A 42,934-nucleotide genomic window follows, 5' to 3' on the forward strand; every position below is an offset into this window, starting at 1 on the left:
CTCAAGCTCATCGTCGACCTCATGATCGAGGGCGGCATCGCCAAGCAGCGCTGGTCGGTGTCCGACACGGCCGAGTACGGCGACTACGTCTCCGGGCCGCGCGTCATCGACCCGCACGTCAAGGAGAACATGAAGGGCGTGCTGGCCGATATCCAGAACGGCGCGTTCGCCAAGCGCTTCATCGACGACCAGGACGTCGGGGCACCGGAGTTCAAGTCCCTGCGCGAGAAGGGCGCCCAGCACCCCATCGAGGCGACCGGCAAGGACCTGCGCAAGCTGATGGCGTGGGTGCAGGACCAGGACTCGGACTACGTCGAGGGGAGTGCCGCCCGCTGACAGCCCCGTGAGGACACGAGGGAGCGCCGGCGACTGAGGCCCGGAGCGGGGCGTGGAAGCGGGCCAGTAGGTGCGCCCGCTGACAGCCCCGTGAGGACACGAGGGAGCGCCGGCGACTGAGGCCCGGAGCGGGGCGTGGAAGCGGGCCAGTAGGTGCGCCCGCTGACAGCCCCGCTGAGGACGCGAGCTCCGAAGGAGCGTGCGCGGTTGGTGTCGTCCTGATGACACCAACCGCGCACAGCCCTCACAGGGAGTCCGGAGGGGGCCAGGCCAGCCGGTGCACCGCGTACCGCGACTTCATCCGTGGTATGCCGCCCAGCTCGTTCGCGCCGACCGCATCCAGGGCGACCGTCGGGTCGGCGAGCCGGTCGAGGTCGACGGGCCCCTTGGACCGCACGAGCGCCTGGACGGTGTCGATCTCGTCCCAGATGTGGACCTGCATCCCGGCGAGCACCCGTGCGTCGTCGCCGTGCCGCCCGACCCAGAACGCGAGGAACTCGTTGCTGGCCGGGTCTCCACGAAGGACGAGCTCGGTGTCGGTCCCCGGTGGGACGTACCCGGCGTACTCGAGGCCGAGGTCGTACTGGTCCGAGTAGAAGAACGGCATCGGGCCGTAGTGCACCGGCAGACCGACCATCGACCGGCCGGCGGCGTACCCGCCGTCGTAGGCGTTGGCCCAGTGTTCGACGCGCACCCGTGTCCTCAGGGTCGGGTGGTACCAGCGGGCGACGTCTCCTGCCGCGTAGACCCCGTCGGCGGACGCCCGGAGCGACTCGTCCACGAGGATGCCGTCCTCGACGTCGAGGCCCGCCCCCTCGGCGAGACGGGTGTTGGGGAACGCGCCGATCCCGATGACGACCGTGTCGGCCGGGAGCCGATCACCACCGGTCGTGACCACTGTGGTCACGACGTCGCCCTCTCCCTCGAGGCTCTCGACACCGTCGGCGAACCGGAAGGTGACCTCATGCGAGCGGTGCACGTCGGCGAACCAGGCCCCGATCCGCTCCCCGAGGGTGCCGAGCAGCGGCGCATCGTGCGGCTCGATGACGGTCACCTCGGCGCCACGCCTACGTGCGGCGGCGCTGACCTCGAGGCCGATCCAGCCGGCACCGACGACGACGACCCTGCTGCCGTGGACGAGCCGCTCACGCAGCGCGGCGGCATCCGTCATCGTGCGCAGGTAGAAGACGCCGCCGAGCCGCGTGCCGGGTACCTCGAGCTTGCGCGCGCCGGACCCGGTCGCGAGCAGCACCGCGCCCCACGTGAGCTCCTGACCGTCGGACAGGACCAGGCTCCGGCTGGCCGGGTCGAGCTTGTCGGCAGCCACACCGAGCCGCAGGTCGACGCCGCGTTCGTCGTACCACCGGACGGGCCGCACGAAGGCGGCCTCGGGGGACTCGACCCCGAGGAGGACCTCCTTGGACAGCGGCGGGCGCTCGTACGGGAGCCGCTTCTCGCGTGCCACGAGGATGACCGGGGTTTCGGTGTCGTTCTCGCGGATCGCCTCGATGGCTCGGGCGCCTGCGACGCCGCCCCCGATGATGACGAACGGCTCACCACTCATGCGTTCATCCTCCCTCCGGCGCGATGAACCCGCCAACCTCGTCCTCGCCGGCTCGTCCTTTTCCTGGTCGTCCTCGCCGTTGTCGCGGCAGCACTGCACGACCTTGTCGTGGTAGTCGGGCGAGACCTCCCGGGGCAGCCGGACCCAGGCAGGTCCGCGGTACTGGCCAGGTCCATCGGCGCCTCGCCGAGCCGCCACGAGCTCGGGGCTGCGACCACGAACTCCTCGTCCACCAGGATGCGTCGCTGCCGTCCCGGCGGCCCGGCGAGCAGTCGGACCAGCGCCAGGTCGATCGCACGCTCGGTCAACGCCCCGCAACGCATCGTGTGTCCAGCTCCTGGAGCACCAGCTCGACCCGGGGATGCGTGGACCGGAAAGCGGTGAGCATTCCCGGCAACCGGCATCGCCGAGCGCATCGAACTGGTCGAGGACGCCATCGTCGGGGCCGTCCTCGCCGGGGCCGTCCTCGCCGGTTCCACCCTCGCCGAGGCGCGTGCCCAGCAGGGCCACCACCGGCTCCAGACACCCGAGAGCGCAACCGCAGGAAGGACGTCATGAGCACGTCCACCACCCTCGCCCTCCCTACCGTCGACACCCGGGGCCATGCCGCAGCCATCCTCTACGAGGCCGCAGTCGCGACGCTCGCCGCACTGCCGGCCGACCACCCGCTGCGCGGTCGCCACACCGGGCTCTTCCGACTCGACCCCCAGATCCGCGCCGCCTGACCGGGTGCCGCCTGGCCGGCACCGCCTACACCGTCCAGGGTGCGGGCGGCGACAACCTCGCCCTGCACCGCGGCGTCTACGCCGCTCCCGAGGGCTCGATCCTGGTCGTCGACGTGAACGCCGCAGAGTTCGGCCATTGGGGCGAGGTGCTGGCTGTCGCAGCCGAGGCGCGCGGCATCACCGGACTGCTCATCGACGGTGGCGTGCGCGACAGCGTCGAGCAGTCCCGGCTCGAGTTCCCGGTGTTCTCCCGCAACAACTCGGTCCGCGGCACCCGCAAGCTCTTCCGGGGCGGCCTCGGCACCGAGGTCGAGATCGGCGGGGTCCCGGTCCGCACCGGAGACACCATCGTCGCCGACGGCGTCGTCGTGCTGCCCGCCCAGATCGCCGAGAGCGTCATCGAGCAGGCCGACCTGCGCGTCGCGAGGGAGCAGGAGATCATGGCTCGGCTCCGCGAGGGCGAGACCACCCTCGAGGTCTACGGACTCGACGGAGACCGCGATGTCTGAGCACGCCCTCGGTAGCGGACAACCCGGCCCTCACGATCACTGCGCGCAGGACATCGGGCCGCTTTCCGGCGGCACGATGATGAAGGTACGGCGCGCAGAACGCCGCCCTGTCCTACCTGCCGGCTCTCGCCGAGGCGGGAGTGGAGCCGGCCGAGATCCCGCTCGGCGGGCACTGGCCCATGTAACTCCAACCCGGTCGAGATGTGGCGCCGGATCGCGGCCCTCGTCAACCGAACCGGGCGTGGCTGCTGAGGTCGTGCCTGGGGAGGCAGCCGATCCGCACGGCCACATCCTGACCAGGCATACCCCGACCGGGTCCTCTCGGCCCTAGACTGGCGCCCGGCACATCGCGGTGCCAGTTGTTGGGCCGCGCCCGGCGGGCCCGTACATCGTCCGAAGGAAGCCCCCTGTGTCCAAACCCGTAGTCCTCATCGCCGAAGCGCTCTCGCCCGCGACGCTCGACGCCCTCGGCCCCGACTTCGAGGTCCGACGCTGCGACGGAGCGAACCGCGACGAGCTCATCCCGGCTCTTGCGGACGTCGACGCCATCCTGATCCGGTCGGCCACCAAGATGGATGCCGAGGCGCTGTCGGCCGGCAAGCGGCTCAAGGTCGTCGCCCGCGCCGGCGTCGGTCTCGACAACGTCGACGTCGCGGCCGCCACGCAAGCGGGCATCATGGTCGTCAACGCACCGACGTCGAACATCACGTCGGCCGCCGAGCTCGCGATCGGCCTGCTCCTCGCGACGGCCCGCAACATCGCCCCGGCCAGCCAGTCGCTCAAGGGCGGCGCCTGGAAGCGGAGCACGTACTCCGGTGTCGAGCTGCTGGACAAGACCGTCGGCGTCGTCGGGCTCGGCCGGATCGGAGCCCTGGTCGCCGAGCGGCTCAAGGGCTTCGGCATGCGGATCCTCGCCCACGACCCCTACGCCTCGGCCGCCAAGGCTGGCCAGATCGGCGCCCAGCTCGTCACGCTCGACGAGCTGCTCGCCGAGTCCGACTTCATCACCATCCACCTGCCGAAGACGCCCGAGACGCTCGGCCTCATCGGCGAGGACGCCTTGTCGAAGGTCAAGCCGAGCGTTCGCATCGTCAACGCGGCTCGCGGGGGCATCGTCGACGAGGCGGCCCTCGCCCGTGCCCTGGACGAGGGACGGGTCGCCGGCGCCGGTCTCGATGTCTTCGCGACGGAGCCGTGCACGGAGTCGCCGTTGTTCGGCCACGAGTCCGTCGTCGTCACGCCGCACCTTGGCGCCTCGACCGAGGAGGCCCAGGAGAAGGCCGGCGTCGCCGTGGCCAGGTCGGTGCGCCTGGCCCTCAGCGGCGAGCTCGTCCCCGATGCCGTCAACGTCAGCAGCGGCTTCATCGCCGAGGAGGTCCGGCCCGGCATCTCGCTTGTCGAGAAGCTCGGACGCATCTTCACGGCCGTCGCCGGTGCCGTGCCCGCCCAGCTCGACATCGACGTGCGAGGCGAGATCACCGAGTATGACGTCAGCGTGTGGAAGCTCGTCGCCCTGAAGGGCCTGTTCACCGATGTCGTCGAGGACCCCGTGACCTACGTCAACGCCCCGATCCTCGCCGAGCAGCGCGACTGTCAGGTGCGCCTGGTCACCTCGCCCGACGGCGGCGACTTCCGCAACATCACGACCCTGCGTGGCACGCTCGGCGACGGCACGACCGTGTCGGTAGCCGGCACCCTGACCGGGCCGAAGATGGTCGAGAAGCTCGTCGGGGTCGGCGACTACGACCTCGAGGTGCCGCTCTCGGACCACATGCTCGTCTTCGAGTACACCGACCGTCCGGGCATCGTCGGCAAGGTCGGCAAGCTCCTCGGCGATGCGGGCGTCAACATCGGTGGCATGCAGGTCTCCCGCCACGGCGAGAGCGCCATCGGGGTCATCAATGTCGACAACATCGTCTCGCAACAGCTCGCCGGCGAGGTCGCTGCCACGATCGCGGCGACGACGTTCGCGGTCGTCGACCTCGAGGACTGAGCGGCCCTTCTTCTTCGGTATGCCGCTGCGCTGGGTCCGCGTGTCACGCGAGTCCCCCAGCTCAGCGGCATACGTGCCGCTTTGACCTGTTCGTCCCGTCGCACCGGTGAACGGGTGGCTCGAATTCTCGAAACCACCAGCCCGCCGGTCCGGGGCACGCGAGAATGGACCGTTACCCTTCGGCGGGCGTGCCCCAACCGGTCCGGGCGTCGGCGACGTCCGCCACGTCGCGTGCAGTGGAGGTGGACCATGTCACAGGGAGCGCATGGCGTCATGGCCTTGGCGGGCCGGTTGAAGGCCTGGATCGTGGGATTCGTCCTGTGGGCGGTGGTCCTGCGGATCTTCGGGATCGGCGATGACGACGTGGGGCCGACCGCAGCGCTCGTCGGCTGCGGCATGCTCTTCCTCTACCTGCTCATCGTCTCGATGGTGCGCATCTCCTGGCCGGTTCGGGTCCGGGGTCGAGACGCGAACCGGCTCGTCGGCGGGAGCAAGACCCATGCCCTGTACTGGTTCCGCGGGGTCACCCACTCGGTCGGCCGGAACGTCGACAGCCAGACCGCTGTCAGCGGAACCGTCTCCACCGATGGGCTCGGCAACGTGCATGGCCAGATCGGGTCCCACACCACGACGAAGGTGCACGACCGCTTCTCACTCACCGACCGTGAAGGTCGCCAACACACTGTCGAGGTGGAGGGAGCCTACGTGCCGCTGGGCGAAGGACAACTCGTGACGGCTGTGTGGGCTGTCTCTCCGGGGCGCAAGCGCGGCCCCTACATCTGCGTCGTCAACCACAGCACCGGCACCCCGACGTGGGTCTCCAAGGCGGTCTATCCGATCATCTTCGGCGGCGGCGTGGGGTTGGCCGTCCTGTGGGCGACCCTCGCTGCCGTCCTACTCAGCCTGGGGGGTCGGCCCGGCGTGGGTGGCCTGGTGTTCGTCGTCGGGATGTTCTGGTTCGTCGTCGTGATCCGGCTGCAGGCCGCATTCCTCCGCAACGTCGGCTCGAAGCCGCTCATCAGGATCGTGACCGAGCAGGCGGCAGAAGAGCTCGCTCTGACGCGCAGCGGCGCGTCTGCTCCCCCGGCGTATGGCCCGCAGCCCGCACACCCACCAGTGCACACTCAGCCGCTGGGCGCACCCGCCTCGGGGGTCGGCGCACACTCGGCCCCGGTGTCCCCTCCGCCACCGGCCAGGTGGGAGACGCCGACCTGGGTGGCCGACCCCACCGGCCGGCACGAGTTCCGCTACTGGAACGGTCTGCAGTGGACTGCGGACGTCAGTGACGCCGGGGTGGTGGGGCAGGACACGGTCTAGTCCTCCGCGTGGTGGGTGGTCCGCTCGACGGCGACGATGCCGTCCACCTCGCTGAGCGCGGCGTTGAGCGAAGGCAGCCGACCGCGCCCCGACAGGATCAGGACGACCGTGACGAGCCGGCCCCCCTGGCGTGGTGCCTCGGACTCGTCACGCCCGCGTCCGGACCCGATCTGGACCGTGGCGGTCTGCGAGGTCGTGAGGTCCTCGATCGCGAAACCGCGCGAGGTGACGAGGTCGATGATCTGGCGGAGCAGGCCCCGACCGTCCACGTACGTGACGCGCAGTGCGTGCACGTCCGGGTAGCGACCGTGCACGAACGACTGGAGCGGTCGCAGGGCGTACATGATGACGAAGTAGAGCGCCGTGGTGAGGGTGGCCAGCACCGGCAGGCCGGCACCCGCTGCGGCACCCACGGCCGCAACCAGCCAGACGCTGGCAGCCGTCGTCAGGCCGCGGACGGCATCCTGACGTACGAAGATGAGCCCGCCGCCGATGAAGCCGAGGCCGGTGACGATCCCGGCGGCCACCCGGGAGGGGTCGAGGCGGACCTGGTCGCCGAGGACATCGGTGAAACCGTACTTGCTGACCAGGACGAAAAGGGCGGAGCCGAGACCGACGAGGGTGTACGTGCGGATGCCGGCCGACTTCTGCCGGGACTCGCGCTCGATGCCGATGAGCAGGGCCAGGACGAAGGCGACACCGAGCTCGAGGACCTGGGCCCAGCCCTCTCCAGTGGGCTCTCCGAAGCCACTCACCATGCCCCGACCCTAGTGCCGCGCGTCTCGGGTTGTGGGAAACCCCTTGCGCTCGCACCGAGTCCGCGTAACGTGAAAGGCATGACGCGGCGTCAGGTACTCATCCTTATCAGCCGCGGCGAGTCCAGGTAGTCAGCGACCTCGCCGCGGAGAACCCGCGCACCCCTCGACGCTGACTGGCTCGCCCACCCGGGCTCGAGCCCCTGAGACCGAACGATCCACTTTCTCGAGAAGGACAGATTTCATCATGAGCGAAGAAGCCGAGGCCGCCCGCCGCGCACTGCAGGAGTCGATGGACCTGCGCGACCAGGGCCACACTGACGACGACGACTGAGCCTGGCAAGGGCTCGTCGCAGACCGTACGAGAGGCTCGGCCGAGTTGGCCGAGCCCTTCGTCGTTCGCCGACTGAGATAGCAGTTCCACATCACAAGACGAGCCCTAGGCTGTGCGCATGGCAGCCACAGACCGCACCGACTCGTTGTCCATCGCCGTCATCGGAGGTGACGGGATCGGGCCCGAGGTCGTCGCCGAGGGCCTGAAGGTCCTTGACGCGGTAACCGGGTCGGGTGGTCCCAAGGTCACCACGACCGAGTACGACCTCGGAGCCCAGCGGTGGCACCGGACCGGCGAGACGCTGCCCGACGGCATCGTCGACGAGCTGCGCCGGCACGACGCGATCCTGCTCGGTGCCATCGGTGACCCGAGCGTGCCTTCCGGTGTCCTCGAGCGGGGCATCCTCCTGCCGCTGCGCTTCACCCTCGACCACTACGTCAACCTCCGCCCCGCCCGGCTCTACCCCGGCGTGGGGAGCCCCCTCGACGTCGAGCGCGTGGCGCCGGACGGGATCGACTTCGTCGTCGTGCGAGAGGGTACCGAGGGCCCGTACGTCGGCAACGGTGGTGCCCTACGAGCCGGCACACCTGCCGAGGTCGCGACCGAAGTCAGCGTCAACACGCGGTATGGCGTCGAGCGGGTCGTGCGGGACGCGTTCGCCCGCGCCCAGGCTCGTCCCCGCAAGCACCTGACCCTCGTGCACAAGCACAACGTCCTGACGTACGCGGGTCACCTCTGGCGACGCACGGTCGAGCAGGTCGGCACGGAGTTCACCGACGTGCAGACCGCCTACCTGCATGTCGACGCGGCGACGATCTTCCTCGCGACCGACCCGGGTCGCTTCGACGTCATCGTGACCGACAACCTGTTCGGCGACATCATCACCGACCTCGCAGCGGCCATCACGGGTGGCATCGGCCTGGCCGCCTCGGGCAACATCAACCCACTCCGGACGAGCCCGAGCATGTTCGAACCGGTCCACGGCTCGGCTCCCGACATCGCGGGCCAGGGCAAGGCCGACCCCACTGCCGCGATCCTGTCGGCAGGTATGCTGCTCGCCCACCTCGGGCACGACGCGCACGCTGCGCGGATCGAGGCGGCCGTCACAGCCGATCTCGCCGGGCGCGGCGACGCCGCTCGCACGACGAGCCAGATCGGCGACGCCATCGCGTCGCGACTCTGACCGACGGCCCCGGCGGGCGCCGGTCCCAACCTGAACTGGAGCGGGACGAGCGCCCGTCCGAGCCTGCCTGAGCCGAAGCCCGGACCTTTCAGTCCTCGAGCGCCTCGACCTCGCCGCGCACCTCGGCAATCTCCTCCTCGTCCATCGTGATGGTGAGCGGACGACGCAGGAACCGAGTGATCACCAGCAAGGTGGCGAACCCGATGCCGAACCAGACCAGGCCGTAGTGCAGCGAGTCCGGCGACAGGTTGACCCACAGCACGACGGTGGCCGCGACGCCGAGCATCGGCAGCACGATGTTCGTGAAGACCTGTCCCATCGAGCTGACCAGCCGCTTCCGGTACGCGAAGTACACGACGACGGTGAGGTTGACGAAGGTGAACGCGACCAACGCCCCGAAGTTGATCATCGCGGCGATGAAGTCGAGGTTGAACGGGATGGCCAGCAAGGAGACCGCCCCCACGAAGACGACCGACTTGGCGGGCGTGCGCCAGGTCGGGTGAATGAAGGCGAACTGGCGTGAGAGCGGTCCCTTCCCGTTGCGGCCCATGACGAAGAGCAGGCGCGAGACCGAGGCGTGTGAGGCGAGACTCGAGGCCACGGTCGCCGCGAAGGCGGCGGAGGTCAGCAGGATCTTGAACAGGTCCCCGCCCACCTTGAAGGCGATCTCCGGCAGGGCGCTGTTCTGCAGGGCATCCTCGCTGAAGCCACTCATCGTGGGGAACAGCGACTGGGTGAACCACGCGGCGACGAAGAAGATGCTGCCGCCGATCACCAGGGCGAGAACGATCGCCTTCGGCACCGTGTTGGGGCTCTTGGCCTCCTCGGTGTACATCGTGATCGCATCGAACCCGATGAAGGAGAAGCACACGATCGTCGCGCCGGTGATGACCAGCCCGAGATGCACCCCCTCGTGCCAGAAGGGATCAGTTGAGAAGAGAGTGCCGTTGCCCCCGCCGCTCGTCAGCGCGCGGCCGGCGAGGAAGAGGAAGACCACGATCAGGACCACCTCGAAGACCACGAGCAGGCCGTTCACTCTCGAGGTGTTCGTCATGCTGAGCAGGCACATGGTGGTGATCCCGAAGACATAGACCACGACCCAGAGCCACTCGGGCACATCCGGGAAGAAGGCGTTCATGTAGCTGCGGATGATCAGGGCGTTGACCAGGGGGAGCAAGAGGTAGTCCAGCAGGGAGGACCAGCCGATCAGGAACCCAAGGTTCGGGCTCATGGTCTCCGAGGTGTAGGTGTAGGCGGACCCGGCCGACGGGAAGATCCGGGTCATCCGGCCATAGCTGATCGCGGTGAACATCATCGCCACCAGAGCGAGGACGTACGCCGTGGGCACGACGCCGCCTGTCTCGTCGGACACGATGCCGAACGTGTCGAAGATGACGGTCGGGGTCATGTACCCCAGACCGAGCCCGACGATCGCCCACAGGCCGAGCGACCTCGACAGGCGGTTCGTACTCTGCGCCATTGCTGCCTCTTTCTTGGGATCGCCCCCGGTTCGCCGGTGCACCACGGGCTGCGACCTCTCGCCTGGGATCGACGGCCGCGGTGGTGCCTGAAGGGAGACTAGTCACTTTCATGCGGAATCGGAAGTACTGTAGATAAAAAAGTATTGGATCTGTTGCCGGCAGGCTTGCAAAGTTCGTGATCCATCAGTCACTATGGGTGGTATCCAGCAACAGAGAGCATGGAGCACCAGATGACTTCTTCAACCAGCGATACCGCTTCTGTCCTGCGGACCGCGGCTGGCACGGATGTGTCGGCGGCGGCCCGCGACCACCTGTGGATGCACTTCACGCGCCACTCGGTCTTCGAGCCCGTCGAGTCCGGGGGGTTGGGCCAGCAGGTGCCGATCATCACCCGGGGTGAGGGCTACCGGATCTGGGACGAGGCCGGCAACGAGTACCTCGACGGGCTGGCCGGCCTGTTCGTCGTGCAGGTCGGGCACGGTCGCGACGAGGTGGCCGACGCGATGGCCCGGCAGGCAAAGCAGCTGCCGTACTTCCCGTTGTGGTCGTACGCCAACCCGCCGGCGGCCGACCTGGCCGAGCGGCTCGCCGGATACGCCCCGGGCGACCTGAACCGGGTCTTCTTCACCACCGGGGGTGGCGAAGCGGTCGAGAGCGCCTGGAAGCTGGCGAAGCAGTACTTCAAGCTGGTCGGCAAGCCGACCAAGCACAAGGTCATCTCGCGCGCTGTCGCGTACCACGGCACGCCGCAGGGGGCACTTAGCATCACCGGGATCCCGGCGGCCAAGGAGATGTTCGAGCCGTTGGTGCCGGGCACCTTCAAGGTGCCCAACACGAACCTGTACCGGGCCCCGGAGCACCTTCGCGACGACGAGAAGGCGTTCGGGCGCTGGGCAGCGGACCGGATCGCCGAGGCGATCGAGTTCGAGGGGCCGGACACGGTCGCGGCGGTCTTCCTCGAGCCGGTGCAGAACTCCGGTGGGTGCTTCCCGCCGCCGCCGGGCTACTTCGAGCGGGTCCGCGAGATCTGCGACGAGTACGACGTCCTGCTGGTCTCCGACGAGGTGATCTGCGCGTTCGGGCGGGTGGGGTCGATGTTCGCGTGTGACGACTTCGGGTACGTCCCGGACATCATCACCTGCGCCAAGGGCATGACCAGCGGGTACGCGCCGATCGGGGCGATGATCGCCAGCGACCGGCTCTTCGAGCCGTTCCGCAAGGGCACGACGACGTTCATGCACGGGTACACCTTCGGTGGGCACCCGGTCTCGGCCGCTGCCGCGTTGGCCAACCTGGACATCTTCGAGCGAGAGAAGCTCAACGACCGGGTCCACCAGAACGCGCCCGCGTTCCGGGCGACGCTCGAGAAGCTGCTGGACCTGCCGCTGGTCGGTGACGTGCGCGGGGCCGGCTACTTCTACGGGATCGAGCTGGTCAAGGACAAGACGACCCGTGAGACCTTCGACGACGCCGAGGCCGAACGCCTACTGCGCGGCTTCCTGTCCAAGGCGCTGTTCGATGCCGGCATCTACTGCCGAGCCGACGACCGCGGCGACCCGGTCATCCAGCTCGCGCCGCCGCTGATCATCGGCCAGGAACAGTTCGACGACATCGAGTCCCGGCTCCGGTCCGTCCTGACCGAGGCCGAGAACCACCTCTGAGCTGATCGACCCCAAGCAAACCCCCGGCCGGGATCCCGCACCGCGAGATCTCGACCGGGGGTTTCGCGCTGCTTGACGTAGGCGCTACTTGACGTACGACAGTGGCAGCACCGATGGGGGCTCGGGCACGGCCTCAGCCTGGTACTGCTGACGGATGCCGTCGATGTACCGGCGGGACCGGGGAGTCAGCTCGGCCCCTTCGGCGTAGCTCTGCATGCGGCCCTTGGTGACGAGGACGCCGAGGTCGGCGCCCTTGAACTGGTAGTCACCTGCGGCGTACACGCGCAGGAAGAAGCACTCGTCGGCATCGGTGAGCTCATGCCAGTCGTTGCTCACGTGACGGAACGCCAGCGACCCGTCGTCGTGCAGCTGCCAGATGCCGGTGCGCGGGGCGGCCAGCAGTCGTTCGACGCGGTCATCGGTGAACTTGATGATCAGCTGCGACCAGACGTCGACGGCCGCCAGGTCACGCCACCTCTCGTTGATCTCCTTCACATCGAGGTCGTAGTCGACGTCCATGTACTCCAGCAGGTGGAAGAGGAACAGGGGGATGTCCGCGTAGGCGCCGGCGGTCACGTTGGTCATCGACGAAGCGCCGGAGATGCGGGGGTTGAGCTCGCCCAGGTAGACCTCGTCGGTGTCTACGTCCACGAGGACATCGACCTCGAAGAACCCCTTGTACCCTTCCTGGCGCAGCCGGTCACCGAGCCTGCGGACGTGCTCGATGGCTGTCGCACGATGTGCCTCGGTCAGCGCCTCGGGATAGAGGTCGTTGCCGCACCAGCCCCCCTTGTACGGGGTGAGCTCCGGGTATCCGGTCAGGTCGGTCATGAAGGGGCCGACGACCGTGCCGTGTCGCGTGTTCACCGCCTCGACCGCAGCCGCCCGGTTGTTGATCCGCTTCATGATCTTGAGGTCCTGGCCGACCATGTCCTCGGCGTGGGCGTCCCAGTCGTCCTCGGACTTGACGAAGAACGTCGTCTTGCCGGAGTCGCCATACGGGGTCTGCACGACCAGGTCTGTGCCGAGCCCGGCGTCCTCGGCCTGGCTGCGAAGCTGCTCCCAGCTGTCTGCCTGCCCCAGGATGTTGGGCACCGACGGCGCACCGGCCTCGTTGCCGAGCTTCGTCGTCACGATCTTGGAGTCCAGATGGCGACGCAGGCTGTCCGGCGGGAGGATGAGCTCGTAGCCGAGCTCCTCGCAGATGCGCTCGGTCTCCTCGTCGAGGAAGACGAGCGCCACCTTGGGTGTGCGTCCGTGCCGGGTCATGTACGCATGGCACTCGGGGTCGCGCAGCAGGTAGTTGTTGATCTCCTCGACGCTCTGGAACTCGACGTAGGGCCGGTGCGAGGGGGCGAAGACCCGCGGGTGTGCGCCCTCCCACGAGTCGTAGTAGACGACGTACTCGAAGTTGCGCACCCATCGGTCGATCCCCAGCAGGTTGAACGCGGTCGGCCCGACGAAGAAGACCGGCTCGGTGTTGGTGCGGAAGAAGGAGCGGATCTCGGAGATGCCGCGCAGGTGACGTCGTGGTGTGTCGGGACCGGTGGCATCGGGTGGGCCCTGTGCCGACTCGACCTGAGTGGCCTGTTCGAGGTTGCTGTTCATGGCACCGTCCTGGCTGTCGCTCGTGGGATGAGCCGCTCGCTGCAGGGACGAGACGCCCGTCCCGAAGCAGTGACCGGTCAGGAAGTGTATCGCCCTCAACGGCGGGGCGCAGCACGCGCAGAGGACGGCCGTCAAACCGGGGCGCCCGGGCCCGCGCAGCCGCTGCCGCAGGCCGGCCCCCGCCTGCAGGGCGTCGCGGACCAGGCCTGACAGACGCTCGGCAGGGCCCGGCTGGACACGTCGCAGGACATCGGTGGGCAAGGGTGACATCGGAGCCAGGTGGTCGCTGTGGTCTAGTTCCGGCCGAGCTCGGAGCCGGGGTTCTTCGGATGCACGGCGGCCCCGGTGGCACCGGGTCGCGGAGCCTCACCCGCCAGCCCACTCAGGTGTCGCCCGAGAGCCGTGAAGGCCCGGATGGTGTCGATGAGGAAGGCAGGGTTCTGAGGGTCCGGCCAGGTGGAGTACTTGACCGCCACCGTCGCGGTCTCGCGGTCGACCAGCACCATCTGCCCGTGGATGCCAAGGCACAGCTGCACCGTGCCGGACGGCCCGGGAATGAACCAGAACTGGTTGCGGTACCAGCCACCGGGCAGGAACGGCTCGTTCTCGGAGGCGGCGAACGCGGCTCGGATGTCCGGGTCCAGGGACCGGGCCGACCGCAGCCAGCCCGCCGGCACGACGGACCGGTCGCCGCATCGTCCGTCGTCGAGCAGGAGCTGGCCGAACCGGGCCAGGTCACGCAGGACTGCGGACACGCCTCCGTCGTGGATCGCCGTGCCGACGCAGTCGCAGGTCACATCGGCGTCCCACTCGGCACCCATCGGCGTCCAGAGGTACCTCGCGATGAGGTTGGCCATCCGGTCCCCCGCCGCGCGCTCGCACACCCAGCCGAGCACGTCTGTGTCAGCGGATCGGTAGGTGAAGTCGCCGCCGTGCGGGCCCTCGGAATCCAGAGTCCTCAGGTAGGCGTAGGCACCGAGTGGCGGTTCGTCGAGCCCAGGGCGCCAGCCCATGTGGCGCTCCATGACCCGGACCTCGGCCTTGGGGTCCTTGTAGGTCTCGCTGAACTTGGCGCCGGTCCGCATGTCGAGCAGGTCGCGCACGCGGGCACCGCTGTACCCGGATCCGGCGATCTCCGGGACGTAGTCGTCCACGGTCTTCTCGACCTCGAGGTGCCCGTCCTGCACAAGGTTGCCGGTCACACAGCCGACCAGGGACTTGGACACGGACATCAGCAGGTGGGCGGTGTCCGCCCGCATGATCCCCTGGTACTGCTCCATGACCACGCGGCCGTCGTGCACGACCAGCACCGCGTCGGTGAAGGTGTCGGCGAGAACCTCCCCGACCGTACCGGTGCCCTTCTCGAGCCGCTGCACCTTGACGGCCTCGAGCTCGGCGCTGCGGTCGGTGACGACCCACGCGTCTCCGGGCACGGGACCGCGGGGGATGCGCTGCGTCGGAATCACCTCACGCAGGTGCAGGAAGGACCATCGATTGTACGGTGCATCCTGCCAGTTCTTCACTGTCACAACGGAATCCGAGGCTGGTGGAAATCCGTGCATGAGCTCCTGGGCAGACATACGGGGCAGTGTATCCCTCGCAGTGTCGAGCGTCCGGGGATCGTCCGACACGGCCGATGCCGCGGGTGGCGCCTCTGGCCTGCCGGCACAACCGGCCGGACCGCCGCCCTCGACGGCCCTTGACGGGTGGCCCCCGGCTTCGCGGCACGTCGCAACGGGGCGATAGCCTGAGGTCCGATCACTGCCGATCCCTGGAGGCTAGCCATGACGGACACGACGTCCACCCGGTCCGCGCTCACGTTCGAGATCAACCGCCGACCCGACCCGACCCCTGCGGAGGCGATCGCGAAGGTTCACGAGAACCCTGGGTTCGGCAAGACCTTCACCGACCACATGGCCGTCATCGACTGGACGTCCGACGGAGGGTGGGCGAACGCGAGGGTGGAGCCCTACGGCCCCTTCCAGCTCGAGCCGGCGGCGGCCGTCCTGCACTACGCGCAGGAGATCTTCGAGGGGATGAAGGCCTACCGGCACGCCGACGGCACGGTCTGGACCTTCCGCCCCGAGGCCAACGCTGCGCGGTTCGCGAACAGCGCCCGTCGTCTGGCCCTGCCCGTGCTCGAGGCGGAGGACTTCATCGAGTCCCTTCGCCAGCTCGTGTCGGTCGACAAGGCGTGGGTGCCAGAGCCCGGTGACAGCGGGGAGAAGAGCCTCTACCTGCGGCCGTTCATGTTCGCCTCCGAGGCCTTCCTCGGGGTACGTCCGGCAGACGGGATCACCTACTGCGTCATCGCGTCCCCGGCCGGTGCCTACTTCTCCGGTGGGCTCAAGCCGGTGACCCTGTGGCTCTCGACCAACTACGCCCGCGCCGGAGCCGGGGGAACCGGCGCGGCCAAGTGCGGCGGCAACTACGCGTCCTCGCTCGCCGGCCAGCTCGAGGGCATCGAGCACGGCTGCGACCAGGTCGTCTTCCTCGACTCCTCGACCCATACGGACATCGAGGAGCTGGGCGGGATGAACCTGTTCGTCGTCTACAAGGACGGGCGCATCGTCACGCCGGAGCTGACCGGCTCGATCCTCGAGGGGGTCACCCGGCGCTCGATCCTCGCGCTGGCCGAGGAGGTGGGCCTGATCCCCGAGGAGCGCAGCATCCCGATCCAGGAGTGGAAGGACGGCGCGCAGAGCGGAGAGATCGCCGAGATCTTCGCCTGCGGCACCGCGGCCGTGATCACGCCGGTGGGCGAGCTGCGGTGGGAGGGCGGTTCGTGCAACCACCGTCGAGACGGCCACGAGGACACCATCGCCCTGAAGCTGCGCAGCAGGCTGCTCGACATCCAGTACGGCCGGGTCGAGGACACCCGCGGCTGGCTGACCCGGCTCGCCTGAGCACGTCGGCGGGACGAGATTCCTCTCGCGAACCGGGAGCACATGCCGCGATCACCACGGCTCACCCTCGACGCGCTCCGCACCGAGATCGAGGACGGCACGATCGACACGGTCATCGTGGCGTTCACCGACATGCAGGGGCGGCTGCAGGGCAAGCGGTTGCACGGCCACTACTTCCTCGAGAAGGCTCTCGAGCACGGAACCGAGGGATGCAGCTACCTGCTCGCCGTCGATGTCGAGATGAACACCGTGGACGGCTACGCGATCTCGTCGTGGGAACGCGGCTACGGCGACATGCTCTTCGACCTCGACCTGACCACGCTGCGCCGCACTCCGGGGGCGAGGCACTCGGCGACCATCCAGTGCGACCTGTCGTGGACCGAGAGTGGTGGTCCGGTTCGTCCCTCGCCGCGAGCGGTCCTGCGCGAGCAGGTCGAGCGGGCTGCCGAGCGCGGTCTCGTGCCGTACTGCGCGACCGAGCTCGAGCTCGTCGTCTTCGAGGACTCCTACGACGCTGCTTGGGACCGGGGCTACACGGGGATGACGCCGGCCAACCGCTACAACGTCGACTACTCGATCCTGGGCGGTGACCGGGTCGAGCCGCTGCTGCGCGAGATCCGTAACGAGATGTATGCCGCCGGGGTCGTGGTCGAGAGCGCCAAGGGCGAGTGCAACCTCGGTCAGCACGAGATCGGGTTTCTCTTCGACGAGGTGGTGCCGACCTGCGACAACCATGTGGTCTACCGCAACGCCGCCAAGGAGATCGCGGCTCGGCGCGGCCAGTCCATCACCTTCATGGCCAAGTACGACGAGCGCGAGGGCAGCTCGTGCCACATCCACCTCTCGCTTCGCGGTGAGGACGGGTCGCTGAGCTTCGCCGACGAGTCCCGGCCCTACGGCCACAGCGAGCTGTTCGACCATCTCCTGGCCGGGGTGCTGGCCACGATGCGCGACCTGACCTACTTCTACGCGCCGAACATCAACTCGTACAAGCGGTTCCAGGCAGGCTCGTTCGCGCCGACAGCGGTGGCGTGGGGGCGGGACAACCGCACGTGCGCGCTGCGCGTCGTGGGCCACGGGTCCAGCCTGCGGGTCGAGAACCGGGTGCCCGGTGGGGACGTCAACCCCTACCTCGCGGTGGCGGCGATGCTCGCCGGTGGCCTGCACGGGATCGCCGAGCGGCTGCCGCTGCCGGACCCGGTGACCGGCAGTGCGTACGCCGCCGAGCTGGAACGCCTGCCCGCGACGCTGCGCGAGGCCCGCGACCTGCTCGCCGCCTCGGGACTGGCTCGCGAGCTGCTCGGTCAGGACGTCGTCGAGCACTACGTGCGCGCGGCCGATGTCGAGCTGGCGGCCTTCGAGTCGGCCGTGACCGACTGGGAGCGGCGCCGTGGCTTCGAGCGGCTCTGAGCCGAATCCTTGAGGAGCAGGAGGACACATGGTAGGCAGGCTGGCCGGAAAGGTGGCGGTCGTCACGGGTGGCTGCTCCGGGATCGGCCTCGCGACGGTCAAGCGGTTCGCCGAGGAGGGCGCGGGGGTCGTCATCGGCGATGTCGACGAGGCGAACGGCCCGCGCGTCGCCGTCGAGACCGGGGCCACCTTCGTCAGGGTCGACGTGACGAGCCAGGAGCAGGTCGAGCAGCTGTTCACGGTCGCCAAGGACACGTACGGGTCGGTCGACGTCGCGTTCAACAACGCCGGGATCAGCCCGCCCGAGGACGACTCGATCCTGCAGACCGACCTCGATGCGTGGCGGCGGGTGCAGGAGGTCAACCTCACCTCGGTCTACCTGTGCTGCAAGGCGGCCCTGCCGTACATGCTCGAGCAGGGCAAGGGTTCGATCATCAACACGGCCTCGTTCGTCGCGGTCATGGGCGCGGCGACCTCGCAGATCTCCTACAGCGCCAGCAAGGGTGGGGTGCTGTCGATGAGCCGCGAGCTGGCGGTGCAGTTCGCCCGTCGGGGCGTGCGCGTCAACGCGCTCTGCCCCGGCCCGGTCAACACGCCGCTGCTGCGCGAGCTGTTCGCGGCGGACGCGGAGCGCGCCGCACGCCGGCTCGTGCACGTGCCGATGGGCCGGTTCGGCGAGCCCGAGGAGATCGCCGACGCCGTGCTGTTCCTCGCCTCCGACGAGTCCAGCTTCATCACCGCGTCCACGTTTCTGGTCGACGGCGGCATCTCAGGCGCCTACGTCACCCCCCTCTGAGGCGACGCGCGAATGGTCAGGCCGGTCATCGGGATCACCACGTATGTCGAGCCGGCGACCCGCGGCGACTGGGTCGAGGTGCCCTCGGCCCTGGTCCCGTATGCCTATGTGCGCCAGGTCGAGCAGGCCGGTGGGCTCGTCGTGCTCGTCCCGCCGCGCCTCGACGGCGACGACGACCTGGTGCGCGAGGTGCTCACGCGGCTGGACGGCGTGATCATCTCGGGCGGGGCGGACGTGGCCCCCGAGCGCTACGGCGCCACGGCACACCACGCCGTGCGCGGCTGCCGCCCCGACCGGGACACGACCGAGCTGGCCGTCGCCCGAGTCACCGCGCAGCTCGACGTCCCAGTACTCGGGATCTGCCGGGGCATGCAGGTGATGGCCGTCGCGGCCGGAGGAGTGCTCGAGCAGCACGTCCCCGAGCGGGTCGGCCACGACGGTCACTCACCTGCCCCGGCGGCATACGGCACCCATGCGGTGGCCACCGTCCCGGGGACGGTTGTCGCGCACCTGCTCGGGGAGCGCCTCGAGGTGCCGTGCCACCACCACCAGTCGGTGCTCACGCACCCCGGCTGCGCGGCCTCGGCGTGGGCGCCCGACGGGACCCTCGAGGCCATCGAGGACGCCGCCGCGCGGTTCCGCCTCGCCGTGCAGTGGCACCCCGAGGAGGGCACCGACCCCCGCCTCTTCGACGCGCTCGTCGCCGCGGCGAAGTGGTATGCCGCCGAGCGGGCTGGCGCAGGCGGCTGAGCAGTCATCGTGGCCGGGGTCTGCTCAGAGGTTGCGGCCCAGGTACTGGACCCCCTCGACCGGCTTGCTCACGTAGGGCTCGATCGGGTCGTAGCCGTCGGCCGCGTACAGCGACCCCGCCTCGGTCATCGTCGGAAGCGTGGTCAGCACCAACCGGCTGACGCCGTTGAGTCTCGCTTGCTCGGTCGCGTTCTCGAGGAGGCGACGCCCGAGCCCCCGGCCCCGAGCCGCGGGACGGACGAAGAGGCGGCGGAGCTCGCAGACAGCCGGGGCCAGCGCCCGCACGCCGACACATCCCCCTGGACGCGCGTCGCCGCCCGCGAGATCGTCGTGGGCGAGCAGGATGAAGCCCGGCGAGGCGTAGTACGAGCGGAGCTCGACCAGCTCCGTATCCATGTCGTCGAATCAAGCACAGACGTCGGCTGCGGACGCATAGCCCTCCACGGCCCGGCGATACTGGCCGAACAGCTGACGCACCATCGCGACATCGTCGTCGTCGAGCGCAGCAGACAACCTCCGGCCCATCCGGCGATGCTACCGCGCGCCGCGGCACCTCCGCCCGCACTCCGTCCGCGCCTGAGGGCTGCTCGGGGCATTGAGCACGGTACGGGCCGTGACAGATCCCCACGCCGATGGTGAAAGTGAGGGGTGCACTTCTTGACGACCGCCTCACCCGGCGAGTCGGGTCCCGCGCCATCCACGATGCGGACACCAGGTTTCCGAGCCGGTGTGCAACGCCATACCCTGACCTTGTGATGAAGCATCTTCTGGCTACCGCCACGCTCATTATCGCCTAGCGCGACGAGAGACCCTCGTCGCGCAGACCTCCCGAACCTTGGGGGGTCTTTTTGTTTCCCGACCCACCCACGAGGGATACGCCGCCAAGCAGACCAAGCCGAGCGGCATACGAGAAGAGCACCGAGGACGAACAACCAAGGAATGAGCATGGAAGCGCTGCACGTCTACGACACGACCCTGCGCGACGGCGCCCAGCAGGAGGGGCTCAACCTCTCCGTGTCGGACAAGCTCGCCATCGCGGGCCTGCTCGACGAGCTCAGGGTCGACTTCATCGAGGGAGGCTGGCCCGGCGCCAACCCCAAGGACACGGAGTTCTTCGATCGGGCCGGACGGGAGCTGACCCTCGGGCACGCGACGCTGGCGGCCTTCGGGGCGACGCGCCGGGCCGGGTCGTCCGCAGCCGAGGACCCGCTCGTGGCGGCTCTGCTCGAGGCCGGTGCCCCCGTGGTCTGTCTCGTGGCCAAGTCACACGTGCGGCACGTCGAGGAAGCCCTGCGGACCACCCTCGAGGAGAACCTCGAGATGATCCGTGACACGGTGAGCCATCTCGTGGCCCAGGGCCGCCGTGTCTTCCTCGATGCCGAGCACTTCTTCGAGGGGTGGCACCTCGACCGCGACTACGCCCTGACGGTGGTGCGCACCGCGCACGAGGCCGGCGCGGAAGTCGTCGTGCTGTGCGACACGAACGGCGGCATGCTGCCGCACCAGGTCGAGCAGGTCGTCGCAGACGTGCTCACGCAGACCGGCGCCCGAGTCGGCGCCCACTGCCACAACGACACCGGCTGCGCCGCCGCGAACTCGGTTGCTGCCGTCCGGGCCGGCGCGACGCATGTGCAGGGCACCGTCAACGGCTACGGGGAGCGCACGGGCAACGCCGACCTGATCACGGTCGCGAGCAACCTCCAGTTCAAGCTCGGCCTTGGCGCGCTCGAGGCCGACGCCTTCCGGCAGGCCATGCCGATCGCCCATGCGATCAGCGAGATCACGAACGTGCCCGCCTACAGCCGCCAGCCGTATGTCGGTGCGAGCGCCTTCGCGCACAAGGCCGGCCTGCACGCCAGCGCGCTCAAGGTCGATCCCGACCTCTACCAGCACATGGACCCAGCCCTCGTCGGCAACGGCATGCGGACCCTTGTCTCCGACATGGCCGGGCGGGCCAGCGTCGAGCTCAAGGCTCGCGAGAGCGGCCTGGACGTGTCGGCCCGCCCCGACGTCGTCGCGAGAGTCCTCGCCGAGGTCAAGGACCTCGAGCTGCAGGGCTGGACCTTCGATGCGGCCGACGCCTCAGTCGAGCTGATGCTGCGCCGAGCCCTCGAGCCCGGGAGCACCGACTACTTCGACATCGAGTCGTGGCGGGTCATCACTGAGGCCACCAGGTCGGGCGAAGCGGTCTCCGAGGCGACCGTCAAGCTGCGTGCAGACGGCCGGCGCACGGTCGCCACCGGTGAGGGCAACGGCCCCGTCAACGCCCTCGACCACGCGTTGCGCCAAGCCATCGCCGTGGCCTACCCAGAGATCGAGAAGCTCGAGCTCATCGACTTCAAGGTGCGCATCCTCGACGCGTCACACGGCTCCGACGCCGTGACCCGGGTGCTCATCGAGACCTCCGACGGCGAGACGTCGTGGAACACGATCGGCGTCGCCGCCAACATCATCGAGGCATCCTGGCGCGCGCTCGTCGATGGCCTCGTCCACGGCCTGATCCGGCAGGGCGTCCCGATCCGCTGACCGGTCTCCACCGGGCACACTGGGGTGATGGCCCTCACGACCGCGCCGCAATGGTTCGGCGTCGTGCTCGACTGCCCCGACGCCTCCGAGCTCGCCCACTACTACCAACAGCTGCTCGGCTGGCGGCTCTACAAGGACACGCCGCAGTGGGCGACCTTGGCACCCGACGAGACCACCGGCTACAACCTCGCCTTCCAGCAGGAGCCGAACTACGTGCGCCCGGTCTGGCCCAGCGTGCCGGGCCAGCCGCTGATGATGCTCCACCTCGACCTGCAGGTCGAGGACCTCGACGCCGCCGTGGCGCGCGCGGTCGGGCTCGGCGCCCAGCTCGCCGCGCATCAGCCACAGGAGGAGGTGCGGGTCATGCTGGACCCCGCGGGGCACCCTTTCTGCTTCTACATCGACGACGACGACGCCACCGATGACACCTGAGCCAGCAGTGCGTCGACCGACGCCAGGAGGCGTTGCCGCAGCCGCTGCCCCCGCCCGCTGAAGCCGCGCTGGGCGGACACGTACTCGGCCTTGCCCTCCGGCGTCTCGATCGGGATCGGCGCGTAGCCGAGCTCGCGCAGGTCGTACGGCGCGGCCCGCATGTCGAGCTCGCGGATGTCGCGGGCCAGCTCGAAGCAGTCGATCGTGAGCTCGCTGCCGACGGCGGGGGTGAGCTTCATCGCCCACTTGTACAGGTCCATCCCGGCGTGCAGGCACCCGGGCTGTTCGTATGCCGCCTGGCCGGCCCGCGTGGGCCGCAACGTGTTGTGGGGGGCGGCGTCCGGGGTGAAGAACCGGTATGCGTCGAAGTGCGAGCAGGCGATCTGGTGTGACTCGACGACGTCGTCGGTGCCCTCGGGGCCGAGCCTCAGCGGCCACGCGGAGTGCCGTACCTCGTCGTGGGGGAGGCGGTAGACCATCGCCCACTCGTGCAGGCCGAAGCAGCCGAACCGGCCGGGTCGTTCGGCCGTACGCGAGACGAGGTCGCGCACGAAGCGGACCGTGTCACCGCGGGCCTCGAGGAAGGCGTCGACATCGAGCGTGACGAGGTCGCCCGCCCTGCGGTAGAACCGCCAGCGTTGTTGGGGCGCGGCGCTGCCGGTCTCGAGGGCGAGGCTGGCCCCGGGGTGCCAGCGGCGCAGCTGAGCCGGGGTCCAGGGGTAGTACGTGAACAGGAAGTCCTCGACCGGGTGGGCGCGTCCCGTCGCCCGCCGGGCCCGATGACCGGCCGTCAGCGCGTCGACCCTCGACTCGTGGGCGGCGCTCGCCGAGCGCCAGGTCGGTTCCGTCATCACGCGCACTCGTCAAGGTTACGGTCGGGGGGCGAGGCGGGCTCGCACAATCCGGCCCGGGCGGGATCGTCGGTGGTCGGGGCACGGCAGGGATGATGGCCGCATGCCCCCCGATACCGAGCCGCCCACCCACCTGCTGCACCGGCTCACTTCGTACTCGCACGACCGGGAGTGGACCGAGCCGGTCCCCGATCCGCGCATCGTGCAGGGCCTCGTTCCGAACGACGAGATGCACCGGCCGCAGTGGTACAAGGCCTACGACGCCGATCTGCCACGCATCTTGCTCACCCCGGACCTGCCGGCCTCGACGGTGCCGGCGCTGGCTGTGCTCGCGGGGACTGCCGAGCCCGGTGAGCACGCCCCACACCCGTCGTTCCCGCCCGACCTCGCCGGCCTCGCCAGGCTCCTGCACCTGTCGGCGGGCATCACCCGGACGACGGTCAACCGGGCCGGTGTGACCATGCTCTTCCGGGCCGCAGGCTCGGCCGGGGCGAGGTTCCCCCTGGAGCTCTATGTGGCCGTACCCGGTGACCTCGACACCGACGTCCCACCGGGCGTGCACTGGTACGACCCCGACGCGCACGCCCTCGTCACGGTCGGCCCGCCCCCGGCCGGCACGGCACCGACCGTCGTCGTGACAGGCGTGCCGTGGCGGACCGGCTGGCGCTACGCGGAACGCGGGTTCCGGCACATCTACTGGGACGCCGGCACGATGCTCGCGCAGCTCGTCGCCCTGGCCGACTCGGCCGGTCTGCCGGCGAGGCTCCACACGGCCTTCCCGGACGCCGAGGTGGCCGCTCTCGTCGGCGCCGACCCGGTGACGGAGTTCCCTGTCGCGGTCGTCGCTCTCGGACCCGGCGACCCTGCCCTGCGCCCCACCGGTGATGCCGTGCCGGGTCGCCACGACGCGGACGGTGTCGTCTTCCCGCTCGTCACGCAGGCACAACGCGCGGGATGCCGCTCCGCGCTCGGCCCCGAGCTGGACCGCGGGCCGGTCGTCGCCCTGGAGACGACCCCCGAACCCGTGACGCCCATCGACGCCGTCGTCGCGGGCAAGGGCTCGATCCGTCGGCTGCGCGCCGACCGCTCGGTTCCTCTGGCCCTGCTGCGCGACGCCATGGCGGTCTCGACGCGCGGCATCGACGTGCCGCACTGGATCGGGGCCAACGCGGTCGAAAATCTCGCCCCTGGCGTGTACCGCTGGCCCGACCTCGAGCCCGCCCGTCGATCCCGGAGCGAAGCGGCGCTACGGGAGGAGCTGCACGGCGCCGCGCTCGAGCAGGGCCTTGCTCACGATGCGTCGTTCGTCGTCATGTCCGGCATAGAGCTGGCCGGCGTCGACGACCACCGGTACCGCGAGGTCCAGCTGCTCGCGGGGCTCGTCGAAGGACGGCTCCATCTGGCCGCCGGGGCCCTCGGCGTCGCCGCGAGTGGTATGACGTTCCGCGACGCCGACCTGCCCGGGCTTCTCGGGCCGGACGTCGCCGGGCTGCTCTGGACCTGTGTCGGGGTGCCGGAGTACCGGACCCGCCCGAGCGGGCGCCCGGGCCAGCCCGCCGAGGTCCATATTGTCTGGCCGCGCTGACATCACGGGATGAAAGCGCAGCGTGGGCGGCGCAGCCGAGAGCGGGAGGGGCTGAGCGACATCCGGGCGCGTCTCTACACTTGGCCACGTGCGCATCGCGAGGTACACGACCGGGGAGGACCCGGCCTACGGCATCGTCCAGGGCGACCCGGGGGGCGAGGTGATCACGCCCCTGACCGGCGACCCGCTCTACGTCGGCCTGACGCCATCGCGCGCCGAGCCCGTCATGCTCGAGGACGTGCGGCTGCTCGCCCCGGTCATCCCGCGGTCGAAGATCGTCGCGATCGGCAAGAACTACGCCGACCACGCCAAGGAGATGGGCGGCGAGGTGCCCGACGAGCCGCTCATGTTCTTCAAGCCCAACACTGCCGTCGTCGGCCCCTTCGACCCGGTCGTGCTGCCGCGGGGGAGCGAGGAGGTCTCCTACGAGGGCGAGCTCGCGGTCGTCATCAAGACGATCACCAAGGGCGTCACGGCCGAGCACGCCGCAGAGTGCATCTACGGCTACACGATCGCCAACGACGTGACGGCCCGCGACTGGCAGCGCCGCGACGGGCAGTGGGCGCGGGCGAAGGGCTTCGACACGAGCTGCCCGCTCGGGCCGTGGGTCGAGACCGAGCTCGACCCGGCCGACCTGTCGATCCGCACGACGCTCGACGGGCAGGTGCGTCAGGCCGGGCGGACGTCCGACATGGTCCACGGGATCGCCTCGCTCATCGAGCACATGTCCGCGGCGTTCACGCTGCTTCCCGGCGACGTCATCCTCACCGGCACGCCGGCGGGTGTGGGGCTCGTCGAGGCGGGTCAACAGGTCACAGTCGAGATCGAGGGCATCGGCACCCTGACCAACACGTTCGTGCGACGGTGAGCACTAGGCTGACCTGCTGTGAGCGACTCGACTGATGACCGTATGCCGCCGAGCGACGACAGCGACGTTCTCGACGACAGCGACGTTCTCGACGACAGCCAGGTAGAGGTGCGACCGGCACCCGGGCCGCGACGCAGCACCTCCGACGGATCCGGGCCGGTGCGCACCCGCGTCGCGCCATCCCCGACCGGCGACCCGCACGTCGGCACGGCCTACATGTCGCTGTTCAACCTCGCCTTCACCCGGCAGCAGGGCGGCCAGTTCGTGCTCCGGATCGAGGACACCGACCGGGCGCGCTTCCGAGAGGACTCGGAGCAGCAGCTCTACGACACGCTCGGCTGGCTCGGCCTGTGGTGGGACGAGGGCCCGGATGTGGGTGGCCCGTTCGCGCCCTACCGGCAGTCGGAGCGGCTCGAGACGTATCGCCCCTACGTCGAGCGGCTCATCGAGTCTGGCCACGCGTACTACTGCTGGTGCTCCAAGGAACGGCTCGCCAAGATGCGGATGGTCCAGGAGAAGACCAAGCAGCCGACCGGCTACGACCGGCTCTGCCACGGCAAGACCCGCGAGGAGCGGGCCGCGCTGCCCGGGTTCACCGAGACGCCGGTCGTGCGGATGCTCGTCCCCGACGACGTGGAGCTGAGCTTCGACGACGTGATCCGCGGCAAGGTCTCGGCTCCGCGACCCGATGACCAGGTGATCCTCAAGGCAGACGGCTTCCCGACCTATCACCTCGCCGTCGTCGTCGACGACCACGAGATGGGGATCACCCATGTCGTGCGCGGCGAGGAGTGGATCAGCTCGACACCGAAGCACATCCTGCTCTACCGGTGGCTGGGCCTGAAGCCGCCGGAATGGGCGCACATGCCGCTGCTGCGCAACCCGGACAAGTCCAAGATCTCCAAGCGCAAGAACCCTGCGGCCCGGCTGACGTGGTTCCGTGAGCAGGGCTATGTGCCCGAGGCGCTGGTGAACTTCCTTGCCCTGCTGGCCTACCCGCCTCAGCAGGATGCCGATGGGCACGACGTCGAGGTCTTCACCTTCGACGAGTTCTCCAAGAGCTTCGACTGGGGCAAGGTCAACCCCGTCGGCCCGATCTTCGACCTCAAGAAGCTCGAGTGGCTCAACGGGGTCTGCATCCGGTCGCTGGACGCCGGTGAGCTAGCCTCGCGGCTGCTGCCCTACCTCGAGGAGGCCGGGGTGCTCTCGGGCAACCCCTCGCTGGGCGAGCTCGGCCGGCTCGAGGCCGTCACTGCGCTCATCCAGACCCGCATGGCGCTGCTGACCGAGGCGCCCGCGCTGGTGGGGCCGTTCTTCGTCGCCGACGACCAGCTCGAGATCCAGCCGGACGCCCGAGCGCAGCTGCGCGACGACACGCCCCGGGTACTCGACGAGGCGATCCGGGTGCTCGGCGACATCGACGATCACGACAAGGGCCTGCTCGGCATGGACAGCGGGTGGAACGCAGCGGCCATCGAGGCGGCGCTGCGCGGGGCGCTCGTCTCGGGCCTCGGTATGAAGCCCCGTGTCGCCTTCGGGCCGCTGCGCACCGCCATATCCGGGGCCCGCGTGTCGCCGCCGCTGTTCGAGTCGATGCAGATCCTCGGCAAGACCTCTACCCTGAACCGGCTCCGCATGCTGCGCGACTCACTGTGACGACTCCGTCGACGTGATGGGTCCCGGGCCACGTGCGCTTGCCTTGTTCGGGCTGGAGGGACGAGCGTGAGTGAGCAGCCCCCCGCGAACGAGCTGCGCGGCATGCGGGCGCTCGTTCTCGACGTCGACGACACGATCCTCGACACCCGCACCGCGATGACGCGGGCGGGCACGGTTGCCGCACGAGCCCTGTGGCCCGGCCCGGGTCGCCCGCACCGGCAGATGGCGCAGCGATACTACGACGACCCCGGCGGCTGGTTCCGCCGTTACACCGCCGGTGAGATCTCCGTGGAACAGATGCGGCTGGCCCGCCTGCGCGACGTCGCCGATGCGTTCCGGCTCGACCTGGCGCACGACGCAGGCGAGCGCTACCTCGCGGCCTACCTCCCCGCGTTCCGGGGCGTCCAACGGCTCTTCGGCGACGTGCCTGCCCTGCTCGCTGCCGCGGACAGGCTCGGCACTCCCGTCGCGCTGCTGACCAACTCGAACCGTGTCGACACCGCGATCAAGCTCGAGGCGCTGGGTCTCGACGCGCGGTTCGACGGGCTGGTCGTGACGACCGACACGTTCGGCATCGGCAAGCCCGACCGGCGCGTCTACCTGGAGGCGTGCCGTCTCGTCGCCGCCGAGCCGGCCCGGACCGTCAGCATCGGCGACAGCCTCGAGTGGGACGTGCTGGGGGCCGTCGCGGCGGGGCTGCGGGGGATCTGGCTCGATCGTGGAGGTTCGGGAGGCACCGGCCATGCCGCCATCCACACCCTTGACACGGTCACTGCCGTCCTCACCGCCATGGCCTGAGTGCTGACCCGGACGAGCCACCGCGTCGATTTGGGCGGGGACGGGCGGACCGGTAGTATTCGTCTTCGGTTCGCCCCGCAGCACGCCTCGGCTCGTGCGGACGTGAAACCCCTTGGGGTATGGTGTAATTGGCAACACAGCTGATTCTGGTTCAGCCATTCTAGGTTCGAGTCCTGGTACCCCAGCCACGGTCTGCGGTGGTGGGCCGATTGGGAGAAAACCGAAGTTCACGCTAGGGTTTTCTTCTCGCGCCGAGTTTGCTCGGTGACGCGACTGGCCCCGTTGTGTAGCGGCCTAGCACGCCGCCCTCTCAAGGCGGTAGCGCGGGTTCGAATCCCGTCGGGGCTACCATGCACGAAGGCCCGGAACCCCAAGGGATCCGGGCCTTCGCCGTATCCTGCCCGTCGGCGACCGTATGCCGTCGGGATGGCCATAGGTGGCTCAGCCGAGCTTGCGCAGGCGGGGGAGCACGTCGGTACAGAACTGGGTGAGGAACCTGGCTTGGTCATCGCCGGGGGCGTGGATGACCAGGTGGTCGAAACCCCAGTCGAGGTACTGCTTGATCTGCTCGAGTGCCTCGTCCGGCTCGCTGGCCACGATCCACCGCTTGGCGACCTGCTCGTCGGTCAGCCCGTCCGCGAGCCGCTCCATCTCGACCGGGTCGTGCACGCCGTGCTTCTGCTCCGCGGTGAGCGACAGCGGCGCCCAGAACCGGCAGTTGCGCACCGCCGCCTCGTGGTCTCGGTCGTAGGACAGCTTGATCTCGATCATCTTGTCGATGTCCTCGCGGGTGCGCCCGGACGTGGCCAGCCCCTCGTCGAGCGCCGGCAACAGCCGGTCCTCGTAGAGATCCCGGCCCTTGCCCGAGGTGCAGATGAACCCGTCCCCGGACCGGCCCGCATACCGCGCCACGACCGGCCCGCCGGCCGCGACGTAGATCGGCACCGGCTCCGCGGGGCGGTCGTAGACGGTCGCGTCGTGGGTGCGGTAGAAGTCCCCCTCGAACGAGACCCGCTCCTGGGTCCACAACCCCCGGATCAGCCGGACCGCCTCGCGGAGCCGGGCGAAGCGCTCCTTGAACTGGGGCCACGGGTTGCCGGCCGCGCCGACGGCGACCTCGTTGAGCGCCTCGCCGGTGCCGATGCCCAGCACGATCCGCCCGGGATGCAGCGCGCCCAGCGTGCCGAACGCCTGCGCCACCACCGCCGGGTTGTACCGGAAGGTCGGGGTCATCACCGACGTGCCGAGCACGACCCGCTCGGTGCGCTCACCCGCGGCCGCCAGCCACGACATCGCGAACGGCGCGTGCCCGCGTCGGTGCCGCCACGGCTGGAAATGGTCCGAGATGAACACCGAGTCCAACCCGAGCGACTCGGCCTGGACGGCATACTCGACCAGCTCCCGCGGCCCGAACTGCTCCGCCGACGCCTTCCACCCGATCCTCAGCACCGTTGTCTCCTCCGCCGTGGACTTCTCCTCGTCAGCGTAGACGGCGGGTGCTCACCAGTGGACGACGACCTTGGTGCTGACCGGGGCCTCGTCGTAGAGCCGCACGATCCCGTTCCAGTCGCGCACGTTGACGCACCCATGGGACGAACCGTTGTAGCCGAGGCGGGCGAAGTTGGACGAGTAGTGGATCGCCTGGCCGCCGCTGAAGAACATCGAGTACGGCATGGGGGTGTGGTAGAGGTTCGAGATGACGTCCTTCTTCTTCCACGTGATGGCGAAGGTGCCCTCCCGCGTCGGGAGAGCCTCGCTGCCGAAGCGGACGTCGAACTGGTACCGCGGAACCCCGTCGACGACCCACGTGAGCATCCGGGTCGACTTGCTGATGCAGATCGCTCGACCCGTGAGGCAGCGCTGGTCGACATCCCAGCTGAGCTTGCCGGGCTTCGGCGCGACGGGCTTGGGGAAGATGTTGTTCAGCTCGTCACGGCTTGGTGGCCGGCTCATCGAGACGATGCGGTTCCAGGTCCGCTCGTCGAGTGTGCCCGTCGCAACGAACCCGCGCTTGGCCTGGAAACCCAGCACGGCACTCGTCGTGTTCGTGCCGTAGTAGCTGGTCACGTCGCCGTGCAGCCAGCGCAGCTGCCGCAGGCGCGCCTGCAGCTCGCGGACCTTCGGTGAGGACGTGCCGGGACGGAGCAGCACGACGGGTGCCGGTTGCGGGGTCGCGCTCGGCGTGGGCTTCGGGGTCGCGCTCGGCCCCCGCGTCGCCGCGGGTCTTGTCGCCTTGGCGGGCCGCGAGGTCGCCCGGGTGGTCGGGGTGGCGCTCGTGGTCGACGGGGCGGGGGATGAAGGCGCGGCGCTCGTCGCCGGCGCCGTGCTCGTCGCAGGGGATGCGCCGACCGGGGTGGAGCCTGCTCGTGGGGTTGCCGTGCTGCAGCCTGTCATGGTCAGGGTCAGGGCCACGCCGAAGCCGACCAGGCCGATGGTTCGGGCGCCGAGGCGGCGCTCGCGTGCAACTCGCATGGTGGTTCCTCCACGACGTACGGGGCTGACACATAGGGTGACGTCACGAGCCGCCGCAAGGTTGGCACGGTGCGGCCAACAGGTCAGAACGTGACCGATCCGTTGTCATTGCCGGCAGACGCTACCGGGCTCAGGCCTCCTGTTGTTGCTGTTGCTGTTGGTGTTGGGCGTGGGCTCGACGCAGCACCTCGGTGAGCTTGTTGGCGCCGGCCACGACCGTTGCCGCGTGCAGGCGTCCGGGCTGGCGGGACAGCCGCTCGATCGGCCCGGAGATCGACACGGCCGCGACGACGCGCCCGGACGGGCTGCGAACCGGCGCCGATACCGAGGCCACACCGGGCTCCCGCTCGGCGACGCTCTGGGCCCAGCCGCGCCGGCGGACGCCGGACAGGGTGGTCGCGGTGTACGCCGCGCCGTGCAGGCCTCGGTGCAGGCGGTCGGGCTCCTCCCACGCGAGCAGCACCTGGGCGGCGGACCCGGCAAGCATCGACAGGGTGGCGCCGACGGGGATCGAGTCACGCAGGCCGACGGGTCGCTCGGCTGCGGCGACACAGATGCGCTGGTCGCCCTGGCGCCGGAAGAGCTGGGCGCTCTCGTTCGTGTGGTCACGCAGCGCCCCGAGCACCGGACCCGCTGCAGCGAGGAGCCGGTCCTCGCCTGCGGCCGAGGCGAGCTCGGCAAGGCGCGGGCCGAGGACGAAACGGCCCTGCATGTCACGGGCGACCAGACGGTGGTGCTCCAGCGCAACCGCGAGGCGGTGAGCTGTCGGCCGTGCCAGGCCTGTCGCACCGACGAGCTGGGCGAGGGTCGCGGGACCCGCTTCGAGGGCACCGAGGACGGTCGCGGCCTTGTCGAGAACCCCGACTCCACTAGACTTGTCCATGACATGATATTGACGTCTCAGGCACTGAGACGTCAATTCGCGCCACGCCGAAAAGGACGACGCTTGACTGACAGGCGACGCGGCCGTGGGGGCCCTGCGGCTGGGTGTCGCCATCCGTCCAGGTGCTGCAGCGGAGGGCAACCATGTCAGGAACACTGGCCGAGAAGGTCTGGGATGCGCACGTCGTCCGGCGCGCCGAGGGCGAGCCGGATCTGCTCTACATCGACCTGCATCTCATCCACGAGGTGACCAGCCCGCAGGCCTTCGAGGGGCTGCGGCTCGCCGGTCGGCCCGTGCGCCGGACCGACCTGACCCTCGCCACCGAGGACCACAACGTCCCGACCACCCCCGGCCCGATCACGGACCCCGTCTCGAAAGTCCAGGTCGAGACGCTCCGGCGCAACTGCGAGCAGTTCGGCGTCCGCCTCTACCCGATGGGTGACATCGAGCAGGGCATCGTCCACGTCGTCGGCCCTCAGCTCGGCCTGACCCAGCCCGGCATGACCGTCGTCTGCGGTGACAGCCACACCTCGACCCACGGTGCCTTCGGGGCGCTCGCATTCGGCATCGGCACCTCCGAGGTCGAACACGTCCTCGCGACCCAGGCGCTGCCGCTCAGACCGTTCCGGACGATGGCGATCAACGTCCGGGGACAGCTCGCCGAGGGCGTCACGGCCAAGGACGTCATCCTCGCCGTCATCGCCCGGATCGGCACCGGCGGCGGCCAAGGCTATGTCCTGGAGTACCGCGGCGACGCCATCGAGGCCCTCTCGATGGAGGCCAGGATGACGATCTGCAACATGTCGATCGAGGCCGGCGCCCGGGCCGGCATGATCGCCCCCGACGAGACGACCTTCGCCTACCTCGAGGGGCGGCCCCACGCGCCGAAGGGCGCCGACTGGGACGCCGCCGTAGCCTACTGGCGCTCGCTGCGCACCGACGACGACGCCGTCTTCGACGCGGAGGTCGACATCGACGCCTCCGCTCTGACACCCTTCGTCACCTGGGGCACCAACCCGGGACAGGGCCTGCCGCTCGGGGAGTCGGTGCCCGACCCCGAGTCCTTCGCCGACGAGAGCGACCGGCTCTCCGCAGCGAACGCCTTGGCCTACATGGGCCTCGAGCCGGGCACGAGGCTGCGTGACATCAAGGTCGACACGGTCTTCCTCGGGTCCTGTACCAACGGGCGGATCGAGGACCTGCGTGCCGCGGCGGCGGTCGTCAAGGGCCGCCGGATCGCGCCGGGCATCCGCATGCTCGTCGTCCCCGGATCGGCTAAGGTGCGCCGACAGGCGGAGACCGAGGGCCTTGACCGGGTCTTCACCGACGCGGGCGCCGAGTGGCGCCTGCCCGGGTGCTCGATGTGCCTCGGGATGAACCCGGACATCCTCTCGCCCGGGGAACGCTGCGCCTCGACGTCCAACCGCAACTTCGAGGGACGCCAGGGCAAGGGTGGACGCACGCACCTGGTCAGCCCGATCGTGGCCGCGGCGACGGCTCTGCGCGGCACCCTGTCGAGCCCAGCCGATCTGAACGCCGACGCACTCCAGGAGGCCTGAGCGATGGACAAGTTCGAGACTCACACCGGCGTGGGTGTGCCGCTGCGTCGCGGCAACGTCGATACCGACCAGATCATCCCGGCCGTCTATCTCAAGCGCGTCACGCGCACCGGCTTCGAGGACGGCCTGTTCGCCGCGTGGCGTGCGGATCCCTCCTTCGTCCTCAACAACCCGGTGTATGCCGCCGGGTCGGTTCTCGTGGCCGGCCCTGACTTCGGCACGGGGTCGAGCCGCGAGCACGCCGTCTGGGCGCTGATGGACTATGGCTTCCGCGTCGTCATCAGCTCCCGGTTCGCCGATATCTTCCGTGGCAACAGCGGCAAGGGTGGTCTGGTCGCCGCAGTCGTCTCGCAGGACAACGTCGAGCTGCTCTGGAAGTACCTCGAGAACCACCCCGGAGCACAGATCACCGTCGACCTTGTCGCGCGGACCGTGACGGCGGGCGACATCGTCGCGCCCTTCGAGATCGACGACTACACCCGCTGGCGGCTGCTCGAGGGCCTCGACGACATCGGGCTGACACTGCGCCACGAGAGCGACGTGGCGCACTTCGAGCGCGGACGCCCCTCCTTCAAGCCAGTCACTTTCCTCGGCTGACCCGAGAACTGCTCCGCCACCAGCTCAGGCAACCGAGCGCCCTTGTCCATCAGGCGGATTCGACTCTGGCGGTCACTCTCGAGGTTGACCTGACCCAGCATCCGGACCTTTGCCAAGCCATGGCTCGCCCGGCAAACTCGTTGCGACACAACGAAAAACACGGTTCAGGGTGGTGGACCTTGGTCTTGCGTGCCTTTACGGTCGGAGGAAGCCGGATCCTTCCGGGCCCATTCGTCGGCTCGCCCGACACCGACATTCCTCTGGAGGGGAAGACGTGAACAAGGCAGAACTGATCGACGCCCTAGAAGTAAAGCTCGGAAGCAAGAAGGTCGCCTCCGATGCGCTCGAGAGCTTCCTCGACATCGTGATCCGCGAGGTGGCCAAGGGCGGCAAGGTCGGCATCACCGGCTTCGGCACCTTCGAGCGCGCCGACCGGGGCGCGCGGACCGGCCGCAACCCCAAGACCGGAGAGACGGTCAAGATCAAGAAGACTCGTGTCCCGAAGTTCCGCGCGGGCACGAACTTCAAGGAGGTCGTGGCTGGCAGGAAGAAGCTCGCCAAAGGTATCCCCGCGGCTTCGCGGGCCTCCGCCTCGACGTCGGCCGCGCCTGCTGCGCTCACCAAGACGACAGCAGGCAAGAAGGCTTCCGCGCGGAAGACCACGTCGGCTCGGGGTGCGGCGAAGGCGTCCACCACCAAGGCCGCTCCCGCGGTCAAGGCAGCCCCACGCACGACCAAGGCGGCAACGAGGAAGGCTGCGGCGCCGCCGAAGCAGACGGCGGCGAGCAGGTCGACGGCCAAGAAGTCCGCCAAGAAGTCGACGGCGGGCAAGTCCGCGGCCCGCTGAGCCGACGCCGATGTGAGCGCCGACCGGCCGGTCGGCCCTCACACCAGTGTCACCGGATCGCTTGCCCGGGTCCCACGCCGAGGATCCGCAACGCCGTCACTCGTTCGTCGGTGATCTCGACCGTGAGGCGCTGTCCGACACGGAGGTGTCGCAGCCCGCTCGTGGCGAACGCCGCAGCATCGAAGGGCAGTTCGACACCGTCGTCGCGAAGGACGCTCCCCGAGAGCCTGTCCGGATCGAAACTGTGGACGGTTGCCTGCACGGACTCCAACCTAGTCCGGTCGGCCTTGTCTCACGCCCCGGTCCGGTTCCCGCCGGGGTCGGCGTGCACGTCGGTGTGCACGAGGCCGAGGGCCGCGCACGTGGCCGGCCCGAGCCCGAGCCGCACCGCTGCCGCGAGGGAGACCGGGTCGTCGACGTCACGCCGCAGGCGTGGGAGATCCAGGTCGAGGCGCGCGGCGCCGGCGCCGGCATGCGCGGCGGCGCTGTCGGGACCGAACTGCGGGACGATGGCTTTGCCACCGCGCAGGACCGTGCCCGACCCCTCCTGGTCCGGGACGAACCACTCGGGCACACGCTCACCGGCCTCGAGCGCCGCTCCGAGATCACCCGGGGTCAGGCAGGGCAGGTCACCGAGCAGGACGGCGCAGGCCCATCCATCGGGCAGGCTGCCCAGACCCGCGCGGATGGCATGGTTCAAGCCTCCGCCGGGATCGGGCACGACATGGACTCCGGCGCCCGCCCAGTCACGTGACAGACCGGGGTCGGATGTCACGAGCCAGGTCCGATCCACCCCCACAGTTGCCACGACTGCCGAGAGGGTGTCGTCAGCGATGGCCCGACTGACACGGCTCCGCACGGCCCCGGGCAGAGCGAGTCGGGACTTGCCGGCCCGGGTGTCCTTGACCGGCACGACGATGTGCCAGCAGCGCGTCGGTTCAGAGGGGTTCGCCATCCGCATGGTCCACGAATTCTCCCACTCACCGCAGCCGTGCTCGACAGCCCGGTCGTCGAATGGAGAGACTGAGGCTCACACTCGCGCCCAGTGGCGCCCGACCCAGGAGGTCCAAGTCGTGAGCGAAGCACGTGCCAAGGTGCCGATGACCTACCGCGCCCTCGCCACGTTCCTCCGACCGCTGCTCATGGCAACGACCAAGCGGGACTGGCGCGGTACCGAGCACTTCCCCACGCACGGCGGCTTCGTCGTTGCGCCCAACCACATCTCCTACGTCGACCCCCTCGTGTTCGCCCACTTCATGTACGACTCCGGCCGACCGGCGTACTTCCTCGGCAAGGACAGCCTCTTCGAGATCCCCATCGTCGGGGGGGCGCTGCGCCGCTCCGGGCAGATCCCTGTCTATCGCAACTCTCTCAAGGCCGCCGGTGCCTACCAGGCCGCGGTCGCGGCGATCCGCGCGGGCAAGCCGGTCGGGATCTTCCCGGAGGGCACGATCACCCGCGACCCGGGCCTCTGGCCGATGCGGGGCAAGACCGGGGCGGCGCGGGTGGCCCTCGAGACGCGGTGCCCTCTCATTCCCGTGGCGCAGTGGGGTGCCCAGGAGATCCTTGCCCCCTACGCCCGCAGGCCCAAGGTCCTCCCACGTCGGACGATCTCGATGGCTGCCGGGCCGGCGGTCGACCTGTCGGATCTCTACGACAGGCCGATCGACACGGCCGCGCTCCGCACCGCCACTGATCGGCTCATGACCCGAATCACCATGCTGCTCGAGGGGATCCGCGGCGAGCATGCTGCCGGGGAGCGGTACGACCCGCGCAGGCGCGGGGTGCCAGAGACCGGTGATCCCACAGGACCTGCGGGCCCGGGTCATCCGGCCCCCCGCGACGACACGAATGGAGACCAGTGATGGTTCACGTCGCAGTCATGGGTGCAGGCAACTGGGGGACCGCCTTCGCGGGGATCCTCGCCGATGCCGGTGGGACCGTTCGGATGTGGTCGCGCCGACAGGAGATCGCCGACCAGATCAACTCCGGGTGCAACCTGGAGTACCTGCCCGGTCTGCAGCTGTCCAAGGCGATCGAGGCGACGGTCGACCCCGAGCAGGCCTGCGCCGGCAGCGAGATCGTCGTGCTCGCGGTGCCGTCGCAGACCTTGCGTGCCAACCTCGAGACGTGGGGGAGGGCGGTGCCGGCAGGGGCACCGGTCATCTCCCTCATGAAAGGCGTCGAGCTCGGCACGACGATGCGGATGAGCGAGGTCATCGCCGAGGCAGGCCGGGTCGAGCAGGAGCGCATCGTCGTCGTCACAGGCCCCAACCTCGCCACCGAGATCGCTCTGCACCAACCGGCTGCGAGCGTCGTCGCCTGCAGCGACATGGGCGCTGCAGAGCGGGTCGCCGCCGCCGTGGCGACGCCGTACTTCCGCCCCTACACAGACCCCGACGTGGTCGGAGCAGAGGTCTGCGGGGCGACGAAGAACGTCATCGCGCTGGCGGTGGGGATGGCCGAGGGGCTCGGCTTCGGTGACAACACGAAGGCGACGATCATCACCAGAGGCCTGGCCGAGACCACCCGGCTGGGCATGTCGCTCGGAGCCGACCCGCAGACGTTCCTCGGGCTCGCCGGGGTCGGCGACCTCATCGCGACCTGCATGTCGCCGCTGTCGCGCAACCACAGCTTCGGGGTCCATCTCGGCCGCGGCATGTCCGTCGACGAGGCTGCGGCGCAGCTGCGCCAGACGGCCGAGGGGGTCAAGTCGTGCCAGTCGATCCTTGCCCTTGGGCACGACCGCGGCGTCGACCTGCCGATCGTCGAGCAGGTCGTGGCCGTGGTGCGGGATGGGCTGCCGGCCCACGAGGTGGGGCCAAAGCTCATGTCCCGCGACCTGAAGGCCGAGAAGCACAGCACCCCACACGCCCGCTGATCTCTCCCGGACGGGGAGTCAGCCCAAGGCGGCCATCAGGGCCCGGTCGAGGTCGGCCCAGAGGTCCTCGACGTGCTCGATCCCGACCGAGAGGCGAACCAGGTTCTCCGGCACCGTCTCCGGCTCCGAGGGGTGTCGGCGACGTCGCTCCAGCTGCGACTCGACCGCACCGAGGCTCGTCGCATGAAGCCAGATCCGGGTTGCTGCACAGACCCGTTCGGCCGCGGCGGCGTCGCCCGCGACCTCGATCGAGAGCATCGCCCCGAACCCCGGGTAGCGCACCCGGGCGACGGCTGGGTGGCCCTCGAGCCGAGCCGTGAGCTCGGCTGTCGAGGCACAGGCTCGCTCGAACCGAACGGCAAGCGTGCGCAGCCCACGCAGCGCCAGGAAGACCTCCATCGGCCCGGCGATCGCGCCGTGCAGCGTCCGGTAGCGATGCAGCCGAGCACCGAGGTCGTGTCCCCGTGCGGTGTCGGGGACCACGGTTGCGCCGAGGATGACGTCGGAGTGCCCCGAGAGGTACTTCGTCACGGAGTGGACCACCACGTCCGCGCCCAGTTCGAGAGGACGACACAGCAGCGGGGTGGGCACCGTGTTGTCGACGACGCTGATCACGCCGAGCTCGCGCGCGCGGGCCAGGATCGGCGCGAGGTCCACGACATCCATGAGCGGGTTCGTGGGCGACTCGAGCCAGAGGAGGTCGGCGCCCGGCAGCGCCTCCAGGAACCCGGCCGTGTCGCTCGCGTGACGGCGCACGACGGTCGTCCCGGTGGTTTCGAGCTCGCGCAGCACGTCACCCGTCTCGTAGTAGGTCGCGTCCGTGACGAGCACGGTGCCGCCCCGGGGTGCGAGCGAGAACGCAGCGGTGATCGCGGCCATCCCGGAGGGATGCACCAGCGCGTGCCCGCGCTCGAGCTCGCCGAGGGCGGCTTCGAACGCCGACCAGGTCGGGTTCCCGCCCCGCGCGTAGATGACCGGGCCGTCGGCGGCATACGTCGAGGTGAGCTCCACCGGCACATTCGCTGACGCACCGGCCTCACGTGGTGGGCGCCCGGCGGCCACCACGAGCGTCTCGATCCGAGTGGCTGCCTCGTCGTCAGAGCGGGAGGTGTCCTTCATGCCGTCAGGCTAGGGCCGCCGTGCGGAGGCCGGGATAGAGTCTCGTCTGATGACCACGGACCAGCCCACGCCGCCCTCCCGTCCGCGTGTCGCGATCGTCTTCGGGGGGCGCTCGTCCGAGCACGCCGTCTCGTGCGCGACGGCCGCCGGGGTGCTGCGCGCCATCGACCGTGACCGCTACGACATCGTCCCGATAGGGATCGCCCGCACCGGGGAGTGGGTGCTGGTCGCGGACGAGCCGCATCGCCTCGAGCTCACGGCAGGCCACACGCCGGCGGTCGAGGCCGGCAAGGAGCAGGTCATGCTCCCGCTCGGGGCCGGGGACCACGCGCTGCGCGTGATCGAGCCCGGCGAGGTGCCGCACGAGCTCTGCGACATCGACGTCGTCTTCCCCCTGCTGCACGGGCCGTTCGGTGAGGACGGCACGATCCAGGGCTACTTCGAGCTGACCGACGTGCGCTACGTCGGTTCCGGGGTGTTCGCCTCGGCCGCGGGCATGGACAAGCACTACATGAAGGTGCTCTTCGCGGGCCATGCGCTGCCCATCGGCCCCTACGCGGTCATCACCGACCGCGCTTGGCGCGCCGATCGCGCCGCCGCGATGGACGCCTGTAACAGCCTGCGCTACCCCGTCTTCGTCAAACCTGCCCGCGCCGGGTCGAGCATGGGCATCTCGAGGGTCGCGGATCCATCCGACCTCGAGGCGGCGATCGAGGTCGCCCGAGAGCACGACCCGAAGGTCCTCGTCGAATCCGGGATCGTGGGCCGCGAGATCGAGTGCGCGGTCCTGCAGGGACACGGCACCGATGGGCCGCGCACCTCCGAGGTGGGTGAGATCGCGGTGCGCGGTGGCCGCGCCTTCTACGACTTCGAGGCGAAGTACCTCGCAGAGGCTGACGTCGCCCTGACCTGTCCGGCCGACGTGCCGCAGACCGTGGCCGACGAGGTGCGTCGGGTGGCCGGGGCCGCGTTCGAAGCCCTCGGCTGTGAAGGTCTCGCGCGGGTCGACTGCTTCTGGACCCAGGATGGCCGCGTTCTCGTCAACGAGATCAACACGATGCCCGGCTTCACGCCGCACTCGATGTATCCGCGGATGTGGGCGGCCTCGGGCCTCGGTTATGCAGAGCTCATCGACGAGCTCATCTCGCTTGCGCTCGAGCGGCGCACCGGCCTGCGGTGAGCCCTCGAGCTCCGCGGGCCGGTTGGCGGCGGGCCGGCAGCCGCTGCCCAGCTCGGTCGTCAGGTGCACTGGCGCCCGTTCGACGGCAGCGCGCGGGCGGCGACGGTGAAGACCGGCAGCTGCAGCGGGGCGGGCCCGTAGCGTTGCGGGACGAGGACCTCGATGGCTGGGTCGGTCCCGTAGGTCGTCGCGGCGGAGCCGTCGCTCAACGAGCGGACGACCCAGTCGACCCCGTCGACCGTGACGCACGAGAGGGTCGTCGGGGCGAGGGGCGCCAGCCCGCAGCGGGCGATGATCGCCGGATCGCCCCAGGCCGCGACCGACGGAGAGCTCGACGACGTGTCGACCCGAGGCACACCGCTGACCTTGCCGGGCCATGGAACGGACCGGCAGGCCGGGCTGTCCGCGAAAGGCGCGGGCGAGACATCGACAGCTCTGGAACACCCCGACAGGACGTAGAGCACGACGACAGCGCAGACTGCCGCCGCCGTGCCTCGACTACGGGTTGAAGCGGTGGTCAGACGTTGACCACTGTGCAGGTCAGGGTCCGGGTGATGCCCTGGACGTCCTGGAGACGGGCGATGACGAGTCGCCCCAGGTCGTCGACGTTCGGCGCCTCGACCCGGGCGATGACGTCATACGGGCCGGTCACGTCCTCGGCGAGCGCCACCCCCGAGATGCCGCGCATCTCCTCGGCGACGGTCGCGGCGCGGCCGACCTCGGTCTGGATCAAGATGTAGGCCTGAACCACGGGGCACCTCTTCTTCATCAATGGCGATCAGGGACGGCCGGATGCTGGCAAGCCCGCCGTGCACTGACCGTACCCCGCCGAGGCGCTCCGCGTCGCGGTGAGCGGGGGGCGACATCGGGGCGGGACGGGGTGACATGGTGGACCCGTGCAGAGACGCTCCGGACCGCTCCTGACGGAGGGCACCGCCCTGACCCACCTCGACGAGGAGCAGATCCTCGCTCGGATCCTCCCGCTCTACGACCGGCCCGCATGGCTCGTCGTTCCGCCCGGGGACGACGCCGCAGTACTGCACACCTCCGACCGGACGATCGCGACCACGGACTCGATGGTTCTCGGTCGGGACTGGCTCGACGAGTGGTCGTCCGGTGCCGACGTGGGCCACAAGGTCATCGCGCAGAACCTCGCCGACATAGCCGCGATGGGCGGCCGTCCCACCGGCGTCCTGCTGACCCTGGTCATCGACCCCGCGGTGTCGATCGAGTGGGTCACCGACCTGGCGAAGGGAGTCGCGGGGGCGTGCTCACGGGCGGACGTGGCGGTGCTCGGCGGTGACCTGTCCTCGGCCCCGCCCGGGGTCGTCATGGTGTCCGTCACCGCGTTGGGCGTGCTCGTCGGCGAGCCGGTGCTCCGGTCCGGGGCGCGCCCCGGCAACCACGTCGCTGTGGCCGGTTCGCTCGGCCTGAGTGATGCAGGGCTGCGCCTGCTTCAGGAAGGTCGGCCCGAAGCCGATCCCGAGGCCGTCGCGGTGCACCGTCGGCCGCGTCCACCGCTGGATCAGGGACTGGCGGCTGTGGCGGCTGGGGCGACTGCGATGCTCGACGTGTCGGACGGGCTGCTTCGGGATGCCGGGCGGATCGCCCGGGCGAGCGGCGTCATCCTCGACCTCGACCCCACCGCGCTCGACGACGACATCGACCGGCTCACCCCGGTCGTGGGCGTGCAGGCCGCCCGTGAGTGCGTGCTGGCCGGTGGTGAGGAGCACGCCTTGCTGGCGACGTTCGTACCGGGGTCCGTGCCCGGAGGCTGGCGGGTCATCGGCGTCGCTCGTGGCATCGCGCCGGATGAGGGGCCCGAGGTCCTCGTCGGCGGGCTGAGCGAGACGCTGACCGGCTGGGACCACTTCCGTCCCTGATCCGCCGGGCGGGCATCACATCCCCCTCGAGCGGCACAACCGTCTCGTCGAGCCGGCAGCACATCCCCCTGGAGGGCACGCATCCGAACGCTGCCCACTCGTGGGTCGCCCGGCGCCGTTCGACGGGACGCGAGAGGGCCGACCCCCGTGACGGGAGCCGGCCCTCTCGGTGTGGAGGGTCAGCGCGCGACCTTACCCGCCTTGAGGCAGGACGTGCATACGTTCACGCGCTTCGGCGTCACACCGTTCACCTTGGTGCGGACCCGCTGGATGTTGGGGGTCCAGCGGCGCTTGGTGCGACGGTGCGAGTGCGAGATGTTGTGACCGAAGCTCGGTCCCTTGCCGCAGACGTCGCAGTTGGCAGCCACGGGTGATCTCCTGAAACTCGTCGTTGTGGTCATTGGTCCGTGAGCCCAGGGGCGCGGCGAACCGTGGAGGTGACGGTGGGATGTGCCGATGCGCGCAGGGCAACCGCTCAAGAGTAGCCGACGGCCGGGTTCCCAGCCAAAACGACCTGTCTGCGGCGTCGGATACCAGCTCTGCCGTGACGAGGAAGGATGGCCCGGGGAGGGTGACGCGCGAGGATCACTTCCCCTTACCGTGGATGACGATGCAGCGACGACCGATGACGTACCGCAAGGAGCGACGAGACGCGCCTGTCGGATTCTTCCAGGCCGAGGCGTGCGGGCTGCGTTGGCTCGCCGAGGCAGAGCCCGCAGGAGGCACCCGCGTCGTCCGTGTCCACGAGGTGGGGGAGCAGTTCATCGATGTCGAACAGGTCCGTGCTGTTGCTCCCACCCGTCAAGCGGCAGACGCCTTCGGCAAGTCCCTGGCCGTGCTGCATACGGCGGGTGCCGCGGCCTTCGGCACCCCACCCGAGGGCTGGCACGGGCCGTCCTGGATCGGTCGACAGCCACAGGCCAACGAGCCCGAGCCGACGTGGGGCCGGTTCTACGCCGAACAGCGGGTGCGACCGTTCGTCCACGCAGCCGAACGGGCCGGCCACCTCGGCACCCGGGCCGCAGATCAGCTCGACGACCTGTGTGATCGGATCTCCGGCGGCGAGTTCGATGACGACCGAGCGCCCGCACGGCTCCACGGCGACCTGTGGTCTGGCAATGTCGTCCACGCGCCCGACGGGGTCTGTCTCATCGATCCGGCCGCCCATGGTGGGCATGGGATGACCGATCTCGCGATGCTGATGCTCTTCGGCCTGCCCGGCCTGGACCGGGTCCTCGACAGCTACGCCGAGGCCGCGGCGTTGCCGACCGGATGGCGTGACCTGGTCGGCCTGCACCAGCTGCATCCCCTGGCCGTGCATGCCGTGACCCACGGTCGGTCGTACGGTGAAGAGCTCGTGGCTGTCGCGCGCCGCTACCGGTGAGCCCGACTGCTGCACAGTCGATCAGGGTTCCTGCACTCTCGATGACGACTGCTGCACTCTCGATGACGACTGCTGCACTCTCGAT

The 42,934-nt window shown here is 69.7% G+C and carries 40 protein-coding genes, 2 tRNA genes and 1 pseudogene; 27 read left to right on the forward strand and 16 right to left on the reverse strand.

Annotation, left to right across the window (positions count from 1 at the left end; genetic code table 11):
- Positions 1-336 (forward strand): annotated as a pseudogene (locus tag L0H79_RS02970) (ketol-acid reductoisomerase); the annotation flags it as partial.
- Positions 337-580: 244 nt separating this feature from the next.
- On the opposite strand, the gene L0H79_RS02975 reads toward L0H79_RS02970, so the two are convergent.
- On the reverse strand, positions 581-1,900 hold the full coding sequence (locus L0H79_RS02975) for an NAD(P)/FAD-dependent oxidoreductase (RefSeq protein ID WP_301483058.1): 1,320 nt from the start codon (positions 1,898-1,900) through the stop codon (positions 581-583).
- Between the two features lie 554 nt (positions 1,901-2,454).
- On the opposite strand from L0H79_RS02975, the gene L0H79_RS02980 reads away from it, so the two are divergent.
- From L0H79_RS02980 to L0H79_RS02995, 4 genes are all read left to right on the forward strand, one after another.
- Positions 2,455-2,625, forward strand: a complete 171-nt coding sequence (locus tag L0H79_RS02980) for a hypothetical protein (RefSeq protein WP_301483097.1) — start codon at positions 2,455-2,457, stop codon at positions 2,623-2,625.
- A gap of 62 nt (positions 2,626-2,687) precedes the next feature.
- Entirely contained in the window at positions 2,688-3,134 is a 447-nt protein-coding gene (locus L0H79_RS02985; RefSeq protein WP_301483095.1) for an RraA family protein, read from the forward strand.
- Between the two features lie 409 nt (positions 3,135-3,543).
- Positions 3,544-5,127: a phosphoglycerate dehydrogenase gene (gene serA / locus L0H79_RS02990; protein ID WP_301483059.1), complete on the forward strand. Its 1,584-nt coding sequence runs from the start codon at positions 3,544-3,546 to the stop codon at positions 5,125-5,127.
- 249 nt (positions 5,128-5,376) lie between these two features.
- Positions 5,377-6,444 (forward strand): DUF2510 domain-containing protein, encoded by a 1,068-nt coding sequence (locus tag L0H79_RS02995; RefSeq protein WP_301483060.1) that lies wholly within the window; start codon positions 5,377-5,379, stop codon positions 6,442-6,444.
- Here the strand turns inward: L0H79_RS02995 and L0H79_RS03000 are convergent.
- Entirely contained in the window at positions 6,441-7,202 is a 762-nt protein-coding gene (locus L0H79_RS03000; protein ID WP_301483061.1) for an MgtC/SapB family protein, read from the reverse strand. The genes L0H79_RS02995 and L0H79_RS03000 overlap by 4 nt on opposite strands.
- Before the next feature lie 449 nt (positions 7,203-7,651).
- Between L0H79_RS03000 and L0H79_RS03005 the strand changes: the two genes are divergently transcribed.
- Positions 7,652-8,716 carry a 3-isopropylmalate dehydrogenase gene (locus tag L0H79_RS03005; protein ID WP_301483062.1) on the forward strand — a complete coding sequence of 355 codons (1,065 nt, stop codon included), beginning with the start codon at positions 7,652-7,654 and terminating at the stop codon, positions 8,714-8,716.
- A gap of 88 nt (positions 8,717-8,804) precedes the next feature.
- On the opposite strand, the gene L0H79_RS03010 is transcribed toward L0H79_RS03005, so the two are convergent.
- Positions 8,805-10,196, reverse strand: coding sequence for an APC family permease (locus L0H79_RS03010; protein ID WP_301483063.1), 1,392 nt, complete (start codon positions 10,194-10,196; stop codon positions 8,805-8,807).
- A gap of 231 nt (positions 10,197-10,427) precedes the next feature.
- Between L0H79_RS03010 and L0H79_RS03015 the strand changes: the two genes are divergently transcribed.
- Positions 10,428-11,858, forward strand: a complete 1,431-nt coding sequence (locus L0H79_RS03015; protein ID WP_301483064.1) for an aspartate aminotransferase family protein — start codon at positions 10,428-10,430, stop codon at positions 11,856-11,858.
- Positions 11,859-11,942: 84 nt separating this feature from the next.
- Here the strand turns inward: L0H79_RS03015 and L0H79_RS03020 are convergent, their stop codons facing one another.
- Positions 11,943-13,727: a biotin carboxylase gene (locus L0H79_RS03020; protein ID WP_301483065.1), complete on the reverse strand. Its 1,785-nt coding sequence runs from the start codon at positions 13,725-13,727 to the stop codon at positions 11,943-11,945.
- Positions 13,728-13,759: 32 nt separating this feature from the next.
- On the reverse strand, positions 13,760-14,995 hold the full coding sequence (locus L0H79_RS03025) for a serine hydrolase (RefSeq protein WP_301483066.1): 1,236 nt from the start codon (positions 14,993-14,995) through the stop codon (positions 13,760-13,762).
- Between the two features lie 255 nt (positions 14,996-15,250).
- On the opposite strand from L0H79_RS03025, the gene L0H79_RS03030 reads away from it, so the two are divergent.
- From L0H79_RS03030 to L0H79_RS03045, 4 genes are read left to right on the forward strand one after another with little or no spacing between them, the layout of a single operon-like run.
- Positions 15,251-16,372 (forward strand): branched-chain amino acid aminotransferase, encoded by a 1,122-nt coding sequence (locus tag L0H79_RS03030; protein WP_301483067.1) that lies wholly within the window; start codon positions 15,251-15,253, stop codon positions 16,370-16,372.
- Between the two features lie 42 nt (positions 16,373-16,414).
- Positions 16,415-17,782, forward strand: coding sequence for a glutamine synthetase family protein (locus L0H79_RS03035; RefSeq protein WP_301483068.1), 1,368 nt, complete (start codon positions 16,415-16,417; stop codon positions 17,780-17,782).
- A gap of 28 nt (positions 17,783-17,810) precedes the next feature.
- A complete protein-coding gene (locus L0H79_RS03040) occupies positions 17,811-18,578 on the forward strand; it encodes a 3-oxoacyl-ACP reductase (protein ID WP_301483069.1) in 768 nt (255 codons plus the stop codon).
- Between the two features lie 12 nt (positions 18,579-18,590).
- On the forward strand, positions 18,591-19,328 hold the full coding sequence (locus tag L0H79_RS03045; protein WP_301483070.1) for a gamma-glutamyl-gamma-aminobutyrate hydrolase family protein: 738 nt from the start codon (positions 18,591-18,593) through the stop codon (positions 19,326-19,328).
- Positions 19,329-19,352: 24 nt separating this feature from the next.
- On the opposite strand, the gene L0H79_RS03050 is transcribed toward L0H79_RS03045, so the two are convergent.
- Complete coding sequence (locus L0H79_RS03050; RefSeq protein WP_301483071.1) at positions 19,353-19,724, reverse strand: GNAT family N-acetyltransferase; 372 nt, start codon at positions 19,722-19,724, stop codon at positions 19,353-19,355.
- Between the two features lie 549 nt (positions 19,725-20,273).
- Here L0H79_RS03050 and cimA point away from each other — a divergent pair.
- Together cimA and L0H79_RS03060 are read left to right on the forward strand one after the other, a co-directional pair.
- Positions 20,274-21,854 (forward strand): citramalate synthase, encoded by a 1,581-nt coding sequence (gene cimA, locus L0H79_RS03055; RefSeq protein ID WP_301483072.1) that lies wholly within the window; start codon positions 20,274-20,276, stop codon positions 21,852-21,854.
- A gap of 27 nt (positions 21,855-21,881) precedes the next feature.
- The gene (locus L0H79_RS03060; protein ID WP_301483073.1) at positions 21,882-22,286 is read left to right on the forward strand and encodes a VOC family protein; all 405 of its coding nucleotides are present in this window, start codon (positions 21,882-21,884) and stop codon (positions 22,284-22,286) included.
- On the opposite strand, the gene L0H79_RS03065 is transcribed toward L0H79_RS03060, so the two are convergent.
- Positions 22,250-23,137: a 3-methyladenine DNA glycosylase gene (locus L0H79_RS03065; protein WP_301483074.1), complete on the reverse strand. Its 888-nt coding sequence runs from the start codon at positions 23,135-23,137 to the stop codon at positions 22,250-22,252. The genes L0H79_RS03060 and L0H79_RS03065 overlap by 37 nt on opposite strands.
- A gap of 103 nt (positions 23,138-23,240) precedes the next feature.
- Between L0H79_RS03065 and L0H79_RS03070 the strand changes: the two genes are divergently transcribed.
- The 6 genes from L0H79_RS03070 (at position 23,241) to L0H79_RS03095 (ending at position 28,395) form a co-directional block, all read left to right on the forward strand.
- Positions 23,241-24,722 carry a SagB/ThcOx family dehydrogenase gene (locus L0H79_RS03070; protein ID WP_301483075.1) on the forward strand — a complete coding sequence of 494 codons (1,482 nt, stop codon included), beginning with the start codon at positions 23,241-23,243 and terminating at the stop codon, positions 24,720-24,722.
- 88 nt (positions 24,723-24,810) lie between these two features.
- The gene (locus tag L0H79_RS03075; RefSeq protein ID WP_301483076.1) at positions 24,811-25,590 is read left to right on the forward strand and encodes a fumarylacetoacetate hydrolase family protein; all 780 of its coding nucleotides are present in this window, start codon (positions 24,811-24,813) and stop codon (positions 25,588-25,590) included.
- Between the two features lie 42 nt (positions 25,591-25,632).
- Positions 25,633-27,246 carry a glutamate--tRNA ligase gene (gltX, locus tag L0H79_RS03080; protein WP_301483096.1) on the forward strand — a complete coding sequence of 538 codons (1,614 nt, stop codon included), beginning with the start codon at positions 25,633-25,635 and terminating at the stop codon, positions 27,244-27,246.
- Between the two features lie 66 nt (positions 27,247-27,312).
- Complete coding sequence (locus L0H79_RS03085) at positions 27,313-28,044, forward strand: HAD family hydrolase (RefSeq protein ID WP_301483077.1); 732 nt, start codon at positions 27,313-27,315, stop codon at positions 28,042-28,044.
- Positions 28,045-28,157: 113 nt separating this feature from the next.
- Positions 28,158-28,232: transfer RNA gene (locus L0H79_RS03090), tRNA-Gln, on the forward strand.
- Between the two features lie 87 nt (positions 28,233-28,319).
- Positions 28,320-28,395 (forward strand) — tRNA-Glu (locus L0H79_RS03095).
- A 90-nt stretch (positions 28,396-28,485) separates the two neighbouring features.
- On the opposite strand, the gene fgd is transcribed toward L0H79_RS03095, so the two are convergent.
- The 3 genes from fgd to L0H79_RS03110 form a co-directional block, all read right to left on the reverse strand.
- Positions 28,486-29,493, reverse strand: a complete 1,008-nt coding sequence (gene fgd, locus L0H79_RS03100; protein WP_301483078.1) for a glucose-6-phosphate dehydrogenase (coenzyme-F420) — start codon at positions 29,491-29,493, stop codon at positions 28,486-28,488.
- A gap of 51 nt (positions 29,494-29,544) precedes the next feature.
- Positions 29,545-30,516: a L,D-transpeptidase family protein gene (locus tag L0H79_RS03105; RefSeq protein ID WP_301483079.1), complete on the reverse strand. Its 972-nt coding sequence runs from the start codon at positions 30,514-30,516 to the stop codon at positions 29,545-29,547.
- Between the two features lie 130 nt (positions 30,517-30,646).
- Positions 30,647-31,399 (reverse strand): IclR family transcriptional regulator, encoded by a 753-nt coding sequence (locus L0H79_RS03110; RefSeq protein WP_301483080.1) that lies wholly within the window; start codon positions 31,397-31,399, stop codon positions 30,647-30,649.
- 143 nt (positions 31,400-31,542) lie between these two features.
- Here L0H79_RS03110 and leuC point away from each other — a divergent pair, with 143 nt between their 5' ends.
- From leuC to L0H79_RS03125, 3 genes are all read left to right on the forward strand, one after another.
- Entirely contained in the window at positions 31,543-32,958 is a 1,416-nt protein-coding gene (leuC, locus tag L0H79_RS03115) for a 3-isopropylmalate dehydratase large subunit (protein WP_301483081.1), read from the forward strand.
- A 3-nt stretch (positions 32,959-32,961) separates the two neighbouring features.
- The gene (leuD, locus tag L0H79_RS03120; protein WP_301483082.1) at positions 32,962-33,555 is read left to right on the forward strand and encodes a 3-isopropylmalate dehydratase small subunit; all 594 of its coding nucleotides are present in this window, start codon (positions 32,962-32,964) and stop codon (positions 33,553-33,555) included.
- Between the two features lie 274 nt (positions 33,556-33,829).
- A complete protein-coding gene (locus L0H79_RS03125; RefSeq protein WP_301483083.1) occupies positions 33,830-34,402 on the forward strand; it encodes an HU family DNA-binding protein in 573 nt (190 codons plus the stop codon).
- A 49-nt stretch (positions 34,403-34,451) separates the two neighbouring features.
- Here L0H79_RS03125 and L0H79_RS03130 read toward each other — a convergent pair whose 3' ends face one another.
- Together L0H79_RS03130 and cofC are read right to left on the reverse strand one after the other, a co-directional pair.
- Positions 34,452-34,664, reverse strand: coding sequence for a cold-shock protein (locus L0H79_RS03130; protein WP_301483084.1), 213 nt, complete (start codon positions 34,662-34,664; stop codon positions 34,452-34,454).
- Positions 34,665-34,694: 30 nt separating this feature from the next.
- On the reverse strand, positions 34,695-35,357 hold the full coding sequence (gene cofC / locus L0H79_RS03135) for a 2-phospho-L-lactate guanylyltransferase (protein ID WP_301483085.1): 663 nt from the start codon (positions 35,355-35,357) through the stop codon (positions 34,695-34,697).
- A gap of 118 nt (positions 35,358-35,475) precedes the next feature.
- On the opposite strand from cofC, the gene L0H79_RS03140 reads away from it, so the two are divergent.
- Positions 35,476-36,267, forward strand: coding sequence for a 1-acyl-sn-glycerol-3-phosphate acyltransferase (locus L0H79_RS03140; protein WP_301483086.1), 792 nt, complete (start codon positions 35,476-35,478; stop codon positions 36,265-36,267).
- Complete coding sequence (locus L0H79_RS03145; protein WP_301483087.1) at positions 36,267-37,283, forward strand: NAD(P)H-dependent glycerol-3-phosphate dehydrogenase; 1,017 nt, start codon at positions 36,267-36,269, stop codon at positions 37,281-37,283. Before L0H79_RS03140 ends, L0H79_RS03145 begins: the two co-directional genes overlap by 1 nt.
- An 18-nt stretch (positions 37,284-37,301) precedes the next feature.
- Here L0H79_RS03145 and L0H79_RS03150 read toward each other — a convergent pair whose 3' ends face one another.
- The gene (locus tag L0H79_RS03150) at positions 37,302-38,402 is read right to left on the reverse strand and encodes a PLP-dependent aspartate aminotransferase family protein (protein ID WP_301483088.1); all 1,101 of its coding nucleotides are present in this window, start codon (positions 38,400-38,402) and stop codon (positions 37,302-37,304) included.
- A gap of 49 nt (positions 38,403-38,451) precedes the next feature.
- Here L0H79_RS03150 and L0H79_RS03155 point away from each other — a divergent pair, with 49 nt between their 5' ends.
- A complete protein-coding gene (locus L0H79_RS03155; RefSeq protein ID WP_301483089.1) occupies positions 38,452-39,582 on the forward strand; it encodes a D-alanine--D-alanine ligase family protein in 1,131 nt (376 codons plus the stop codon).
- Positions 39,583-39,641: 59 nt separating this feature from the next.
- Here the strand turns inward: L0H79_RS03155 and L0H79_RS03160 are convergent, their stop codons facing one another.
- Both L0H79_RS03160 and L0H79_RS03165 read right to left on the reverse strand, forming a co-directional pair.
- Positions 39,642-40,046, reverse strand: a complete 405-nt coding sequence (locus L0H79_RS03160; protein WP_301483090.1) for a DUF3515 family protein — start codon at positions 40,044-40,046, stop codon at positions 39,642-39,644.
- Between the two features lie 53 nt (positions 40,047-40,099).
- Entirely contained in the window at positions 40,100-40,333 is a 234-nt protein-coding gene (locus L0H79_RS03165) for an Lrp/AsnC family transcriptional regulator (protein WP_301483091.1), read from the reverse strand.
- Positions 40,334-40,478: 145 nt separating this feature from the next.
- Between L0H79_RS03165 and thiL the strand changes: the two genes are divergently transcribed.
- Positions 40,479-41,465: a thiamine-phosphate kinase gene (thiL, locus tag L0H79_RS03170; RefSeq protein ID WP_301483092.1), complete on the forward strand. Its 987-nt coding sequence runs from the start codon at positions 40,479-40,481 to the stop codon at positions 41,463-41,465.
- Positions 41,466-41,644: 179 nt separating this feature from the next.
- On the opposite strand, the gene rpmB is transcribed toward thiL, so the two are convergent.
- Positions 41,645-41,833, reverse strand: coding sequence for a 50S ribosomal protein L28 (gene rpmB / locus L0H79_RS03175; RefSeq protein WP_301483093.1), 189 nt, complete (start codon positions 41,831-41,833; stop codon positions 41,645-41,647).
- Positions 41,834-42,075: 242 nt separating this feature from the next.
- Here rpmB and L0H79_RS03180 point away from each other — a divergent pair, with 242 nt between their 5' ends.
- Positions 42,076-42,849: a fructosamine kinase family protein gene (locus L0H79_RS03180; protein ID WP_301483094.1), complete on the forward strand. Its 774-nt coding sequence runs from the start codon at positions 42,076-42,078 to the stop codon at positions 42,847-42,849.
- Positions 42,850-42,934 lie beyond the last annotated feature (85 nt).

It is taken from the genome of Intrasporangium sp., from assembly GCF_030452765.1.
In the GTDB taxonomy this organism is placed as follows: Bacteria; Actinomycetota; Actinomycetes; order Actinomycetales; family Dermatophilaceae; genus Intrasporangium_A.

Excerpts from the sequence above, each read along its gene's own strand:
- L0H79_RS03040 (WP_301483069.1), top strand. The coding sequence starts at position 17,811 with ATGGTAGGCAGGCTGGCCGGAAAGGTGGCGGTCGTCACGGGTGGCTGC.
- L0H79_RS03060 (WP_301483073.1), top strand. The coding sequence starts at position 21,882 with ATGGCCCTCACGACCGCGCCGCAATGGTTCGGCGTCGTGCTCGACTGC.
- L0H79_RS02980 (WP_301483097.1), top strand. The coding sequence starts at position 2,455 with ATGAGCACGTCCACCACCCTCGCCCTCCCTACCGTCGACACCCGGGGC.
- L0H79_RS03005 (WP_301483062.1), top strand. The coding sequence starts at position 7,652 with ATGGCAGCCACAGACCGCACCGACTCGTTGTCCATCGCCGTCATCGGA.
- L0H79_RS03180 (WP_301483094.1), top strand. The coding sequence starts at position 42,076 with ATGCAGCGACGACCGATGACGTACCGCAAGGAGCGACGAGACGCGCCT.
- L0H79_RS03000 (WP_301483061.1), bottom strand. The coding sequence starts at position 7,202 with ATGGTGAGTGGCTTCGGAGAGCCCACTGGAGAGGGCTGGGCCCAGGTC.
- leuD (WP_301483082.1), top strand. The coding sequence starts at position 32,962 with ATGGACAAGTTCGAGACTCACACCGGCGTGGGTGTGCCGCTGCGTCGC.
- L0H79_RS03035 (WP_301483068.1), top strand. The coding sequence starts at position 16,415 with ATGCCGCGATCACCACGGCTCACCCTCGACGCGCTCCGCACCGAGATC.
- cofC (WP_301483085.1), bottom strand. The coding sequence starts at position 35,357 with ATGGCGAACCCCTCTGAACCGACGCGCTGCTGGCACATCGTCGTGCCG.
- L0H79_RS03030 (WP_301483067.1), top strand. The coding sequence starts at position 15,251 with ATGACGGACACGACGTCCACCCGGTCCGCGCTCACGTTCGAGATCAAC.
- L0H79_RS03015 (WP_301483064.1), top strand. The coding sequence starts at position 10,428 with ATGACTTCTTCAACCAGCGATACCGCTTCTGTCCTGCGGACCGCGGCT.
- L0H79_RS03050 (WP_301483071.1), bottom strand. The coding sequence starts at position 19,724 with ATGGATACGGAGCTGGTCGAGCTCCGCTCGTACTACGCCTCGCCGGGC.
- L0H79_RS03155 (WP_301483089.1), top strand. The coding sequence starts at position 38,452 with ATGACCACGGACCAGCCCACGCCGCCCTCCCGTCCGCGTGTCGCGATC.
- L0H79_RS03065 (WP_301483074.1), bottom strand. The coding sequence starts at position 23,137 with ATGACGGAACCGACCTGGCGCTCGGCGAGCGCCGCCCACGAGTCGAGG.
- L0H79_RS03110 (WP_301483080.1), bottom strand. The coding sequence starts at position 31,399 with ATGGACAAGTCTAGTGGAGTCGGGGTTCTCGACAAGGCCGCGACCGTC.
- L0H79_RS03105 (WP_301483079.1), bottom strand. The coding sequence starts at position 30,516 with ATGCGAGTTGCACGCGAGCGCCGCCTCGGCGCCCGAACCATCGGCCTG.
- cimA (WP_301483072.1), top strand. The coding sequence starts at position 20,274 with ATGGAAGCGCTGCACGTCTACGACACGACCCTGCGCGACGGCGCCCAG.
- L0H79_RS02995 (WP_301483060.1), top strand. The coding sequence starts at position 5,377 with ATGTCACAGGGAGCGCATGGCGTCATGGCCTTGGCGGGCCGGTTGAAG.
- gltX (WP_301483096.1), top strand. The coding sequence starts at position 25,633 with ATGCCGCCGAGCGACGACAGCGACGTTCTCGACGACAGCGACGTTCTC.
- L0H79_RS03045 (WP_301483070.1), top strand. The coding sequence starts at position 18,591 with ATGGTCAGGCCGGTCATCGGGATCACCACGTATGTCGAGCCGGCGACC.
- L0H79_RS03150 (WP_301483088.1), bottom strand. The coding sequence starts at position 38,402 with ATGAAGGACACCTCCCGCTCTGACGACGAGGCAGCCACTCGGATCGAG.
- L0H79_RS03070 (WP_301483075.1), top strand. The coding sequence starts at position 23,241 with ATGCCCCCCGATACCGAGCCGCCCACCCACCTGCTGCACCGGCTCACT.
- leuC (WP_301483081.1), top strand. The coding sequence starts at position 31,543 with ATGTCAGGAACACTGGCCGAGAAGGTCTGGGATGCGCACGTCGTCCGG.
- L0H79_RS02975 (WP_301483058.1), bottom strand. The coding sequence starts at position 1,900 with ATGAGTGGTGAGCCGTTCGTCATCATCGGGGGCGGCGTCGCAGGCGCC.
- L0H79_RS03145 (WP_301483087.1), top strand. The coding sequence starts at position 36,267 with ATGGTTCACGTCGCAGTCATGGGTGCAGGCAACTGGGGGACCGCCTTC.
- L0H79_RS03010 (WP_301483063.1), bottom strand. The coding sequence starts at position 10,196 with ATGGCGCAGAGTACGAACCGCCTGTCGAGGTCGCTCGGCCTGTGGGCG.